Origin of the sequence: Bradyrhizobium sp. 604_D8_N2_3, assembly GCF_051810765.1 — a bacterium.
Taxonomy (GTDB): Bacteria; Pseudomonadota; Alphaproteobacteria; order Rhizobiales; family Xanthobacteraceae; genus Bradyrhizobium; species Bradyrhizobium barranii.
This window is the reverse complement of record NZ_JBPWPM010000001.1, coordinates 6,028,098-6,083,330: the sequence shown is the minus strand read 5'-3', so window position 1 is coordinate 6,083,330 and position 55,233 is coordinate 6,028,098. Positions and strand designations below refer to the sequence as shown.

Genomic DNA, 55,233 nt, shown 5'->3' with positions numbered 1-55,233 from the left:
TTCGCCGCAGCGCTCTCGCTGTCATCGATGCCCGCCCACGCCGTCAAGTGGGACCTCTCGACCATGACCTGCAAGCAGTTCCTCGAGAGCGGCGAAGACAACATCGCGGTCGTGCTGACCTGGATGGACGGCTGGTACAAGGGCGACGAGGACAACGCGATCATCGACACCGAGGTGTTCATCGAGAACGCCAAGAAGTTCGGTGCCTATTGCGGAAAGAATCCGACCGTCAGCGTCGTCACCGCGGCTGACGAAATTCTCGGCAAGTAATTCCTGAAGCTGACTGAAGCGCGGACGCAATCGCGCTTCAGTCCCTCGTTTCGATGCGAAATTGATTGGAGAGCCGCGGAGCGCCTTGCGCGCTCACGCGGCTCTCTTCTTTTTGGATGATGCTCAGCCCGGCAGCATCGCGAACGCGCTCGACACCATCGCCACCTGCTTGTTGTCGGAGGCCGAGAGCAGCGTGACGCGGCCAAAGCTCATGGTGCGTCCGAGCCGCACCACGCGGGCGTCGGCGAGCACATCCGAGGAGGAGACCGCACGCATGAAATGCGTGGTCTGATCGACCGTCGTCATCGGACGATAGCCGCGATTGGCGGCGAGGTTCGCGATCACCATCGCGGTATCGGCAAGCGCCATCAGCGCCTGGCCGCACACCACGCCGCCGTTGCGGCACAGCCGCTCCGAGAATGGCATGCGCAGGAGCGCGCCTGGCTGCCAGTCCGGCTCGTCCAGCGGCGGCAGGTGCTCGAGGCGCTCGACGGCGAGGTTGAGATCCTGGACCCAGGGCGCAAAGACCTCGCCGAGTATGCGTCTGGCCTCAGCGATGCCGAACTCGGCTTCTGGCTGCGATGGCATTGCTGTCGGTCCCCCCTGTGTTGCTGGATGTTTCGGCTATTCTGCGCGCATCGGCGCGGCAAAGTCACCCGGTCTTCGGTCGGCTCTGTCGGCTTGAAAATGCCTGACTTGGGCCGATATGATACTGGGCTTGGGAGCGGGTGGGCGATGTTGCGTCGGTGTGTCCTTGTGTTTGGGTTGATAGCGCTAGGTCTCGCGCTGGACGGGTGCACCAGATGCGGCCCGATTTGGGACGACTGGCTGCAGGCGCCGAAATCGTGCAGATCGGACCGGCTCTAGCGCGCCATTCGGCCCTGGCGGGACGTTGACAAGAACGACAAGGCGCGGTTGACCCGCCCTTCATGGATGATCAAGGAGTCAATGATGAAGCTTTTCCGTATGGCGGCGGTGCTGCTGGCCGTGCTGGCGGGACCGGCCTACGCGCAAATGCCCAATCTCAATTTGCTGCAGGAGGGTCCAGGCAAGACCCCCGAGGAAAAGGCCGCGGAAGCCGAGCGTGACAAGGCCTACAAGGAAACGCTGAAGAAGATTCCGGATTCCAAGGCGTCCAACGATCCCTGGGGCGGCATACGTTCCGACCCGCCGAAGCAGGCGGCTGCGCCGAAGGCGTCGGCCGCAACCGGCGCGCCCAAGAAGAAGTCCGGCACGACCGCCAATTGACCTTGTCCCCGATCGGAGGCGGCTGATGCCTCCGGCCGGGACTCCTCTTCGGCCGGCCTGCTTCCTACATCTCCGAGAGCGTATTGCGTTGAGGAGGAACGGCATGGCCGATCGTCCGCGGGATCTCGCCGAGCGGATGGCGCGCCGGCGCAAGATGGGCGGCAAGCCAGGCGAGCGCGGCGGCGACGGCTTCTTGCGTGAGACTTTCACTCTGCCGCGCCCGGCGGCGCGGGCGAGGGCGGAGGCTTTCTTCGCCCGCTACCCCAAGGCCGGCTACATGAGCGCGGTCGAGACCTGGCGCGAACTGCCGGGCGGCGACATCGAATTCACCATGCGGCGGCTGCCCAGCGCCGACTAGACGTCAAGTCTCCTCGAAGGATTCGGCGATGATGCGGATCCGGAACACGGGCTCCTTGGCCTCGTCCAGCAGCTCCATGTGCCATTCGGAGTTTTCGTTGAGCTTGCGCGCGAGGCCGGCGGCCATGTCGGCGCAGATGCTGGTCATCATCTTCCAGGCCGCATCGCGATCGGCAAATTCCGTCGCCTGGTCCGCGCAGCCGGAATAGCGGCCGTTCCGAATTCGAAAGAAGTAGAGCGGCATGGCTGGCACCGGTCACATGATGGTCCCGCCTCCCGGGCCATGGGCGCGCGCAGTGCAGTCCCAAACCAGGGACAGATCAATTCCGGGCCGCTACGGACCACACCTCGCGGGCGCGCGTGGCTCCGGCATCCGGCTCGGGTGGTTTGTTCATGCGGTCTTGCGCCCGATCGCCTTCAGCTCCCGATCGATGCGCAGCTGCACCCGCCGGATCGCCAGCAGATCGATCTTCGTCTCGGTCTTGCCCGTCCTGATCTCGTCACCGATGCGGAACTGCCATTGCCAGACTCCGGGAAGCGCCGTCGTGGCAACTGTGAACTCAACGCCCCTGTGATTCATGGTCATCTCCACGATTCACCCTCCATTCACCGTGAACATGTTGGGCGTCACCCTATTCCTGCGACAAGCGAAATTTGGCGGTAAGCCTTGGATAGTTCACGGTAATCTTTGGAACCGCGCGCGGTCCGAAACAAACGAAATCGAGTTCCGAAATCCGTGCACGGAATCCGGGCAAGGCGTGGCAATTCACACGGCCTTGCCGTGCCACGCCGAGGAACTCTGTTCATGGTCGGAGAACCACGGAACGCGAGATCCGCGCATTTGATGACACATCGCTGCGAAGCGCGGTCCGGATTCCATTCCGCATCTTGTGGAACCCAAAGCGGCGCGCGTTGCTACCGCCGCCATTCAAAGCGAACAGGTGCGGTCGATACTTTTCCACTTTTGCGTGTCATGTATCTATGCTCTGCTTGTGAACGACGGTTCGAACGCGATGTCACGAAGGGGAAGGTGTGAGCTGGCTGAGACATCTTGTGCTGCGCTGGGGTGCACGGAATTTCTCGCTGACCTGTCCCCATTGCCGGCATCCCGCGTCCTCATCGAGCTTCAAGCGCGCGCGTTTCATGCTCGGTGACGAGAAGCTCGTCTGCGAAGAGTGCGGCGAGACCAGCGTCGTCACGTTCTGGCGTTTCGAAGGACTATCGTCGCGGCCCGATTGCACTGAAGCGAGGCGGCGCGCGCCGCTGTCCGATTCGCGGCACTGATCCTGCGCCGGTGGTGCGCGTCGAAGTCCACTCCATGCGTGCTGCGGCATATGCCTTGCTTGGCCTCATGACGGCAAACAACATGGGCGCGTCATGCTCGGCATTCCCCGCCGCTACTCTCATTTCGTCTTCGGTGTCATCCAGTCCGGCCTGACCTCGCTGATCGCGGCGGGCATCGCCAGCTTTCCCGCTTCTGGCGCGACGGTCTTCCTCGCGCACTGGATGGTGTCGTGGCTGATCGCGTGGGCCGCGATGCTGCCGATCGTGCTGCTCGCGGCGCCTGCGATCCGCGCCTTCTCGCTGCGGCTGACGCGAGAGGAGAGGGCTCCGTGAGGCGGCCGGCAAGCATGAAAAAAACCCGCTTGGGGAGAGCCAAGCGGGTGAAAGGTTATTGGAGGCTGAGGTGCTGGGCTGCAACACCGTAGCCCCACGACCCTAGCCGGTTGAGCTTACGACAGCCTGACAGGGCCGGCAGATCGGCTTTCAACCTGCCGCACCTCCGCGCCCGCAAACAGAAAACCCCGCTCGGGGCAGAGCGGGGTCCTCGACTGTGTATGGAGGCCCGGTGTTGGTCCACCGGGCACAGCCAGACTAGGAGACCAGGCTTACGGGTGCCTGACGGCCGGCACCGAAATCTGCGTCGGGAGGCCGCAGACTGGCCCCGCACGCGTCCCAATTTGGCCACCCGATCGCACCACTGGAGCCACACCCCTCGGCGAGATTTCGCATCGTCGGCGACGCCATGGGGGAAACGTGGTGCGCCGGCAGCGGGGTGGCATCATGGATAACGTAGAGCGGTCATTCGCCGCCGCGACGGCGGCTGGCTTCGTCGTGCTGGTGATCGGCCTCGTGCTGCTGGCGCTGCTGTAAGGCGTACCGGCGGACGGCAGCCAAGGCCGGACCGGGCTAAAGCAGGCGCTTCGATCCTGGGTGGGCACCCAGGACGCCGCCGCGCCCTTTCAAAACATGGAAAACAACCCCATGCACAGTAGGGGGTCGGGCGATTTCGTTGTGCGATCAATGGCTTAATTATGGTATTTGGATACCTTAAATGGCGCGCAACGGCTCCGGGGCGCACCCCGAGCGCAATGCCGGATCCTCGACATGAACAGGGGCTGGCTCTGCCGGCCCACGCCTGCGACGCGCATTCCCGACGGCCGGTACGGCGGCTACCCGCCCATCGCGGCGCAGCCTTGGTCAGATCGGAAGCCCGTCGGCGGGCTTAGTGGACCTTGATCTCACCGAGAGGAAGGCGGAGTTCGGCGGCGCGCTCTTCGCGGTCCTTCTTGCGAAACTCGTTTTCCTTCCGCTCGAACTTCACCATTTCCTCGTGCGCCGCCGCCAGGAGGTGATTGCGCCTGACAGCATTGGGGTGCGCGTCTTCCGTCATGTTCCTGGTCCCCGTCGTTGCGATCCGATCTCGAAGAAAGCCGGACATCGCAGAAAGGTTCGATGCCGCAGGATTGCGGAATTATGACGGCGCACGGCGGCTGCGTCTTTGATGCGCGTCATCTTCAGTCGAAGGGTGACGAATGCGGAGGATCGGCAAAAATCAAAAAGGCCGCCAACCGAGGCGGCCTCTCATCATCTTTGAATCACTTGATCTTTGAATCGCTTGCCCGCTAGCGGCAGGGCTTCTAGCGGCAGGGCTTCTAACGACAGGGCTTGCCAATCATCTGGGCATGCCGGCTGTGGCAGCCGTCGTGCAACTGAGACTTCCTCGTCACCTTTGCGCCGACCTTCGGGGCGCCCGATGCCGTCGCGGCATTCGAAATCTGGGCTTGCGCCGGCACCGAACCGGCGAGGACAGACAGCGCCAGAGCGATCTTGAGGATTGCCTTCATCGTGCCTCCCGAGGTTGTTCGAACGGTACGCAAAGTAGCGCTACTGATGTGAGCGTTACATATTGTAGCGCTACATTCAAGTTCGATCAGAGGCATGACGACGAGCCGCCGTCCTTGCGGCGGACCGAGATGGGGCAAAGTGAGGTAGATCGCAGATGAGGCGGGGCGAGCGCTCCGCGGAATGGACCGATCAGGCGGCCTCGGTCCGTCGCGACGTGCACGCCCTTATGGCGAGCCGTGGCGGCCTATTGCTTCGTTGTCGGTGGCTCGAAGATGAGGGCGGCTTGGAACACCCGCCCGGCGTCGGTGCGGACTTCGATCGCAACGTCTGTTCGATCCTCGTGTCCCGCCAGGTCGCGCGCAAGGCCGCTCAATGTCTGCGTCGCCTCGATCTCTGCTTCGCGCTGGGTTCGAAACTCCAGTCCCTCATCGTCGGCATAGAGGCCGGTGTCGTCTCGGATATCGAAAAAGTACCGGACCATGGCGCCGCCTCTCAGAGAGAGTATCGGCGCCAACCCTGCCTTGTGAGGACTGTTCCTATTTAATTTCGGCGGCTGCAATCCGGGTGCTGTCCCAACCCCGCGGCGCGGTTGGCGTCCCGTTGGCCGACGAGAATTCCAAGGCCGCCGCTTGCAGGTTGGGCAATCGCAGACCTGGACGCGGAGCGCTGTTGAACCAGGTCAATCATAGCTGCCTTTACGGACGGTCTCGATCCGCCTTGCATCCTCCTACACCTGTGGCGGCGTCACCCTTCCTTCGTCTCTCGTCAGGGCGGCCAGCCTGTCCAATTGGCTAGCCACGCCAGTGAGGCTCCGGGCGATGTTCTTCAACAGGAAGGCCCTGTCCGCCGAAACCCCGGATGCTTGAGAGAGGACCTTGTAATGATTTGCGAGTTCCTCGCATTTAGCAGCGTCGATCATAATTGAGCCCATCTATGAAACAGGTCAACAGCTCAACCCTAATACGGTTCCCACGCGGGGCGCTGACGACCCTTGGCGTTGCAATGCCTCGCATCCTACCACAGCTATTCGTCGTCAGGTTGTGTTCTGCGCCACAAATCGCGTCACTCCCGAAATCAAAGGCCACTACGCCAGGAAACAGGCTCGTCCCTGAAGACGGCCCCGGCCGGTGGGGCTTGATAGGGGTGAAGGCCGGGGCCGCTTGGGGATGCTTGGCCCTTGGCAAAGACCAAGCGAATCCGAGTTTAGTCGACCCCCACCGCGCCTCTGTTCGTTTCAGCACATAATTGCCAAATTTTCCTGCCCCGCATTCGCATGCGCAAATGCATCTCGAGGACCGGTACGGTTTCTCTGTCGTCTTCGATTGGCAGACCACGGAGACGTGCGTATTGCCTGACCGGCACCCTCGCAGGGCAGATTTTTTCATTCGGATGGGTGGCATCGGTTGGATGATGTCCGACCGAGAGCGCAAGGGCCTGGCGATCATCGAAACAGCTGCGCCCGATGTCTATGCGGGCGCGCGGCAGTCAAGTCCGCCGCATTGCCAAAAATTCCCGCGACCGATGGGCCGCGGCATACTCCCGTCCGGCTTCCTCGGTGCGCTCCGGATCGGGAGACGGGAGCGGCTTTGGGAGGGACTGATTTTCGGTCACCTATCTCAGTGTCTCAAACGCAGCTGTGGCAACTCTGACACCGGGACTGCCGAATGAGCTCACAGGAAATCCGTGCAATGAGCGATCCCCGGTAAGGTTGCAATCGCACCCGGTGCGCGCGCCCAGGCTCGGATCGCCAGGTTGGCCGCCTTCAAAACCGAGGGGCGCAAGATTTGAAGCGCATCGCGGATCGTTGCGCTCAGGGGCTGCCGACGGATCCGTGTGCGCAGCCGGGCAACCCGCAATGCACGCACCATCGTTTCAGGATCGGGAAGTCCGCGCTTATCCTCCAGAAGGCTCCAGGCGAGGTGCTTGAGTTCGATGGTCTCCTGGTCAATCTGAGGGAACGATCCCAATGCCGTGATGCTCGCGTGGTTGGTCGTGTCGTAGAACACAAGACCGTCGTCGATCGCCACCATGTCGCCCTGGCAGGCGAGATCGAGAAAGAACAGTTGGTCCACGCCCCAACTGATCGACTTGTAGTTTCGCATCAGGCAACCGGCCCGGATGACCTTGCCGTTGATCAGCAGGGTCGACGGGACAATCCCAAGCAATCGGGTCTTGCCCGCCAGATAGAGATCCGCCAGGCACTGCTGGCCCGAATACAGATAAACCTGGCGTCCTCGCCGGTACCTTATGCCGCTGTCCTGAACGAGATGAGATGTGGAGGTCATGAACGCAGCGGCGGGGTACCTCCTCGCCAATTCCGCAAAAGTCGCAAGCGATCCTGGCGTGAGCCAGTCGTCGTCGTGCAGCACTTTGATCCAGTCGCCGCGACATGCGAGCATCGCGTTGTTGGTATTCTCAACCTGGCCGCGGCCGCGGTGGTTCTCGATAACGCGAATGCGCGGGTCGCTCCGCGCGTGCTCGGACAGGATGCTCCAGGTCGCGCCTTCCGGACCTTCGTCGTCGCTGATCACCATTTCCCAGTCGGCGTGCTCCTGCTGCAGCACGCTTTGAATCGCACGGCGCACCATCTCCGGTCGGCGGAAGGTGGGTATTGCCACCGAAATGAATGGGCGGTGTTCCGAACTCTGGGAGCTATCGAACCGCTCGGCGTACAATTGATCCATTCATCGTACCTCGTTGATCGAAGCGGTCGTGGCTGGAAGTGGCAGACCCTTCTTCGGTTTGAGCCTGTTCGCAGAGCATCTTGAATCGAACCGAGCGAACGAGGCGCGTGAATGCTAGGGAGACGATCTCGATGCGGTCATCGTCCATTCGCATGAACTTTGTTCCCGCAGGCCGCGACGTTTCGAAGCGGCCGCTTGTCCGCCTTGGTGAAAGAGTGTTCTGCTTCCCCTCGCTTTCTGTCGCCGCAGCAGCCGCGCCAACGCGGTGACGGATCAAGACGGGGGCGGCCAATCGAGCCGGCGTTGGTTCAGTTTCTTGCGGAGCTCTTGGAGGATTTCGCGAAGCTCTGCCGCGTTGCTTCTTTCCGAGAGGGAAGCGAGGCGCGAGCGTGATGGCGTTTTCAATCACCGGTAGATTGCCAAGGGCCGCTCGGTGACAGGTGGAGGGTGACTGCGTCCTGCCGCGACGTGCTGTCTCACCTCGCGACAATTGAACGACTTCAAATCCGGCCACGGCTCGTTTCAAAGGCTCGTTTCAAAATCGGACAGTGAGGTCGGAAACAGACCACGCCCAAACCCGGGTGCTGTCCCAATTGGGACACTCGGAACATCAAGTCAGGACAGGCTGCTTGTTGGGCTTCAGAAGCAAGAACGCCGTCCGCTTAAATGAAGCGCGGACGGCGGCTTTCCAGCCCCGGGAGGGAAATTGTAAAATCCCGATATCGTTTTGTCTGCACGTCCCGTGCCAAGGTTCATCGGGCCAGCCGCAGGAATTGGGAAAACCTTCATCCTCAAGCGTTGATGCCGCCAACGCGAATGACCACGCCGGGACAGAAACCGGATCTGTGCCGGCAACGCGATACCTCAGGCGCGTCTGCTTCTAGGCTGGCTTGGGCGGTTGAAGCCCCGGCGATCTCAGCCACTCGCTCATGTGCGAGCCGGTCTCAGCCTGTCTGGCTTTGCGGAGGAGGTCCTCTCGTTGAGGACCGTGAGGGAGGGCTTTAGCTTGTTCGCGGAGGCGTTTCGCTTCTCCGGCAAGTCGTTCTTCCAGTGACACGGTCTGCGTGAAACGACGGCGCTGCTTCATGACACAACCTCGTCTTTACGGGTCCTAACCGCAGGGTTTGAGTTCCAGCGAACTTAATATGCAGACGGGCCACCTTCAGTTCCAAAGTGAACTTTTCAAATCAAGCCACGGTGAATTTCAAACCAGGCCACCGCGCTCGGAAACAAGCCAGCACCAAATCCGGGTGCTGTCCTAATTAGGACAGCGGGGCTGTCAGATTGCGACATCAATAAAAACGCCGCCCGCTTAAATGTCGCGCGGGCGGCGGCTTTCCAGCCCCGGAGAGGTGGATGCAAAACCCCGGTGATGATGAGTGTGCACAACCTGTGCCAAGGTTTTATGTCACGTTGCGGGACGCCGCAGCGGGGATCGGGCCACCACCTACCGCGAACTTCTGAGAATCAGTATTGTCTCGAAGAAAGAACGTCGTGGGGGCAGTACTTGTTACGGGATTGCCGAAGGACTATTCGCCTGTCTAGCCAGATTACCGGCCTTTGACGCGAGCTTTCGGCTGATTGCGAAGACGACGTCTTCAAGTGAAAGAGGCCGCCACTGAGGCGGCGTTATCATTGCTTGCTGAAAATCCTGGAATTGAAAATGGCCGTGACTTCGAGAACACGGCCAGTTCTGTTACGAACTTCCACCGCGAAATGCTGGCCCGTTGAACCTTCCATGACCGCATCGCGGGCGGCATCGACAAGTGCGCCGAGCGCCATATCGTGTGCCGCCTCGGCGTCCAGCAGTTCGACGCCATCTTTGTCCTGCGAGAAGATGCCATCCGACCTGAGGTCGAAAAAATACTGAGCCATCGATGCTCAGCTTACTTAGGTGCCTGCAAACCCGAGGAATTGACCCACTCTTCGAGGTGACATGCGGTGTCAGCCTGACGGGCTTTCCTCAGCATCTCATCCTTCTGAACGCCGGGCGAAAGCTCTGCCGCCCGGGTGCGGATATCGTCAGCGAAGACCCGCAGCCTGTCCTGAAGAGATACGGATTGTCTGATGCGTTGCCGTCTTTGCAAGGCGCTGCTCCCTGTTCGAGGGGGCGGGAGCGCTGTGATGGAGCGTTCTCGTCACCGATGGTAGCCACGATCCGGGCGGTGATGGTGAAAGTGTGCGCTCGGATCAGGGGATTAGCGAGTCCTCAATTTGTCCCGCCATTCGGAACTTTTACGAATTAGGACACTGCCGAATTCAACTTGGGACACAACGGCTCAAATGCGGACAGCACGCTCCGCCGCAACTTAGCGCCATGTTATTGAGCTGGGCGTGTCGCTAAAGCAGAAAGAACGGGCGCGGCATGGATCCGGCGGCCAGCATCTTCAAGATGATCTATCGGGATCAACCAGTCAGTACGGAGGGGGCTTCCTTGGCGGAAGGAAGACTTCACGAAACGAAAGAGGCCGCCAACCGAGGCGGCCTCACGAGACCCGGCCCATCGCCAACGCGCGCATTGTACGATGGACCGTTCCGGGTGGATGGCGCGAGAGTGTCGCGCCACAGACCGGAATCTCAATCCCGATGTTGGAGAGTCGTTCCCGTCAGGCCGCCCACTGAGGCGGCCTGACTTCATCCGCCTACAAAGCGGGTTTGCGTGACCAGAAATACGAAGCCGATTCCGGTCACGGCGAGGAAGGTGCAAAAATACCGGATGCGATACATGCCGAACCAACCCGGGCGTGCCGCCATGGTTCAGGAGGTCGGCGAGCTCTCCGCCCATCTGGTGGTCTAGGCCGAGGTTGGACGGAGAGCCGCGCGCCGGACCCCCGTCGCATGACAATGCTAGGAACGTGCCATGACAGTCGTGTGAAACTGTCGGCGCCGCTCAGTGGAGATCAGGCCACAAATGAAATGAAAACGCCGCCCGCTTGAAATGAAGCGCAGGCGGCGGCGTTCCAGCCCCGAGAGGGATTAGCAAAATCCCGGATATTGATCAGTCCGAATGGATGACGAGAAGGTTCAACGGCACAACGCGACCAAGCTCAAATGGATGCGTGGCGGCGCTGCGTCGAACTGGGCATTGAAATCCCCCAGCCCAATAGATACGGGCAGGAGACGAGATCGTTTCACACGCGCAGAGGCGGATTAGGGCACTTCTTTTCCGTGGTTCTATGAATGGCGAGCTTGCGCGTTTTTCCCGGAGGGATTGTCGGCTGACAGCGTGGCTGACTTGGAAGGCTACATCGAAATCCTTTTGCGAAAGCTTCGCCGGGAAGCTGGCAAAGAAGCCGCCAACTGAGGCGGCCTTAACCGGTCTTCCGTTCGAGCATCGCCATTTCAACTTGGTCGGCCAGGACTGTGAGATGACTTGCGAGGCGGTCGAATAGTTCGCGCTTAGCGGCGTCGGTCGCGGATGAGAGCGCACTCCGCCGCGTCCTTCCGCAGCTTCTCAAGTTGAACCAGATGATCTTGCATGGCCCGCTGGCCCGCTGTTTCGAGAACCAGCGGAGTCAACGCGACGGGCTTACTTCGGCGGCTGCAAGCCGGATGATTTCAACCATTCCTCAATGCGGGCGGCGACATCGGATTCGTGGGCCTTCTTCAAAAGAGCCTCTTGCTCTGGGGCCGCCTGCAATTGTTCTGCCTTTTCTCGCGCTAGTCTGGCTTCCTTGATGAGCCGCTCTCCAAGCACTCTATCCGGTTTGAATCGGAAGCGCTTCATGACTTCCTCCTGTCACAAAGTTCGCTCTGCTTAAAACTTTCAAGGGGCACAGAAGTTCTACGGAACTCTACACCTCATGTTCGCTTAGCGGAACACATTCGTTTGCGGTCCGTTCTTCAAATCCAAATCGGGCCACCGCGAAAATCAAACTAGGCCACCGCGCTCGGAAACCAGGCCAGCATCCGGGTACTGCCGAAATAGGCCACTCGGGATTGCAAAGTAGGCCACTGGTAGGAACTAAGGGATTGCCCGCCCTGTTGCATGTTGTTCCTCCCTCTAAAGGAACAGCCTTATGGCCGACGACAACAATAAAAATCCAAATGAGAAGCAGCCCGGCGAGAATCCGGACGGCAAGTACCATTTCAATCCTGGGAACATGGCCGGGAAGAAGCCCGGGGATCCGGAGCAGACTGCCGAAAACCGTGGCGAGCAGCCGCACGAGGACAAAGAAAAACCCGCCGGTTAGATGCCGGCCACTCGCAGATGCGAAGTAGGGCCACTATAGGACCGCACCGGACGGCGGCTTTATGGCCGGCCACTCACCGAAGAAAAATGGGAATGGATTGTTTATCCCAGGATCGGGCAAGGAGATCGCTTCGCAGGAATGGCTCCCACTAGAGCGGCCTCAAAGGGAGCGCGGGCCTACATCGATGAGAAGCTGGATGGAAAAGAGGCCGCCAACTGAGGCGGCCTCAAATCATCAGGATCAGCCAGACGATTAGGCCAGCGTTCACGGTGCCTACGGTGACAATACCTGTCTGAATAAGTCGCTCGGTCATGGTGTCACCCCCCGATTGAGAGGGAACCCTGCGCTCAATCGGAACGAGCGTCTATGCAGATTGTGCCAGAACCGGGAAATTTCGGTAATATATGACGGCGTGTTCCGCCCGTGAATACACCTTATGGTTGGCCCAGAACAAAACAGGCCACGTGTCATTTCAAACCAGGCCAATGTCGCCGGAAACAGGCCAGTACCAAAATCCGCGAAAGAACATATTGCGAACTTGGAACAAATAGGGTACATTACTTTTATCGCCGGCCCGCCCCGCCAATCGTTTGTCCCTCTAGCGAATCCTCGCCATAAGGAGCACGACCCAATGTCCAACACTGCCCTGCGTATCGTCGAAGGATCTTCCATGGACAAGAGTAAAGCTCTGGCCGCCGCGCTCTCCCAGATCGAGCGCCAGTTCGGCAAGGGCTCGGTGATGAAGCTCGGCAAGAACGACCGGTCGATGGATGTCGAGGCGGTGTCCTCGGGTTCCCTCGGGCTCGACATTGCGCTCGGGATCGGTGGTCTGCCGAAGGGGCGCGTCGTGGAAATCTACGGGCCGGAATCCTCGGGCAAGACCACGCTGGCGCTGCACACGGTGGCGGAAGCGCAGAAGAAGGGCGGAATCTGCGCCTTCATCGACGCCGAGCACGCGCTCGACCCGGTCTATGCGCGCAAGCTGGGCGTCAACATCGACGAGCTCCTGATTTCGCAGCCGGACACGGGCGAGCAGGCGCTGGAGATCTGCGACACACTGGTGCGCTCGGGTGCGGTGGACGTGCTGGTGGTCGATTCGGTCGCGGCTCTGGTGCCGAAGGCCGAGCTCGAGGGCGAGATGGGCGACGCGCTGCCGGGTCTCCAGGCCCGTCTGATGAGCCAGGCGCTGCGCAAGCTGACGGCCTCCATCAACAAATCCAACACCATGGTGATCTTCATCAACCAGATCCGCATGAAGATCGGTGTGATGTACGGCTCGCCGGAAACCACGACCGGCGGCAACGCGCTGAAATTCTATGCCTCCGTCCGTCTCGACATCCGCCGCATCGGCGCGATCAAGGAGCGCGACGAAGTGGTCGGCAACACCACGCGCGTCAAGGTGGTGAAGAACAAGCTGGCGCCGCCCTTCAAGCAGGTCGAATTCGACATCATGTACGGCGAGGGCGTCTCCAAGATGGGCGAGATCCTCGATCTCGGCGTCAAGGCCGGCATCGTCGAAAAGTCCGGCGCCTGGTTCTCCTACGACAGCCAGCGCCTCGGCCAGGGCCGCGAGAACTCGAAAGCGTTTTTGAAGGCCAACCCTGACATCACCGCCAAGATCGAGACCTCGATTCGCCAGAACTCCGGCCTGATTGCCGAGCAGATTCTTGCCGGCACCCCCGAGCGCGACGCCGACGGCGAGGAGCCGGCGGACGAGTAAGACCTAACGCGAAAAATTATCGCGAGGAGCGGGCGCTGAAGACGTTGAGTTGCCGACGTCGTCAGTGCCCGTTTCGTTTTGGGGGCGTTCGCGATGAAACGCGTGATCCTGACCAGTTCGTCCGGCGTGGGTCTCACCTACGCAAATCGTGCCGACATGGTCGTCCCGTTTATCTTTCGCTTCGTTTCGGGGCCACTGCCTACCTCGCATCACCTCGAGCAATACCTGACGGGAGGCTATGTCAGAGGCGATCCAGAGGTGCGTTGGTCCGATCTTGTTGGCCGGTTGCCTCAGACCGGTCTAGCGCACAAGGAGACAGGCCTGATTTGGTTTTGCGAGACCTATGGCGTCGATCTCATCGAGCTGTGGTTCGACCCTGAGCCCAATAGTCAGTTGCAACTGATCTGGATCCTCGATTATTTGCGGTCCCATCCATCGATCACCGATCGTCTGAGATTGCGACGTGTCAATTTCGATCTGCGCGGAGCGGACGGCACAGAGCTTCGCGATCGTATGGTGCGGGAATTGGAGGTCGCGGACTGCGACTTCGAGATCGCCAACATGGCCTGGGAAGCCTACCGGGCGCCAACGCCGGAGCTCTGTTTCGGATTGCTCGGCAGGGATTTCCCCAGGCTGCCCTTCCTGAAGCCTGCGATGGAACAATTGCTGGCAGAACTGCCATCACCAATCACCGGACTAGGTACGACGGAAGCGCGGCTTCTCGACCTGATTGCGCGGGGGCACAACCGTACCAAGGAGCTGTTTCAACCGGACGGTCCGCTGCAAACGCGCGTGTTCGATCAATGGGAATTGGGCCCGCTGCTCGAAGGGCTTGGGTCCGGCCCAATGCCGGTGATCACGGGTCTCGATCCGAAACTCGCGACGCTGGCCCCGCACGATGCGCGAGGCCGCAACGCCGCCTTTCGCCGAAGCCGGCTATCGCTCACCGAATTTGGGGAAGCGGTCCTTGAAGGCCGGGAGGATTTCCGCCGTCAAAACCCGATTCGACGCTGGTGGGGTGGTACGCTTCTCACCAACGAACGGCTTTGGCGGTGGGACCGAAAGAACTGTTCGCTGGTTGCACCCTAGATACGCGTTCGGGGCCGTAGGGTGGGCAAAGGCGCGTAAGCGCCGTGCCCACCATATTCCAACGCGCACAAAGGTGGTGGGCACGCTTCCGCCTTCGCTCTTCGAGCTACGGCGGACAAGTCGCTTTGCCCACCCTACGAAGCTACGATCCCTTACTCCGCCGCTTCCGCGTAATCGCTGACCGGCGGGCACGAGCACACCAGGTTGCGGTCGCCGTAGACGTTGTCGACGCGGCCGACCGGGCACCAATATTTGTCGGTGCGCGAGGTGCCCACGGGGAAGCAGCCCTCGGCGCGGGTGTAGGCGCGATTCCAAGCATCATCCGCGATGTCGTGCACGGTGTGCGGGGCGTGGCGCAAAGGCGAAGCCTCGATCTTGAAGCGGCCGGCCTCGACCTCGGCAATCTCCTTCCGGATCGCGATCATGGCGTCGCAGAAACGATCCAGCTCCGCCTTCGATTCCGATTCGGTCGGCTCGATCATCAGCGTGCCCGGCACCGGAAAACTCATGGTGGGGGCATGGAAGCCGTAGTCGATCAGGCGTTTTGCGATGTCGTCCACGGTGACGCCCGACGTCGTCTTCAGCGCGCGCGGGTCGACGATGCACTCATGTGCGACGCGGCCCTTCGCGTTCTTGTAGAGCACCGGGAAGTGCGCATCGAGGCGCGCGGCAATGTAGTTGGCGTTGAGGATCGCGATCTCGGTGGCGCGCTTCAGGCCGTCACCGCCCATCATCAGAATGTAGATGTAGGAGATGGTCAGGATCGACGCCGAGCCGAACGGCGCGGCCGAGACCGGGCCGACCGGTGCTTCGGCTTGCGTCGCCGGATGACCGGGCAGGAACGGCGCGAGATGCGCCTTCACGCCGATCGGGCCCATGCCGGGGCCGCCGCCGCCATGCGGGATGCAGAAGGTCTTGTGCAGGTTGAGATGGCTGACGTCGGCGCCGTAATCGCCGGGCCGGGACAGGCCGACCTGCGCGTTGAGGTTGGCGCCGTCCAGATACACCTGGCCGCCATGGTCGTGGACGATGTCGCAGATCTCGCGAATGTGCTCCTCGAACACGCCGTGCGTCGAGGGATAGGTGATCATCACCGCGGCGAGATCTTTCGAGTGCTTCTCGGCCTTGGCGCGGAGATCATTGACGTCGACGTCGCCGTTCTTCTCGCAGGCGACCACCACCACGTCCATGCCGACCATCGCGGCCGAAGCCGGGTTGGTGCCGTGGGCGGAGGAGGGGATCAGGCAGATTTTTCGGTGCGTCTCGCCGCGCGCGGCATGATAGCCGCGGATCGCGAGCAGTCCGGCATATTCGCCCTGCGCGCCGGAATTCGGCTGCAGCGAGATCGCGTCATAGCCGGTGATGTCGCACAGCCACTTTTCCAGCCGCGCGAACAGCGCGTGGTAACCCTTGGCCTGCTCACGCGGCGCGAACGGATGCAAGGACCCGAACTCCGGCCAGGTCAGCGGCATCATCTCGGTGGTCGCGTTCAGCTTCATCGTGCAGGAGCCGAGCGGAATCATCGCGCGGTCGAGCGCGAGATCGCGGTCGCTGAGCTTGCGCATGTAGCGCAGCATCTCGGTCTCCGAGCGATGCGCGTGGAAGACGGGATGGGTGAGGAAGGCGGTAGTGCGCTTCAGCGCCTCCGGCAGCGCCTCGCGCGTGGTGGCGTCGATTTCGGCGTAAACAAGCGTGCCGCCGAACGCGCGCCAGACCGCCTCGACGGTCGCCGGCGTTGTGGTCTCGTCGAGCGCGATGCGGAGCGCGGTTTCGCCAACGCCGAGGTTGATTGTCTCGGCGGTAGCGCGCGCGACGATCTCGGCGCGCCTGGCACCGGCGTCCACGCTGAGCGTGTCGAAGAAGCTATCCGACTGCGGCGCGAAGCCGAGCTTGCGTAGGCCGGCGGCAAGCACGGCGGCGCGGCGATGCACGTTGCGCGCGATCTGCGCAAGCCCCTCGGGGCCGTGATAGACCGCGTACATCGAGGCGATCACGGCGAGCAGCACCTGCGCGGTGCAGATGTTGGAGGTCGCCTTCTCGCGGCGAATGTGCTGCTCGCGGGTCTGCAGCGCGAGGCGATAGGCCGGCATCCCGCGCGAGTCCACGGAGAGGCCGACGATGCGGCCGGGCAGCGAGCGCTTCAGCGCATCGCGCACCGCCATATAGGCCGCGTGCGGCCCGCCATAGCCCATCGGCACGCCAAAACGCTGCGCCGAGCCGATCGCGATGTCCGCGCCGAGCTCGCCGGGCGAGGCGAGCAGCGTCAGGGCCAAGAGATCGGCGGCAACGATCGCGAGTGCGCCCTTGGCCTTCAACGTCGCGATCGCGGGCCTGAGGTCGCGCACGGCGCCCGAGGAGCCCGGATATTGCAGCAGCGCGCCGAGCACGTCGGCCTTGTCGAGATCGGCGAGGGGATCGCCGACGATCAGGGTCCAGCCCAGCGGCTCGGCGCGGGTGCGCATCACCGCCAGCGTCTGCGGATGCACGTCCTTGTCGACGAAGAAGGCTTTTGCTTCGACCCGCGAGTGGCGCTCGGCGAGCGCCATGGCTTCGGCCGCGGCGGTCGCCTCGTCGAGCAGCGAGGCGTTAGCGACGTCGAGCCCGGTGAGGTCGCAGATCATGGTCTGGAAGTTGAGCAGCGCTTCCAGCCGGCCCTGGCTGATCTCGGGCTGGTAAGGCGTGTAAGCCGTGTACCAGGCGGGATTCTCCAGAATGTTGCGCTGGATCACCGCGGGCAAAACCGTGCCGGAATAGCCTTGGCCGATCAGCGAGGTGAAGACCTGGTTCTCTCGCGCGAGCTCGGCCATGTGCGCGATCGCCTCGGTCTCGCTCAAGGGCTTGCCGAGATCGAGCGGGGCGGTCTGCCGGATCGAGGCCGGCAGCGTCTCCGCCATCAGGGCGTCCACGCTCTTGGCGCCGACGGCCTCCAGCATTGCGGTGACGTCGCGCGCCGACGGGCCGATGTGGCGGCGAACGAAGGTGGCGGCGGTGTCGCCATTGGATTTGCGGTGCGCGGTCATCATGGGTCCTCGCTTTAGATTTCGCTGTCGCCGTCATGCCCCGCGAAGGCGGGGCATCCAGTAAACGCAGGCGTCACGGCTTGAGCCGAGAAGCCGCGGCGTACTGGATCACCCGCCCCAGTGCGCAGTGCGCACAAGGCGGGTGATGACACCGAATATGAGGTCAGAGTTCGCTTCATTTCACGCCGTGTGGGCCTTGTAGGCGGCTTCATCCATGAGGCCGCCGAGCTCGCTCTTGTCGGCAATCTTGATCTTGAAGAACCACGCCTTGCCTTGCGCGTCGGAGTTCACCAACGCCGGTTCGGCGGCGAGCGCGTCGTTGGTCTCGAGCACTTCGCCGGTGACAGGCGCGTAGACGTCGGAGGCGGCCTTCACCGATTCCACGACGGCGGCGGCTTCCGCCTTCTTCAGGCTGCGGCCGACCTTCGGCAACTCGACGAATACGACGTCGCCGAGCTGCGACTGCGCGTAGTCGGTGATGCCGACGGTGGCGACGTCGCCGTCGATGGCCAGCCATTCATGGTCGGAGGAGTACAGCGTCGTGGTCATTTTCTCAGTCCTCAGCGTTTGTAGGTGTTTTTTACGAAGGGCATGGCGGCGACCGTGAGCGGCAGCCGCTGGCCGCGCACTTCGGCGAAGAGTTTTGTATCGAGCGCGCTCGATGCCATGGGCACATAGCCCATCGCGACGGGCGCGTTCAGGCTCGGGCCGAAACCGCCCGAGGTGACCTTTCCGATCGGCTCGCCGCCCGCTTCATCCGCAAACAGCGGCGCGCCCTCGCGCACCGGCGCGCGGCCTTCCGTGCGCAGGCCGACCCGGCGGCGGCTCGCGCCGTTGTCGAAATGAGCGAGGATCACATCAGTGCCGGGGAAGCCACCGGCGCGGGCGCCGCCGCTGCGGCGGCTCTTCTGCACCGACCATTCCAGCGCGGCCTCGACCGGCGTGGTGGCGGTGTCGATGTCGTGGCCGTAGAGGCAGAGCCCGGCTTCCAGCCGCAGGCTGTCGCGGGCCCCTAAGCCGATCGGCATCACGTCGGGATTGTCCAGCAGCGTCCTGGCGAGGCGCTCGGCATCGGCCGCGGGGACCGAAATCTCGAACCCGTCCTCGCCGGTGTAGCCGGAGCGCGAGACGAAGCAGTCGAGACCGGCAACCTTGTGCGGGCCGGCGTCCATGAACTTCATGGAGGGCGCCTCTGCACACAATTTCGCCAATGCGGCTTCCGCCTTCGGGCCCTGCAGCGCGATCAGCGCGCGGTCTTGAAGCGAATCGATGATGCAGTCATCCGAGAGATGCGCGCGCAGATGCGCCTCGTCCCCTTCCTTGCAGGCGGCGTTGACGACCAGGAACAGGTGATCGCCGAAATTGGCGACCATCAGATCGTCGAGAATCCCGCCGTCCGGATTGGTGAACTGGGCATAGCGCTGCCGTCCCGGGGCAACCGCCACGATATCCTGCGGCACCAGCCGTTCCAGCGCGCGGGCGGCGTCCTCGACCTTGCCCGACTTCGGCCGAAGCGCGAGCTGGCCCATGTGGGAGACGTCGAACAGGCCGGCGGAGGAACGGGTATGGAGGTGCTCCTTCAGGACGCCCGCGGGGTACTGCACGGGCATGTCATAGCCCGCGAACGGCACCATCTTGCCGCAGAGGGAGACATGAAGCCCGTGAAGGGGCGTACGTTTCAGGGAATCTTGGTCGTCGCGCGCAAGCATCACGGGGCCCTCGGCGGTTCCCCGGGGACGATTCCCCGGTAGCAACCAGTCGAAGCCCCATCTGTCGCTGTGCCTGAGAGTATTATCCCGTCGGCGGACGTCGTCCGGGCTATGCCCGTCGGCGCCTCTTTCCAGATGTCGTCAAAGCCACGCGGTCCTTTTGCCTGAGAGTTTCCGGGGCGGTTGCTCCTTCGGCGCCGGCACCAAAGCCGGTCTCTCCCGACGTGGCCGTACGATACAGATGGGTACAGACCACAGGCCGGCCAAGCCTGTCAACGCGCACCTGGCGGCTTTCAACGGGATTGCAAACGGGGTTGCGCGCCTGCGGCAACTCACTGATCTCCTTGCACAGTTTCTGGACAGCGCAGCTGGCCTTGTCTAAAAGCGCTTTGACGCGCAGATATCAGCCCAAATGCCCGGTTTGGATGGCGTATCGCGGGTCCAAGCACACCCGATTGGATGAACATGAGCGGCGTCAACGAGATCAGGTCGACCTTTCTGAACTTCTTTGCCGAGAACGGCCACGAGATCGTGTCGTCCTCGCCATTGGTGCCGCGCAACGACCCGACGTTGATGTTCACCAATGCCGGCATGGTGCAGTTCAAGAACGTCTTCACCGGCGTCGAGAAGCGGCCCTATCAGCGTGCCACCACCTCGCAGAAATGCGTGCGCGCCGGCGGCAAGCACAACGACCTCGACAATGTCGGCTACACCGCGCGCCATCTCACCTTCTTCGAGATGCTCGGCAATTTCTCGTTCGGCGACTATTTCAAGGAGCGCGCGATCGAGCTGGCCTGGACCCTGATCACGCGGGAGTTCGGGCTCAAGAAAGACAAGCTGCTCGTCACCGTCTACCACACCGACGACGAGGCGGCTGGGCTGTGGAAGAAGATCGCGGGCTTCTCCGACGACCGCATCATCCGCATCCCGACCTCGGACAATTTCTGGGCGATGGGCGACACCGGCCCGTGCGGCCCGTGCTCGGAGATATTCATCGACCGCGGCGATCACATCTGGGGCGGACCTCCGGGCTCGCCGGAAGAGGACGGCGACCGCTTCCTCGAATTCTGGAACCTGGTGTTCATGCAGTACGAGCAGGTGACGAAGGAGGAGCGCGTGGATCTGCCGCGTCCCTCGATCGACACCGGCATGGGCCTCGAGCGCATGGCCAGCATCATGCAGGGCGTCGACAGCGTGTTCGAGACCGATCTGTTCCGCCATCTGATCGATGCGACGTCGTCAGCGCTCGGCGCCGGGCCGAACGAGCAGACCGTGGCCTCGTTCCGCGTCATCGCCGACCATCTGCGTTCCTCCGCCTTCCTGGTCGCAGACGGTGTGCTGCCCTCGAACGAGGGCCGCGGCTATGTGCTGCGCCGGATCATGCGCCGCGCGATGCGCCATGCGCAGCTGCTGGGTGCGAAAGAGCCGCTGATGCATCGCCTGGTCTGGGCGCTGGTGCGTGAGATGGGCCAGGCCTATCCCGATCTGATGCGCGCGGAGAATTTGATCGAAGAGACGCTGCGGCTGGAAGAGACCCGCTTCCGCAAGACGCTGGTGCGCGGCCTTGCCATCCTCGACGAGAAGAGCGCGTCCCTGAAGAAAGGCGACATGTTCGACGGCGACGTCGCCTTCACGCTGTACGACACCTACGGCTTCCCGCTCGACCTGACCCAGGACGCGCTGAAGTCGCGCGGCATCGGCGTGGATCAAGCTTCGTTCACCGACGCGATGGAGCGCCAGAAGGCCAAGGCGCGCGAGTCCTGGAAGGGTTCGGGCGAGGCGGCTTCCGAAGCGATCTGGTTCCCGCTGCGCGAGAAGCTCGGGGCCACCGAATTCCTGGGCTATGAGACCGAGAGCGCCGAAGGCGTGGTCTCCGCGCTGGTGAAGGACGGCCAGGAAACCGCGAGCCTCAAGGCCGGCGAGACCGGCGCGATCGTGCTCAACCAGACGCCGTTCTACGCGGAGTCCGGCGGCCAAGTCGGTGACACCGGCGTGCTCAGCGGCGAAGGCGGCATCAAGTTCCGCGTCACCGACACGCAGAAGAAGCTCGGCGATCTCTTCGTTCACGTCGGCACCGTCGAGAGCGGCGAGCTGAAGCTCGGCACCGCGCTCCAGCTCGAGGTCGATCACGGCAGGCGCTCCTCGATCCGCGCGCATCACTCGGCGACGCATCTCATCCACGAGGCGCTGCGCCAGGTGCTCGGCGATCACATCGCCCAGCGCGGCTCGATGGTCGCGCCCGACCGTCTGCGCTTCGACTTCGTGCATCCGAAGCCGATCACGGCGGAAGAGCTCGCCCGCGTCGAGGACATCGCCAACGACGTGGTGCTGGAGAATGACGAGGTCACCACGCGCGTCATGGGCGTGGACGAAGCGCGCGAGGCCGGCGCGCGCGCCCTGTTCGGCGAGAAATACGGCGACGAGGTTCGCGTCGTCTCGATGGGCCGGACCGCGCGGGAGCGCGGTGCCAACGCGCTCGGCTGGTCGGTCGAGCTCTGCGGCGGCACCCATGTGAAGCGCACCGGCGACATCGGCCTGATCACGCTGACCGGCGAGAGCGCGGTGGCCTCCGGCGTGCGCCGCATCGAGGCGCTGACCGGCAACTATGCGCGCAGGCACGCCAACGAGACCATGGCGCTGGCGAAGACCGCGGCCAACGAGCTGCGCACCTCGATCGACGACGTTCCGGCGCGCATCACAGCCCTGATGGAGGAGCGCAAGAAGCTCGAGCGCGAGCTCTCCGACGCCCGCAAGAAGCTCGCGATGGGCGGCGGTACATCCGTCGGGAACGGCGCAGCCGCAGGCGTGCGCGAGGTCGGCGACGTCAAGCTGATGGCGCGCGCGGTCGAGGGCATCGAGATGAAGGATCTCAAGAGCCTTGCGGACGACGGCAAGAAGCAGATCGGCTCCGGCGTGGTCGCCATCGTCGGCGTCACCGAGGACGGCAAGGCCGGGATCGTGGTCGGCGTCACCGCCGATCTCACCGCGCGCTTCAATGCCGTGAACCTGGTGCGCGTCGCCTCCGAGGCGCTCGGCGGCAAGGGCGGCGGCGGCCGGCCCGACATGGCGCAGGCTGGCGGTCCCGATGGCGCCAAGGCGCCCGAGGCGCTCGCGGCGATCGAAAAAGCGATGGCAGGCGCGTAAACGGCCATGCGCCTCGTTCCGCGAGGACGTGGCTCGGCCGATCCCAACCTAAGGGATCGCCTGTACGAATTGCTGGAGCACGATCCGCTCGCCTACTCGATCGGGTCGCGCTTCATCCAGGTGATCATCAGCGTCATCGTGCTCGACGTGGTCGCGATGATCCTCGCCTCGGTGCCGGAGCTCGACGCGCGGTTCGACACGCTGTTCAGCGCGGTCGCCGTCCTCGCCGTCATCGTGTTCGCGCTCGAATATCTGGCGCGGCTGTGGACCGTGGCGGGGCACACCCAGCGCAACGGCTCCGCGCTGTCCGACCGGCTCTCTTATGCCTTCTCCGCGCTCGGCATCATCGACCTCATGGCGTTCCTGCCGGCCGCGATCGTGCTGGCCACCGGCCGGCACGCGACGCTGGCTGGGCTCGGCGTGCTGCCGTTCTTCAAGCTGATCCGTTATTCGCCGGCGATGCGCTCGCTGCTCGCGGCCATCCATGCCGAGCGGCGTGCGCTGATCGGCTGCATCGTCATCCTGATCGGCGTGGTACTGACCTTCGCCTCGCTGCTCTACGCCATCGAGCGCGACGTGCAGCCCAGCAAGCTCGGCACCATTCCCGACGCGATGTGGTGGGCGATCGTGACGCTCGGCACCGTCGGCTATGGCGACGTCGTGCCGGTGACGCCGCTCGGCAAATTCGTCTCGGTGTTTGCGATCATCTCAGGTTTTGCCATGATCGCGCTGCCGGTCGCGATCATCTCGACCGCCTTTGCCGAGGAGGTGAGGCGGCGCGACTTCGTGGTGACCTGGGGCATGCTGGCGCGGGTGCCGCTGTTCTCGCATCTTTCGGCCGCGGAGATCGCCGACATCATGCGGTTGCTCCGCGCCCGCACCATCGAGCAGGGCGAAATATTGGTGCGCCGTGGCGATGCCGCCTCGTCGATGTATTTCATCACTGCGGGCGAGGTCGAGATCGCGCTGCCGAGCCAGCAGGTGCGGCTTGGCGACGGCACCTTCTTCGGCGAGATCGCGTTGCTGCACAAGACCAAACGCAGCGGCACGGTGACGGCGACGCGCAAGACGCGGCTGCTCGTGCTCGACGCCCAGGATTTTCACGCCCTGATCGAGCGCATGCCGACGCTCGCCGCCCACGTCCACCAGACCGCGAAGGCACGGCTCGAGGAGACCGGCGATCTTGCGGCGGCAGAATTGGCGCAGGCGGAGCGCGACGACACCGACCGCTAGGCGGTCAGCCCTTTTTCAGGAAGACGTACTCGGCCGAGTAGGGCGCGCTTTTGAACTCGCCGGCCTTGTCGCAAGAACCCTCGAGCTTGCCGCCGTGGGTGTTGATGCGCTGGACGGTGGTGACCGGCGTCAGGATGCCGCTGCCGCGGCGGGAGGCGACCTCCAGCTTCAGCCAGGGGATATCGGCGGCGGTTGCGCCCGGCGCGTTGCCGATGGCCTTGCCGGCCACGGCGCTGCCGTCGGCGAGTTCCCAGTTCGGGCCGGCATAGTGGCGGCCGACGGTCTTGCCCTCGGCGAGCAGCGTCGCCACCGGCTCGCGGAAGGCCCAGGCAAGCTTGCCGTCGGCGGCGGCCTTGCAGTCATAGACCTGCGCGCCTTCGGCATGGACGCTGAGCACGACGGTCTCGCCGGGGGCGGCGATGGCGTCGGGGAGCGGCTCCGCGGCGGCGGCCGGCCCGGCCAGGGCGGCCAGCAGCATCAGGCAGGGGACAGCAAGCTTGATCGACATGGTCGCATCTCCGCGCGAGGGGTCTCAAAAAATGGGCCGCGCCTCGGCGCGGCCCATAATGATGTCTAACCCCGATCAGACGAAAATAATGCGCGGGCTTACGCCAACGCTTTCGTGAGATTCTCGGCGACCTTGTCGAGGAAGCCGGTGGTCGAGAGCCAGCGCTGGTCGGCGCCGACCAGGAGCGCGAGGTCCTTGGTCATGTAGCCTTCCTCGACGGTGTCGACGCAGACCTTCTCCAGGGTGCTCGCGAACTTGGCGAGCTCGGCATTGTTGTCGAGCTTGGCGCGATGCGACAGGCCGCGGGTCCAGGCGAAAATCGACGCGATCGAGTTGGTCGAGGTCTCCTTGCCCTTCTGGTGCTCGCGGTAATGGCGGGTCACCGTGCCGTGGGCGGCTTCGGCTTCCACGGTCTTGCCGTCGGGGGTGAGCAGCACCGAGGTCATCAGGCCGAGCGAGCCGTAGCCCTGCGCGACCGTGTCGGACTGCACGTCGCCATCGTAGTTCTTGCACGCCCAGACATAGCCGCCGGACCACTTCAGGGCCGAAGCCACCATGTCGTCGATCAGGCGGTGCTCGTAGGTCAGGCCCTTGGCCTCGAATTCCTTTTTGAACTCGCGGTCGTAGATGTCCTGGAAGATGTCCTTGAAGCGGCCGTCATAGACCTTGAGGATGGTGTTCTTGGTCGAGAGGTAGACCGGGTAGTTGCGCAGCAGGCCGTAGTTCAGCGAGGCGCGGGCGAAGTCGATGATGGAGTCGTCGAGATTGTACATCTCCATGGCGACACCGGCGCCGGGCGCCTTGAACACTTCCTTCTCGATGACGGTGCCGTCCTCGCCGACGAACTTCATCGACAGCGTGCCCTTGCCCGGGAACTTGATGTCGGTGGCGCGGTACTGGTCGCCATAGGCGTGGCGGCCGATGATGATTGGCTTGGTCCAGCCGGGAACCAGGCGCGGCACGTTCTTGCAGATGATCGGCTCGCGGAAGATCACGCCGCCGAGGATGTTGCGGATGGTGCCGTTCGGCGACTTCCACATCTGCTTGAGGTTGAACTCCTTCACCCGGGCCTCGTCCGGGGTGATGGTGGCGCACTTGACGCCGACGCCGACCTTCTTGATGGCTTCGGCGGCGTCGATGGTGACCTGATCGTTGGTCTCGTCGCGGTACTCCATGCCCAGGTCGAAATACAGCAGCTCGACATCAAGGTACGGGTTGATCAGCTTGTCCTTGATGTACTGCCAGATGATCCGGGTCATCTCGTCGCCATCGAGTTCGACGACGGGGTTGGACACCTTGATTTTTGCCATGATCGGGGAAGCCTCTTGGGAACGGCGCTTTGGCGCGCCACGGGAATATCCGCCGCCTCTTAGCACCGGACTGCAGCGGGCGAAAGCCAAGGGATTATGCACTTTTAGCTCATCCAGCTTGCCCAGATGGGGGGCGGGGCGGGCCCTGCCGCGGGGGCGGGCCTCAGGCTTCAGAAGAGATTCAAAAGTCGAATCCAACCCGTTATTTCCCTTGAGAATTTCGTCAGGACAGGCAAACGACAGGCGAACGGGCAGCCGGCCCCAACGGATCGGGGCAGACCGGCTTTGAATCAATTCCTGAAGAGCGCCTTGCCAAGGCCTTGAGAACCAGTGTGAAAGCGAAGCGAGATGTCGGGGACTGACAAGAGCAAGGCGGGCCTTTCCCTCGACGGTCCCATCGTGATCCTGGTCGAGCCGCAGCTTGGCGAAAACATCGGCATGGCCGCGCGCGCCATGGGCAATTTTGCGCTCAGCCGATTGCGCATCGTCAATCCCCGCGACGGCTGGCCCAACATCGCCGCCCAGCGCGCCGCGGCCGGCGCCGACTACATTCTGGAAAAGGTCGAATTGTTCGACACGGTCGGCGAAGCGGTCGCCGATCTCGACCTGCTGTTCGCCACCACCGCGCGTCCCCATGACCAGGCCAAGCCGGTGGTGGGGCCCGAGGCAGCCGCGGCCGAGATCTCGGGTCACGTCGCGACCGGGGGCAAGGCCGGCATCCTGTTCGGCCGCGAGCGCTGGGGGCTGACCAACGAGGAGGTCGGGCTCTCGAATCGCATCATCACCTTCCCGGTCAATCCGGGCTTTGCCTCGCTCAACCTCGCCCAGGCCGTGCTGCTGGTCGGCTATGAATGGTTCAAGCGGGCAACGTCAGGCGAGCTGCCGCACAGCATGCCCGAGCGCTCCGAGCGCGCCTCGCAGCACCAGATGCAGGCCTTCTTCGACAACCTCATCCGCGAGCTCGACCGGGTCGAATTCCTCCGCCCGGCCGAGAAGCGCGACACCATGCTGGTCAACCTGCGCAACATCTTCAGCCGGATGGAGCCGACCAAGCAGGACATGCACACCCTGCACGGGGTGGTGATGGCGATCGCGGAAGGGCGCAAGGGCCCGGCCAAGGGCGGCGTGCTCGACGGCGAGCAGGCCACGCGCCTGCGCGCGCTGCTGGCCGAGCACGGCCAGGGCGGCGGTGTGCCCGACAGCGGCTCGACCGTGCGCGGGCTCGCCCGCCTGCTCCGCCGCAACCCGACCGACGCCGAGCGCCTGCTCTGGCAGGCCCTGACCCGCGACCGCCGCTTCGCAGGAGGGTTCAAGCGCCAGACTCCGGTCGGCCGGCACATTCCTGATTTCGTCTCGTTCCCGCACCGGATCGCGATCGAACTGGTCAACCCGGGCGAGGGCGAGACCATCGCGGCCGATCGTGCGGGCCGGCGGACGTGGCTGGAGGCGCGCGACTATCGCGTGCTGGAGATCCGGGCAGCGGACGTGGAGCGCGATCTCGAGGCGGAGCTGGTGCGGCTGCAGGGGATGATTGAGGGAATGACCTGACCTCGATCTGGCTGGGTTTTTGCAACCAAGAGCTGTGCAAGAGCCCTTCCGATTGCTATGACGAGCTGCTTGATATCATCGGGGGCTCCATGATCGGAAGGGTAGGCCGCGTGCTCTCGAGTACGGTAGCGACGTTGGCAATGATCGCGCTTGTTTCGCCTGCGGCCGCAAACTCTGCTGACGAACAGAAGTGCAGCGCCCAGACCAAAGTCTCGCCCGACGAACGAATTGCGGCCTGTACTTCGCTACTGCGGCTGGACGAGTACGATCGGCAGAACATTGCTCGGATTTATTTCAATCGAGGCAGTGCTAACAACATCAAGGGTGAGTACGAGCTCGCCATTGCAGACTACAGCGCTGCAATCGAAGCCGATCCGACGGCCGAACGCGCTTACTACTGCCGAGCCGTCGCGCATTATCATCTCGGAGATTTTGACCGCGCTCTCGCCGATCTCGACCGCACGATTCAACTGAACTCAAGGAATCGCATTGCCCACTACGCCCGAGGTCTCATCTATTCAAGGAAGGGAGACTATGACAGGGCGATTGGCGACTACACCCGGTCGGTGCAACTCACATCTCAGGATCAGGCGCTTCAAAAGAATCAAAATGAGCCAAATCGCAAGGGCGACGATCTTGCCGCTCCCGTCGGCGGAGACGCCGCCGCGAGCGAGCCGGAAGGAATTGATGGCCGTATATTTCTGGCGCGCGGCGCCACGTATTATGAAAAGGGGGACATCGATCACGCTATTGATGACTACGATCAAGCGCTTCGGATCAACGCGAGAGATAAGGACGCGTTTGATTACCGAGCCAGAGCTTACAACGCAAAGGGCGACTTCGCCCGCGCAATCGTCGACGCCGACCGGGCAATCCAATTGGACCCAGAAGATGCGTTGGCCCATCGGTCACGGGCGCTCGCTTACTTCCAGAGCGGCTCACTGACCAAAGCTCTCGCGGATTTCGATCGAGCAACGTCGCTCGATCCCAGGGATGTCTACGCAGCGTTGTGGCGAGAGATCGTAAGCATGCGCAGCGGAGCGCCGAGCCGGCTTGCGGCCGCGACGATGAAGCTCGATATGACTGCTTGGCCTGCTCCCATTGTCCGACTATTTCTTGGAGAAGTGACGGCAGAGGAGGTGTTGCGAGCAGCCAACGATCCGCTTCCTTCTAAGCGGTCTGGCCAAATATGTGAGGCGAACTTCTACTCCGCCGAGTTCGCCCTGCAACGCGGTGCGAAAGAGCAGGCGCGGCGGCTTTTCGGACTGGCGCTTGCCGATTGCCCGCCGACCTTCGTGGAGGCACAGGCGGTCGCGGCCGAGCTCAAGGCGCTCGGTGCGAGCCCCTAGCGACGTTTGGGCACTGTCCAGTCTAGTTTAGACGACAGCGTAGGGTGGGCAAAACGGAAGCGTGCCCACCATCAATCGACGTGCCGGGACAGCAGTGGTGGGCACGTCGCTACGCGCCTTTGTCCACCCTACGAGATCGCGCTTGTGGGGTGCGTCAGTCGTACTGCGTCAGGCGGCGCTTGCGACCGGGGCTTTCGGGCCGCTCTGCTGGAGGCGACGTAACGCGGCGAGGTTGGTCTCGACCGAGGCCAGGCAGCAACGCGATTTGCCGCCTGACTTCGCCTCGTAAAGTGCTGCATCGGCGACCGCGAGCAATTCCTCGACTTCGGCGCCATGATCCGGCGACATCGCAATGCCGACGCTGGCGCCGACACCGGCGCGCACCTCGCCGCCGAGCTCATAGGAGACGGCAACCTCGCTGATGAGGCGGTATCCCGCCTCCTGGGCCATTTCGGCCGTGACGCCGTCGACGAGCACGACGAACTCGTCGCCGCCCATCCGGGCGACCACCGCGCCGTCCGGCAGCGCCCGGCGCACGCGCCCGGCCACCGCTTTCAGCACCTCGTCGCCCGCCGCATGTCCGAACGTGTCGTTGACCGGTTTGAAGTCGTCGAGATCGAAGAACATCACAGCGAACCGTCGTTCGGCGTGGGCTCCAAGTCTGGCGCTGAGTGCCTCGACGAAGCCCGCGCGATTGAGCAGCCCCGTGAGTGCATCATGATGCGCGCGATGGCTGTTCTCGCGTTCGGCGCGCATGGTGGTGATCAGCATCCGATTGAGGCGGAAGGCGGCGGCCGTCATCGCGGCCAGATACATCGGCACCTGGAGGTAGACGATGTAGAACAGCGGCTCGCCGGCGAACGCAGCGCCGGGGATGATGGGACCGAGGCTCAGCAGGATCATGGTTCCGGCCAGCCGCGGCGCGCCGAAATTGCGGAAGCAGATGCCGCCAACCATCGCCGCCGCCGAGAGCGAGGCCAGCATGGCGACGACCCAGTCCCCGCTGGCCAGGCTGGCAACGACGCCAAATCCAACGCTAGCGCTCCAGGCGACCGCGAGCAGGAGATGAAGATCGGTCGGCGTCGGGCAGTGGGCACGGGCCCTGCGATGCGCGCTGACGAGCACGGCGAGGCGGGCCAGGCAGATCGCGATCTCCATGACCAGCCAGACAATGAATGGTGCAGTCTGCTTGCGGCCAGCGATCACGGCGGCGACGGCAATGGTGTTGACGGCGCCGGCAGCAAAAACCGGCAGCGATCCATAGAGCTGGACAATGAGCGCGGCGCGGATGTCGTCGGGAACACCTAGCCCCGGCTCGGCGAGCCAGCGTGTCAGGCGCCAGCGTGGCGCACTGTAGAGTCCCTCGTCCGATTGCATTGCAGAGCGTCCCCGTATTCCGGGCGCCAACAACGATGACCGCTCCTAACAGCCTTTTAAGACAGCCATCGATTGCCGGGCGTGCTTGACGCAAGGTAAACCGTCGCAAGCGCGGCCGCGGGCGTGCAGGAGAATGCGGATTGGTGCAGGCCGAAGGTGCGGCGACGGATGTGTTGCGTGATTAGAGGTAGGTAGGGCAAAGCGACTTGTCCGCCGTAGCTCGAAGAGCGGAGGCGGAAGCATGCCCACCATGTCGCTCAACGGAGCTGAGACAGAAGTGGTGGGCACGGCGCTGCGCGCCTTTGCCCACCCTACGAAGTACGCCCGAGCTGCACCTCGCGTTCCACCGCAATCCATGTCATACGGGCCACGGCCAGCAACTTCCCGGTTTCATCGTGGAGCGCGGCCTCGGCCGTACGCTTGCGGCCGTCGCGGCCGGTTGGCCAGGCTGTGATGATGCAGTGGTCGCCGGGGCGCGGCCGGGCTTCGATCCGTGCCGACATCCGGCCCAGCAGCAGTGGCGTCTTGTCGAAGGTCGCGCTCTGCTGATCGCAATTGCAGGCAAAGCCGGTGGGACAATCGAGCGCCGACCAGAGAAATTCTGGCGCAACCAGGCCGTCCTCCGCGGCCAGATTCGAGTCCGGCGTCCAACTCGCCGCGAGAACGGCGTTGTGACGTCCGAGCGGGCCGGCGAAGATGCGCAGGCCGTCGCCTTTCGCTCTTGCGGGACCGCAGACGAAACAGTTCGGCAGCGGATGCTCGTGCGGCTTGAACAGCGCCAGCAATTCGGCCGCGCGTGCTTCCTGCAAGCTGGCTGTCTCCACGCGCGCAAGCTCGACGCTCGTCGCGCGCCCGGTCGCGACGACTTTGGCGCCGTCGCGAAGCTCCCATGTGCCGTCGGCGGTCGCTGCCGCATCGAGGGATTTGTCCAGGGGAGGCGGGGCGCGCAGCGTCACCTCGGCGCCGCCGGAAATGTGGCGGGCCAGCCGGCCGCAGACATAGCCGCCATTCCCGGAGTTCGGAGGACCGCAAAAGCGCTTGTCGATGATGATCTCGGTCATCGGTTCTGTCCTCTCTTCCTCGTCGGGCGCAGTCTACCTGATCTTGAGGACAATTCGTCCCAGAACCGCGCGATTGGCGACGGCGCGCATGGCGTCGCCGGCCTCCTCCAAAGGGAGGACGCGATCGATGTGCGGGCGGATTTTTCCGTCGGCCAGCAATTGCATCAGTGTGTCATTCATGCGCGCGGCCTCCGCGGAGAATTTCTCCGCCCAGGCGCCGACAAAGACGCCGATGATGGCGTAATTTTTCAGGAGAGGCAGGTTCATCGGGATCTGTGGAATCTCGCCGCTGGTGAAGCCGATCGGCATCAGCCGTCCGCCCCATTTCATCAGCCGGGCCATCTGTTCGAAGATTGCGCCGCCGACGTTGTCGAGGCCGACATCGATGCCTTCTCCCGATGTGATCGACTTGATCCGGTCGCGCAGATCTTCGCTGCGATAGTTGACGACATCGCTGGCCCCGTAACGCCGCACCAGGGCGGCCTTGTCGTCGGAGCCGACACCGGCGACGACGCGCAGGCCGAGATGACGGCCGAGGTCGACGGCGGCAAGGCCAACCCCGCCGGCTGCGCCGGTGACGAACAGCGTTTCCCCGCGTTGCGCCCGTGCCCGCTCGAACAGCGCATAATAGGCCGTGCCGTAATTGTGCAGCACCGTCGCCCCGGCTTCGAACGCGACGCCATCAGGCAGCCGCACGCTCTTCGATTCCTTCGCAATCATCCGTTCGGCGTAGCCGCCGGTCCAGGCACTGCAGGCCACGCGATCGCCGGGTGCGAACATCGTGACCTTGTCGCCGACCGCGGCGACGACGCCGGAGGCTTCCGTGCCGGGCACGAAGGGCGTCGGCGGCCGCATCTGATAGAGGCCCGAGACCAGCAACTGGTCCATGAAGCTCACGGACGCCGCATGGACGTCGATGAGAATCTCGTCGCCGGCAGGCCGCGGCGTAGCGATCTCACCGAGGCGCAGATCCGCAGGGCCAGTGAACGAATTGCACAGAACCGCTTTCATCGGGGCGCTCCGAAAATGCGCGGCAACAGCATCGGAACGCGCCGGCGATAGTCCTGGTAGGTCGCGCCGAACTCGGCGATCAAATCCCGCTCCTCGAACTGCAGGGCGACCAGGATGTAGGCCGTGTTCGCAATCGCGAACAGCAGATGGCCGGCGGTCATCTCGGGCGTCGCCCAGAACGCGAGCAGAAAGCCGAGCATGAGCGGATGCCGCACGATCTTGTAGAGCAGCGGCGTCCGGAAGGATTGACCTGATATCTCGGCTCCGCGCAACGCGACGAGAGCCTGGCGCAGGCCGAACAGATCGGAATGATCGATCATGTAGGTCGATGCGAACGCGATCAGCCAGCCGAGCCAATGTACGCCGGTCAGGAGCCACGCCGTAATGCCGCTGGCCTGCCAAATCGGCGTCGGGATCGGACGCCACTGCCAGAACAGCAGCAGGAGGATCAGGCTGGAGAGCAGCACATAGGTGCTGCGCTGGCAGGCGATGGGAAGGCTTCCCGCCCACCATCGCTTGAATGCCGGGCGCGCCATGACGCCGTGCTGGATGGCAAACAGGCTCATCAGCAGCAGGTTGACGACGATGGCCTCACCCAAATTCGCAGGCGCGCCGACGTCGATCGACGTGTCGATTGACTTGGGCACGACATAATTGCCGACGAAACCGAGCGCGTAGAGGAATGAAGCCGTGAAGACGGCGTAGCTCACGATGGCGTAGAGCAGGATTGCGAGGCGCGCGAACATGGTTTTTCCTATTGTGCCGATGGCGGCGGTGCCGCATTCAGGAGCCTGAACCGCTCGCTGGCGAGCGGGCTCGATCTGGCTTGACTGCTATCGCTGGACCGTCCCCTGCGCGTCCCCCGGGGGCGCCGACCGGGGAGGGAGGATCTCCATGACGGCCTTTTCGCTTGTCACGTTCGGGTTCCCCGAGGTCCATGCCAACGACCGCCCGGTCAAGCTGGCCTTGCGCAAGGGGCTTGCGCTGCTGGTCTATCTCGCGGAAGCCAAAGGCCCCGTCGCGCGCGACGTCATTGCCACGCTGCTGTGGCCGGAGACTTCCCGCGAGACCGGCCTCGCGCGATTGCGGCGTCTGCTTCACCGCGTCGAGCTCACGCTCGGCCAGGCGGTTTTCGAGACCGACCGCACAAGCTTGCGTTGGTCTCCGGAGGTCGAGCTGAAGATCGACTCGCATCATTTCGAGCGCGCCTGCGATCGCGGCGACTTTGAAAAGGCCTGCCGGATTTATCGCGGCGACTTCCTGGCGGGCTTTTCTCCGGACGACTGTCCTGAGTTCGACGATTGGACGTTCTTTCGCCGCGAGGCGCTGCGGGGGCGGCTCGTGCAGGCGCTCGAGCGTCTGGTGCAGGACAGGAATGCCGCGGGCGATCATCTCGCCGCGACAGTGTATGCGGGCCGTCTGGTCGAGCTCGATCCGCTCAGCGAGGTGTATGGCCGGCATCTGATCCGCAGCCTGCTGCTCGCGGGAGACCGAAGCGCGGCGGAACGGCGTCACGCTGCACTGGCGCAGCGGCTGCGCGACGAGCTTGGCGTCGCGCCGGAAGCCGAGACCGAAGCGCTCATGAGCCGCGCGGCCGCGCCGCTGCGCGATGCTCTTCCAGCGACACGCTATGTGAAGGGCGCCGGCGTGCATCTGGCGTATCAGACCTATGGCAGTGGTCCGCTCGACATCCTGGTCATGCCCGGTTTCGTGTCGCATGTGGAACGCGCCTGGGAGCATCCGGCGAGCCGGACGTTCTTGGCCTCATTGATGAGGCTTGGGCGTCTCATCGTTTTCGATCGCCGCGGCATCGGCCTGTCCGACCGGGTCGGATCGGCCCCCGGCATCGACGTCACGGCGGAAGATATCGGCACCGTGCTGCGGGCGGCGGACTCGCGCCGCGTCGTGCTGTTTGGTGCATCCGAATGCGGGCCGGCCTGCATCAAATTTGCGGTCGAGGAATCCCGCCATGTGGCCGGGCTCATTCTGTTCGGCGCACTGGCCAAGGGCTGCTGGTCGGAGGACTATCCGCACGCGCTGCGCGCCAGCCAGTATGACGCCTGGAGCAAGCACCTGATTGCGCAATGGGGCGGCCCGGTCGGGATCGAAGCCTTCGCGCCGAGCCTTGCCAATGATCCGCAGGCGCGCGCCTGGTGGGCGGGGCTGTTGCGCGCGGCGTCCAGTCCCGGCGGCATCTCCGCCGTGCTCGAGGCCTTTCGCGACGCCGATGTGCGACACCTTCTGGCGCGGATTGCGGTGCCGACGCTGGTGCTGCATCGTCGGGACGACAAGGCCGTGCGGATCGCGGCCGGGCGCGACATCGCGAGCCGGATCACCGGTGCAGAATTCGTCGAGCTCGACGGCAATGATCATTGGTTCTTTGCCGGCGATCAGCAGCCGGTGCTCGAGGCGATCAAGCGGTTCACGGAGGCTTTACCGCGTGAGGGGAGGTCGAGGCGGTGACGTCTCAAGCCTCATTTATTGGCACGTTTCGTGCCTCCCAAAGCGGCACAAACGACGTGACACGATGCCTGGCCAAGGGAGACCCTGACATGAAACGCGAAGACCTCACCGAAAAGCTGCTCGACATCAAGCGCGAGAACGGCTGGAGCTGGAAACACATCTGCGACAAGGTCGGCGGCTATTCCGAGGTGCTGATCGTCGGTGCGATTCTCGGCCAGATGAAGCTGACGAAACCGCAGGCCGCCAATGCCGGCGAGCTGTTCGGCCTGTCGAAGGCCGAGACCGCGATGCTCAACGAGGTGCCGATGCGCGGCACCGGCACGCCGATGCCGCCGACCGATCCCCTGATCTATCGCTTCTACGAGATGGTGATGGTCAACGGTCCGGCGTGGAAGGCGCTGATCGAGGAGGAGTTCGGCGACGGCATCATGTCGGCGATCGACTTCGACATGGCAATGGAGCGCGTTGCCAACCCGAAGGGCGACCGCGTCAAGATCACCATGAGCGGCAAGTTTCTGCCGTACAAATATTACGGCGCCAGCGGCAATGTGCCGGAATACGGCTTCAAGGAGGGGTGAGGGACGCGAATGGCGAATCGCGAGTAGCGAATGGGGTTCATTCGCTACTCGCCGCTCCCTATTCACCTATTTGCCCGCCTTCACCTCGGCCGCGGCCACGGCGATCAATTCGCTCATCTTGGCCCGAATCGCCTGTTCGGTGATGGCGACATTCTTGGCGGCGAAATCGGCCATGACCTTGCGCAGGACGTCGGCATCGCCGGCCTCCTCGAAATCGGCCGCGACCACTTCCTTGGCGTAGGCGGTGGCGGCCTCGCCGGTGATTCCGAGCTTCTCGGCGGCCCAAAGGCCGAGCAGCCGGTTGCGGCGGGCTTCCGCCTTGAATTTCTGCTCCTCGTCGAGGGCGAACTTCTTCTCGAAGCCTTCCTCGCGCTTGTCCAAACTGCTCATGCCTTTTTCCAATTCCCTGCTGACTGGATCCGGTGGCCATCGTTGCGACGGCCCCGGCGCATGCCTAGATAGGGGGCACGAATCGGCAAAACAACGAGCCGTTAAGCCGCAGGCAAGACGGTATAAGTTGATGCCGGGCGGCCGGATCGATTGTGCTGGGACAGCCAATCGGATAGGTTGCCTGAAGGTTTGGTTCCCGTTCTGTTTCCAAGGGGTTATAGACGGGTTCCCAGCCGTTCACGGCAGCTCCGCTGTGGGTCGTAACCTGGTAACCGGAGCACACCAAATACATGGATTTCAACAAAACACGGTACATCCCCATGAGCCGTCGGCGTCGTATTTATGAAGGCAAGGCAAAGGTTCTTTACGAAGGCCCGGAGCCCGGTACCCTGATCCAGCACTTCAAGGATGACGCCACCGCGTTCAATGCGAAAAAGCATCAGGTGATCGAGGGCAAGGGTGTCCTCAACAACCGGATCTCGGAGTACCTGTTTCAGCACCTCAACGACATCGGGGTGCCGACCCATTTCATCCGCCGCCTCAACATGCGCGAGCAGTTGATTCGCGAGGTCGAGATCGTGCCGCTGGAAGTGGTGGTGCGGAACGTTGCCGCCGGCTCGCTGTCGCAGCGCCTCGGCATCGAGGAGGGCACGCAGCTGCCCCGTTCGATCATCGAATTCTACTACAAGAACGACCAGCTCAACGACCCCATGGTGTCGGAAGAGCACATCACCGCGTTCGGCTGGGCCACCCCGCAGGAGATCGACGACATCATGGCGCTCGCCATCCGTGTCAACGACTTCCTCACCGGCCTCTTCCTCGGCATCGGCATCCGCCTCGTCGACTTCAAGATGGAGTGCGGCCGGCTGTTCGAGAACGAGATGATGCGGATCATCGTCGCCGACGAGATCTCGCCGGACAGCTGCCGTCTGTGGGACATCAAGTCGAACGAGAAGCTCGACAAGGATCGCTTCCGCAGGGATCTCGGCGGCCTGCTCGAGGCCTACACCGAAGTCGCAAAACGCCTCGGCATCCTCATGGAGAATGAGCGTCCGCAGGGCACTGGCCCGGTGCTGGTGAAGAGCTAAGAGGGATTTGACGTGAAGGCACGTGTTACCGTTACCCTGAAGACGGGCATCCTCGATCCGCAGGGCAAGGCCATCGAAGGCGCGCTGAAGTCGCTCGGCGTCGACGGCGTCGCCAGCGTCCGCCAGGGCAAGGTGTTCGACATCGAGCTTGCCGGCGCCGACAAGGCCAAGGCCGAAGCGGCGCTGAAGGAGGCGGCCGACAAGCTCTTGGCGAACACCGTGATCGAGAACTATCGCGTCGAGATCGTCTAACCCGCGCGGCGCTTCACAGCCATCCGACGCGGTGGAAGCGCCAGTACAATGCGAGGCAGGCGAGCGCCATCATCCCCATGACGACGAAATAGCTGTACTCCCATTGCAGCTCGGGGATGTACTTGAAGTTCATCCCGTAGATGCCTGCGACTGCGGTGGGCACGGCGAGGATCGCCAGCCACGAGGCGAGCTTCTTGGAGACCGCGGTCTCCTGCGCCTGTCCGACCAGCAGGCTCGCCTCGAAGGCGAAGGCCAGCACCTCGCGCATGGAATCGATGCGCTCCTGGATGTTCCTGACGTGGTCGGTGACGTCGCGGAACAGCGGCTGCATCGTCGCACGCACCATCGCAAGCTCGTCATGCTCGAGGCGGCGGCAGACTTCCACCAACGGGCCGATCGCGGTCCTGAGCCGCAACAGGTCGCGGCGCAGCATGTAGAGCCGCTCGATCTGCGCCTTGCTGATCGGCTTGGAGAGCACGTCGTCCTCGATGCCTTCGACCTCCTCGTGGATGCTCTCCAGCACGGGCGAGTAGTTGTCGACGATGAAATCGAGGATGGCGTAGAGGATGTAGTCCTCGCCGCGCGCAAGGGCCCGCGGGCAGCTTTCGCAGCGTTCGCGCACCGGCGTGTAGGATGTCGAGGCGCCATGGCGCACCGAGACCAGATAGCCTTCGCCGACGAAGATGTGCGTCTCGCCGAAGGCGATCCGGCCCTCGAACAATTGCGCCGTCCGCGCCACGATGAACAGGGCCTCGCCATATTGCTCGATCTTCGGCCGCTGATGGGCGTTGTTGGCGTCCTCGATGGCAAGGTCGTGCAGGTCGAACTGCTTCTGCACGGCGCCGAGCAGCGCCATGTCAGGCTCGTGCAGCCCGATCCACACCACGTGGCCGGGCTTGGCCCGCCAGCTCGAAGCCTCGCTGATGGCGATATTGGCGACACGCCGGCCGTCGACATAGGCGCCGGCTGCGATGACGCCCTGAGTGGACACCGGTTCGGAGAGGGAGGCGGGCAGCGACGGGACGTTCATGGCTTCAATCCCGGGCAAGATCGTCAGGCAAAAGTGCCGTGGCTATGGCCTGTGTACAAGGCCGCCCGGCGAGGCTAGCACTGGTAAAATCCCCGTCAAATGGCTATGTCTCCTGACGAATTGGCCCTTTGGCCAGCCCGATTCCCATCACCGTCGGAACCCGAACCATGAAAGCCGCCATCCTCGTCTTTCCCGGAATCAACCGCGAGCGCGACATGGCGCGCGCATTGAGGCTGATCTCCGGCAGCGAGCCCGCGATGGTCTGGCACGCCGAGACGTCGCTGCCCGCGGGCACCGACCTCGTCGTCGTGCCCGGCGGCTTCTCCTACGGCGACTATCTGCGCTGCGGCGCGATTGCGGCGCGGTCGCCGGTGATGGACGCGGTGCGCGACTATGCGGCCAAGGGCGGTCTCGTGCTCGGCGTCTGCAATGGTTTTCAGATCCTCTGCGAGTCCGGCCTGCTGCCCGGCGTCCTGATGCGCAACGCGCGGCTGAAGTTCATCTGTCACGACGTGCATCTGCGCGTCGAGCGCTCCGACACGCCGTTCACCCGCGGCTACAATGCCGGCCAGGTGATCCGCGTGCCCGTCGCCCATGGTGAGGGCAATTACGAGGCGGATGAAGAGACCATCAAGCGGCTCGAAGGCGAGGGGCGGGTGCTCTATCGCTACTGCTCCGCCGACGGCGTGGTCGACGAGGCCCACAACATCAACGGCGCGGCGGAATCCATCGCCGGAATCGTCAATGACAGGGGCAACGTGCTCGGCATGATGCCGCACCCGGAGAACCACGTCGAAGACATCATGGGCTGCACCGACGGCCGCGGCCTGTTCGCCGGTCTCACTGCCCATCTGGAAAAGGCCGCGTGATCTCGTTTGTGGCGAAGCGGGCTCTCGCCGCGATCGCGGCGCTGTCGCTCGCGACATTTTCACTCGCGACCCTTGCGTTCGCGCAGGATTTCCCCAAGCGCCCGCTCACGATGATCGTGCCGTTCGCGGCTGGCGGCACGTCGGACGTGATCGCGCGCACGGTCGCCGAGCAGATGGGCATCGCGCTCGGCCAGACCATCGTGATCGAGAACGTCGCCGGCGCCGGCGGCTCGACCGCGCTGGCGCGCGCCTCCCGCGCCGAGCCTGACGGCTACACCATCGCGATCGGCAACGCCGGCACCAACGCCGCGACCTACACGATCTATCCAAAACTGCCGTTCACGCCTGAATCCTTCGTGCCGATCGCCATGGTGGCGAAGACGTTCGGCGTCATCGCGCTGCGCAAGGATTTCCCGGCGAAGGACCTGAAAGAGTTCATCGCCTACGCCAAGGCCAACCCGGGCAAGATCAATCTCGGCCACGCCGGTGTCGGCTCGTCGAATTACCTCATTTGCAAGAGCTTTGTGACGGCCGCCGGGGTCGACGCAACACTGGTCGGCTATCGCGGTGCGGCGCCCGCACTCACGGATGCGATCGGCAGCCAGATCGACGGCGTCTGCGACGCCGCGGCCTCCGTCTCGCAGTCGATCGGCGACAAGCTAGTGAGGGGCCTGGTGGTTGGCTCGACCGTGCGGCTGGCCACGCTGCCCGATCTGCCGACGTCTGCCGAGGCAGGCCTGCCGGACTTCGAGGCGCAGGGCTGGAACGGCCTGTTCGCGCCGAAGGGCACGCCGCCGGCCATCATCGCCAAGCTGAACGCGGCTGCGCGCACCGCGGTGGAAACCGACGCGGTGAAGAAGCGTTTTGCGGATTTGTCGACCGTCGCGCCCGATCCCGACGAGCATACGCCCGAGGTGCTCCAGAAGCTCGTGACGCGCGACGTCGAGAAGTACCGGAAGATGCTCGCGGACGACGCCAAGTAGCAGCCGCCCAAATCATAGCAAGTCATAGCGGTTTTGGGCTTGCTGTCTCATGAACCTCAATCGCGTTTGAGACGACTGACTCCTCGTCGCCATCAAGGCGCGCGTGTCCGGGTCGCTGATTTCCGCGCGGGTGAAAGCAACTCAAAGTTGTTTCGCCGCGCGAGTTGCGGTATCAGGAAGCGTGCGCTGTCGTTGTGCTCCCGGATGTCACATGCCCGTCGCTTTGGTCGTTCTGCTGCTCGATATCACACTGATTTATCACGCGTCGCGAACCGGGCGGTTGCAGCCCTGGGCCTTCATCATCCTGATGGTGCCGCTGATCGGCGCGCTCGCCTACATCGCGGTCGAACTCGTCCCTGAATGGTTTTCCAGCCCCGGTGCGCGACAGGCGCGTCAGCGCGTTGCCAATCGGCTCGATCCGGAGAAGCGTTATCGCGAGCTGTGCGACCGGCTGGCGGCCACCGACACCATCGCCAACCGTGCGGCGCTGGCCGAGGAATGCGCAAAGGTCGGCCGCTTCAGCGAGGCCGAGCAGCATTACGGTCACATCCTGAGCTTGCCGATGGGCCACGACCCCCGCTTATGCCTTCGGCAAGGCGCAGGCCGAGTTTTCCGCCAAGCGTCCGGCCGATGCGCTGGCGACGCTGGACGATCTTCAGAAGCAATGGCCGGACTTCGATTCCGCCGACGCGCATCTGCTCTACGCCCGCGCGCTCGCCGAGGTCGGCCGGCTCGACGAGGCGCTGGAGGAATATCACGCCGTCGCCGGCTATTTCCCCGGCGCCGAGGCGCGGGTGCGCTACGGCATGCTGCTCCAGATGGTCGGCCGCAGCGCCGAGGCGCGCGTGGTCTTCAACGAGCTCCTGATCCAGATGCGGCGCGCGCCCAAATATCTGCGCGACGCCCAGGCCGATTGGCTCTCGATCGCCGAGAAGCAGATTTCGACCTGAGCGGTCTTATTGTTTGAGCATGATCTTATCGGAAAACTGCTGCGCACTTTCCGGATCATGCCTTGCGCAGCTTCAGCCGTTCCGCCGGCACCGTCATCGCGGCGACGCCGGCCATGACCAGCAGAAGTCCCAGCGCGAGGTTCGACGGCACGCTCTCGCCGAGCAGCAGCACGGACAATCCGACGCCGATCGGAATGCGCAGATAGCCTTGTGCGTTCGTGGTCAGCGTGCCGAGCCGGCCGAGGCAGACGTAGAACAGCATCAGCCCCAGCGCGCTGGAGACGATGCCCATGACGATGGTGGCGACGATTGCCGTCGGCGTCGGATGCAGCGTCCAGGGCTGGTCGATGATCAGCGCGGGCGGCAGCAGCACGAGGCCACCGAATAGCAGCGAGCCGGTTGCGACCACCATCGGATCGTATTCGGAGAGCCGCAAGCCAAAGATGGTCGCGCAGGCAAAGGAGATGGTGGCGAGCAGGATCGCGATCTCCGCCACGATCTCGCTGCCGAAGCCGCGCAGCGCGTCCAGCCCGACGATGGCGATCGTGCCGGCGAGGCCGAGAATTGCGCCCGCGAGCTTCAGTAGCGTGGCCGGCTCGTGCCGCGTGATCAGCGAGGTGATCAGGAAGGCGAAGATCGGCGTTGTCGAGGCCAGCACCACCGTGTTCGACGCCGGGACATATTGCTGCGACCAGGTGATGACCAGGAACGGAAAGGTCGAGTTGATCAGCTGCTGGACTGCGAACAGCTTCCAGGCCTTCGCATCCGTCGGGAGCTTGAGGCCGCGCATCCACAAGATCGCGAACAGGAAGGCGAACGCGATCAGCGAGCGCGCCGAGATGAAGGTGATGGGCGGGATCGTGGGAAGCGCGAGCTTCGCCAGCGGATAGGTCGAGCTCCAGCAGCAGGCGAGCGCGAACAGCAGCGCATAGTCGCGCCAGTTACGGGCGCCGACGGCGGTCATGGATGGCAATGGCGCTGACGCGGAGGGCGCTGTGTGGCCCGATCCGGATGTGCTCTGCGGCACCTTGTTCTTGCTCCCCCGCGCAAAAGCGCTTTCAGCAAGTCTGGGCGAGGGGGCGCGAAAAGGGAAGGCGTCGAGCTATGCGTTTGGCTGGAGTGCGGGCTTCCGCTTCACCCGCTTGATCGTGCCGGAGAAGGTAAACAGCGGCCGCCCGGCCGAGGTCAGCTTGCCCCGCAGGAAGATCAGCGAGCCGCCGGCGCGGGACACTTCGCCGACGCATTCGACCAGCTCGCCCTCGCGGGCCGCGTCGAGGAAATCACAGGCGAAATTCGTCGTCACGGCCGGGCCATCCAGCTCGTGGGTGGCGATCGCGAACAGGCAATAGTCTGCGAACGCCATGAAGCAGCCGCCATGGACGTTTCCGGAGCCGTTGAGGTGCTTTTTCTCGACCCGGAACGCCGAGCGGACGCTGCCGTCGTCCTCGATTTTGTGCCAGAACGGGCCGATATGGCTCTCAAAACTGTCGCGAATCCAGGTCCGCCAGCCCGTGAACTCGCCATCGGTGGCGACGTGCAGGTCCGGGCGGCGGGTGGAGGGGACTTTGGTCAATTCGTGCAAGGAAATGGGCCTTCAATTACGGGTCTTTAGTCCTTAAATCCGATCCGTCAGCGCCTTGCAATTCCCGTTCCCGCCGACCGCCTGCCCGCAAAACGTGGGACAGCGGGAAAATGCGCCATAAAGGGCTTTTCGTAGGCCCCCGATCTTCCTAAGAACGGCAAAACGCCGCCGAAAGCCCCGAATCCATGAAGAACGAACCCAAGATCACCCCCGAACTGGTTGCCGCCCACGGGCTCAAGCCCGACGAGTACGAGCGCATCCTGAAGCTGATCGGGCGGGAGCCGACCTTCACCGAGCTCGGCATCTTCTCGGCGATGTGGAACGAGCACTGCTCGTACAAATCCTCGCGCATCCATCTGCGCGGCCTGCCGACCAAGGCGCCCTGGGTGATCCAGGGCCCCGGCGAGAATGCTGGCGTGATCGATATCGGCGACGGCCAGGCCGTGGTCTTCAAGATGGAGAGCCACAACCACCCGAGCTACATCGAGCCCTACCAGGGTGCGACCACCGGCGTCGGCGGCATCTTGCGCGATGTCTTCACCATGGGCGCGCGTCCCATCGCCTGCCTCAATGCGCTGAGCTTCGGCGCGCCCGAGCATGCCAGGACGCGGCATCTCGTCTCCGGTGTCGTCGCCGGTGTCGGCGGCTATGGCAATTCCTTCGGCGTGCCGACGGTCGGCGGCCAGGTGCGCTTCCACACCCGCTATGACGGCAACATCCTCGTCAACGCGATGGCCGTGGGCCTCGCCGACGCCGACAAGATCTTCTATGCGGCCGCCTCCGGCGTGAACATGCCGATCGTCTATCTGGGCTCCAAGACGGGCCGCGATGGCATCCACGGTGCCTCGATGGCCTCGGCGGAGTTCGACGACAAGTCCGAGGAGAAGCGCCCGACCGTGCAGGTCGGCGATCCCTTCGCCGAAAAACTGCTGCTCGAGGCCTGCCTCGAGATTATGGAGAAGGGCTGCGTCATCGCGATCCAGGACATGGGCGCGGCCGGCCTGACCTGCTCGGCGGTCGAGATGGGCGCCAAGGGCGACCTCGGCGTCGACCTCGATCTCGACGCGGTGCCGACCCGCGAGACCGGCATGAGCGCCTACGAGATGATGCTCTCGGAAAGCCAGGAGCGCATGCTCATGGTGCTCAAGCCCGAGAAGGAAAAGGAAGCCGAGGCGATCTTCAAGAAGTGGGGCCTCGACTTTGCGGTCGTCGGCTACACCACGCCGAGCAAGCGTTTCGTCGTCAAGCATGGCGGCGACGTCATGGCCGACCTGCCGATCAAGGAGCTCGGTGACGAGGCGCCGCTCTACGACCGCCCGCATAGTCCCTCTGCCGCGCTGCCTGTGGTGCACGCGCGCGAGGTGCCGGCGCCGATGGGCGTCGGTGCCGCGCTGGAGAAGCTGATCGGCACGCCCGACATGTGCAGCAAGCGCTGGGTCTGGGAGCAATACGACCACGTCATCCTCGGCAACACCTTGCAGCGTCCCGGCGGCGACGCCGCCGTCGTGCGCGTGCAGGACGGGCCGAAGGGTCTGGCGCTGACCGTCGACGTCACGCCGCGCTATTGCGAGGCCGATCCGTTCGAGGGCGGCAAGCAGGCGGTGGCGGAAGCCTGGCGCAACATCACCGCGGTCGGCGGCAAGCCGCTCGCGATCACCGACAATCTCAATTTCGGCAACCCTGAACGGCCCGAGATCATGGGCCAGTTCGTCGGCTGCCTGAAGGGCATCTCGGAAGCCTGCCGCACGCTGGACTTCCCGGTCGTGTCCGGCAACGTCTCGCTCTACAACGAGACCAACGGCCGCGCGATCCTGCCGACACCTTCGATCGGCGGCGTCGGCCTGCTCGACGACTTCACCAAGTCCGCGTCGCTCGCCTTCAAGGCCGAGGGCGAGGCGATCCTGCTGGTCGGCGAAACCCACGGCTGGCTCGGCCAGTCGGTCTATCTGCGCGACATCTGCGGTCGCGAGGAGGGCGCGCCGCCGCCGGTCGACCTCGCGGCCGAGAAGCGCAACGGCGACTGCGTGCGCGGCATGATCCATGCGGGCACTGCGACCGCAGTGCACGATCTCTCCGACGGTGGCCTCCTGATCGCGCTCGCCGAGATGGCAATGGCCAGCGGCATCGGCGCAAAACTGCTGGCGGCGCCGGCGGCGCTCGTGCCGCAGGCCTATTGGTTCGGCGAGGACCAGGCGCGCTATCTCGTCACCGTGCCGGAAGCGGACGCCGGCCGCGTGCTGGCCAAGATGCGCGGCTGCGAGGTGCCCTGCGTGCGCATCGGCACCACCGGCGGCGATGCGATCGCGATCGCTGGCGAGGCGCCGGTGTCGATCGATAGCTTGCGGAAATCATTCGAGCGCTGGCTGCCGGAATATATGAGCGGGAAGGCGGCGTAAGGCGCCGCCACACACTCCGTCATTGCGAGGAGCAAAGCGACGAAGCAATCCAGACTGTCTCCGCGGAGAGACTCTGGATTGCTTAGCTACGCTCGCAATGACGGGTGGAGAGACCTCGGCCTCACAAAACGTGTGACGCGCCCGGAATCTTCCGCAACATTGCCGTCAGTCCCCAGCTCAGCATCACCGTGAGCACGAAGCCGATCCCGGCCTTGAAGATCGCAGGCCACGAATAGTCGAACAGCACATACTGGATCCACAGCGCGATCGGGTAGTGCACCAGGAACATGCCGTAGGCGTCCGCCTGCATGCGGTCGAGCAGGTTCGGCCCCGGCGACTTCTGGTGCAGGAAGAAGGCGAGGATCGCGAGCAGGATCGCGGCCGAGAACAGCACGACGAACGTGCCGTAGATCGCCTGATACCAGTCCGGCAGCACGTTGGGATTCCCGAGGATTGCGCGCTTGATGTAGATCATGCACCACATCAGGCAGTAGGGTACCAGCGTGGCGATCACCCACATCCATCGGTTCTTCGGCAACTGGCCCTCGGCGCTGAGGATGCCGCGATCGAAGTTGGCGGCACCGACGCTGACGCCAATGAAGAAATAGGCGAAGTAGAGCAGGACGCGGCTCGCCTGCACCGAAAACGGTCCGAACTCGAACCATTTGTTGGCGCCGAAATGGACCAGCGCGGGCACGTAAACGACGGCGGTGACGACGGCCAGCAGCAGCCAGAACACGGCCGGCTGGTCAAAACCGCGCAGCGAAACGCGGTTGACCGGATCGACCAGGTGGGCTGAGACCCGGTAGAGCAGGCTCGCGGTCAGGTCGAACGCCAGCAGCACCCACACGAACCAGATCGGCCCGCTCGGCCACGGCCCGACGGTGATCGTCTTCCACCAGAACGAAGCGAAGGTCAGCTCGGGATCGTGCCGCAGCGCGATCGCGTAATAGGCGATCGGAATGACCGTGAATGCCGCGATCACGAACGGCAGCCCGAGCCGCAACAGGCGGTCGCGCAGGAAAACCTGTGGCGCCTTGCGCGCGATGCCGGACCACGTGAACAGTCCCGACAGGAAGAAGAACATCGCCATGAAGAAGCTGTCGGTGCAGAGCACGACGACGTCGAAGCCGATCCAGGACGCCGGGTCGGTGTGACCGAAATAGGTGTAGGGAATGACGGCGTGGTGCAGCAGCACCACCAGCGTGAGGAAGGTGCGGGTCCGATCGAGCGACAGATTGCGCGCCTTGGCCTTCGGCGCGGCGTGCGCCTCTGCGCCGATCGTCGCGGAATGTGACATCGTCATCATGGTCGCCCCGATTGCGCTCCTGCCCTCTCGCCGGACTGTGCCGCTGGGAACCGGATTCAGCAAGCGCAGTTTGTGCCGGGCCTTGCCCGCGGAGCGCCCTCAGGAACCAGTTCCGCGCAGCGAAGTTAGCGTTCGCGAATAGGTTGAGGGCCGCAAAACATGCGGCATTTTAGTCGGAGTTGGTTATGACGATCCTGAAATGGGCGCTGATCTTTCTCCTGGTCTCGATCGTGGCCGGCGTGCTCGGCTTCACCGGCCTCTCGGCCGCCTCGGCCGATGTCGCCCGCTTCCTGTTCTATATCTTCGTCGTGATCTTCCTGGTGCTGCTGATACTGGGGCTCACGATCTTCAGGGCATAGCCGGGCTGCCGCTCAAATGGGGGCCGGGGCGCCGGCCCTCAATTGCCGGCGAATGGCATGACGCGGGCCATCAGCTCAGCCAGGAACTCATCAGGACGATGGAACGGAATGAAATGATCGCCGCCGCGAACCCACACAAATTCCTTATGCGGGGCCGTGATCTCCTTGAAATATTGCTCGGCGGGTTCGCCCGGGGTCACGCCGTCCGCGTCGCCCTCAATGAAGAACATGGGGATCGAAGATCTGAATCCCATCGAGGCCATGTCGCTCTGAAACATCGGCCCGTTCCGCCCGGTCAGATATTTGGTCGAGAAGGCGACGCCCTTGCGCCAGTTGTACAAGTCGAGCAGCGAGACATCCGGCATGAAGAGCGGCGGGATGGGACCGGCGAACTGGAAGCCACCGGCGGGCGGCAGACCCAGCGCGTTGCTCCATTTGTCCGCAATCAGGCGATTTTCCGGGGTGAGGGTCGGCTGTGAAGCGATCGGCGCCAATTCCGCCAGGGCTTCACGATTGTTGGCGGATGCCGCAAGCCGTTGCAGGCGCGCGATCGTGAGCTCGAATGCCTTCTCGAAGGTCGTCCTGCCAACCACCTGGCCCGTGCCGACATAGGCCGAGAACAGATCCGGGCGTTGCTTCACCATGTGAATTCCCAGGAACGAGCCCCACGAATGCCCGACCAGGACGATCCTGTCCTTGTGCAGATGCGTGCGCAGATGCTCGGCCAGCTCGACGCCATCCTGCGTCATGCGCTCCAGTGTCATGGTTGGCGCCAGCGTGTCTCCGGTGGCGCCATACGTGCGGCCGGTGCCTCGCTGGTCCCATTGCACGATGGTGAAGTGCTTTTCCCAGGGGCGCCAACCCGACGACATTGGCCAGCTGGACCCTCCGGGCCCGCCGTGGACGAACAGGAGGACCGGGTTATCCCGATCCTCGCCGCGGATTTGAATCCATTGCTTGATTCCGCCGATGTCGACGAACCCTCCCTCCTGCACGCCCTTTGGTGAGCGGATCGCGAGGGTTTCGGCAGCAAGATGCTGGCGATAGGCGCGAAAACCCAGTCCGGCGGCGGCCACCACGATGAGGATGCCGGCCACGCCCAGCAACGAGACCCCAATCAGTCTTGCGGCTTTGCGCGGCATCTTGAGCCTTGTGTCGACTGAGAGGAAGCGACCTGCGATCGCCCCCGGCGCGATGAGCCTACCCCACTTCCTCGATCTTCACCTTGTCCGGATAGAAGGCGAGATGGCCGGAAATCTCCGTCATCGCGGGGAAGGGCGTCTCGTAGGTCCAGATCGCGTTGTCGAGCGTCTTGCCGTCGGCCTTGACGCTGTAATAGCTCGCGTCCCCCTTGTAGGGGCAATGGGTGACGCGGTCGGTGCGCTCCAGCAGCGCCATGTTGGCGTCCTCCCGCGGCACATATTGCACCGCCGGATATTTCGCCTCTTTCAAGATCAGCGCCTTGCTGGTCTCGGCGATCACGATGTCGCCGGCCGTGACGCGGACGCGCCGGGGATTTTGGGTAATGGTGATGGGGTGGTCGGGCCCTGGAAGCTTCATGATTTCACGCCTTTTCGATCAATCTTGCGCGCGCGGCACTTTGTCGTGCCTTTATCCGGATGGGATCAGGAATATAGTGCCGGAATGCGTGACGTAGAAGGCCGTTCACGCTAAGTTTGGCCCTGCCGGTCCGGGGACCCCGGCAAGCGATTCGAAGCCGAGACAGGAGCAAGACCCGAATGCCCATGGACGCCCACGATATCGAGGCGATGATCAAGGCAGCGATCCCCGATGCCGAGGTGACGATCCGTGACCTCGCCGGCGATGGCGACCACTATGCCGCGACCGTGATCTCGGAATCCTTCCGCGGCAAGTCCCGCGTCCAGCAGCACCAGATCGTCTATCAGTCCCTGCAAGGCCAGATGGGCGGCGTGCTGCATGCGCTGGCGCTGCAAACCGGGGTACCGGGGGCCTGATCTGATCGCGTGACGGGGGGATGACGATGGCTGCGGACAATCCTCGCGGCGCGATGTTTCGCGTCATCGCTCCGAACCAGCACAGCCGCGTCACCAATGCCGAGCTGTTCTTCGACCTCGTCTTCGTCTTCGCCGTCACGCAGGTCTCGCATACGCTGCTGCACCATTTCACCCCGCTCGGCGCGGTGCACGTCACGGTGCTGTTCCTCGCGGTGTGGTGGGTGTGGGTCTACACCGCCTGGGTCACCAACTGGCTCAATCCCGAGCTGACCCCGGTCCGCATCCTGATCTTCCTGATGATGCTGGGCGGCCTCGTGCTGTCGACCACGATCCCGACCGCGTTCGAGGGGCGGGGCCTGTGGTTTGCGATCGCCTACGCGACCATGCAGGTCGGACGCACCGCCTTCTGGCTGTTCGCGACCCCGCGCCATCGAACGGCCGTCCGGCACAACGCGATCCGCATTCTGGTCTGGCTCTGTGGCTCCGCGATCTTCTGGATCCTCGGCGGTCTCGCCCATGACGAGGCGCGGCTGTGGTTCTGGATCGCGGCGCTCGCGATCGAATACGTCTCGCCCGCGGTGCGCTTCTGGGTCCCGAAGCTCGGCTTCTCGTCGGTGGAGGCCTGGGCCGTCGAGGGCGGCCACATGGCCGAGCGCTGCGCCGGCTTCATCATCATCGCACTCGGTGAAGCCGTCGTCGTCAACGGTGCCACCTTCGCCGAGCTGGAGTGGACCGCGGATAACATCCTGGCCTTCGTCTCGGCGCTGGCCGGGGCCATCGCGATGTGGTGGGTCTATTTCCACAAGGGCGCGGAGGCTGGCTCCGAGCGGCTCTCGAAATCCACCGAATCCGGCCGGCTGGCACGGATGGCCTATACCTATCTGCACATGCCGATCGTCGCCGGCATCATCCTGACCGCGGTGTCGGACGAGCTGGTGCTGAAGCATCCGACCGGCCATTCCGATATCAGGACCATCGTGAGCACGGTCGGTGGTCCCTTGGTGTTCCTGGTCGGCACCATCCTGTTCAAGCACGCGATCCGCGGCTTCCTCCAGCTCTCCCACGGCATCGGCATCATCCTGCTACTGGTGCTGTGGTGGTTCGCCGCCGATCTCTCGCCACTCTGGCTGTCGGTCGCGTCGACCGTGATCATGATCGTGGTCGCAGTCTGGGAGTCGATGTCGCTGGGGTCGAAGCCGGAGGAGGCAGAGGCGCATTGAGCTCCGGCCGCACGTGTCCTCGTAGAGCTGTCTGAGCGCACGCCTCGTCCTTCGAGACGACCGCTGCGCGGTCTCCTCAGGATGAGGCTAATCGGCATAGGCGCCCGTTGAAACTGTTGCCGCGCGCTCCGTCCTCATCCTGAGGAGCCCGCCGAAGGCGGGCGTCTCGAAGGATGTGCCGCAGGAAACCGCTCTCAGATTCAACGGAGCCTTTACTCCGCCGCCTCCAGCGCGTGCACCGAAAACATCTTCGCCGCGTCCGTCCAGCTTTCGCGCACCTGCCAGCCCGCGCCCTGCGCCAGCGCAGCAAAACGCTCGAGGCTGTATTTGTAGCTGTTCTCGGTGTGGATGCTCTCGCCGGGGCGGAACGAGAAGCTGGTGCCGAGCAGGCGCACGGTCTGGCTCTTCTTGCTGATGAGATGCATCTCGATCCGGTGCCGCTCGCGGTTGTAGATCGCGCGATGGGTGAAGGCGGACAGGTCGAAATTGCCGCCGAGCTCGCGGTTGATGCGCACGAGCACATTGAGATTGAAGCGGGCGGTGACGCCGGCGGCATCGTTGTAGGCGTCATGGAGGACGCGCTCTTCCTTCTCGAGGTCGGCGCCGATGATCATCTGCGCGCCCTTGCCCAGGATCTTGCGGGCGCTCTTCAGGAAGGCCTGCGCCTCATGCGGCTCGAAATTTCCGATGGTCGAGCCGGGGAAGAAGCCGACCTTGGGCATCGACGCGACTGCCTTGGGCAACTCGAATGGCGTGGTGAAGTCGGCCGCCACCGGATAGATGCCGAGCGTCGGGAAGTCCCGCTTCAGGCCGTTGGCCTGCGCCTTCAGGAAGTCACCGGAGATGTCGACGGGCACATAGGCCGCGAACTTGCAGTGATCGAGCAGCAGGCGGACTTTTGTGGTTGCTCCGGCGCCGAACTCGACCAGCGCCGCATGCTGCGGAATGATCTTCGCGATCTCGCTGCCGCGCTCCTTCAGGATCGCAAGCTCGGTGCGCGTCGGGTAATATTCCGGCAGACGCGTGATCGCCTCGAACAGCTCCGATCCCGTGGCGTCGTAGAAATATTTCGGCGACAGCTTTTTCGGCTGCTGCGAGAGGTCCTCGATGGCCTCGCGGGCGAAGGCGGTGGTCTGCTCGTCGGGGAGATGGGCTTCGGCCAAAGCGCTGGCGTGCACATTCATGATACTCTCCTGAACGCGCTGTCCGGCGCGCATTTATCGTCGGATGAAAACTAGACGTAATCGGCGAGCCGCAGTCCGGTGAACTGCCAGCGATGGTGCGGATAGAAGAAATTGCGATAGGTAATACGGCTGTGGCCCTCGGGAGTTGCAAGCGAGGAGCCGCGCAGCACCAGTTGGTTGATCATGAACTTGCCGTTGTACTCCCCGAGCGCGCCTTCGATGGCGCGGTAGCCGGGGTAGGGCGAATATGAAGACCGCGTCCACTGCCAGACAATGCCGAAGGCGTCGTTGAGCTGGCCGGCACGCGCAGCAACCTCCCATTCCATCTCGGTGGGCAGATGCTTTCCGGCCCAGCGCGCAAACGCATCGGCCTCGTAATAGCTGACGTGGCAGACCGGCGCGTCCGGATCGACCGGCTTGAGACCGGCGAGCGTCATCATGTGCCACTGGCCGTCGATCTCGCGCCAATGACCGGGGGCGTCCCAGCCTTCGTTGTTGACGGTGGCAAAGCCGTCCATCAGCCACAGCGTTGCGGTCCGGTAGCCGCCGTCGCGCATGAAGGCGAGCCATTCGCCATTGGTGACGAGATTGCGTGCGACCCTGACCGGACCGACGAGGGCGCGATGCGCCGGCTTCTCGTTGTCGAAATGAAAACTGTCGTCGACATGACCGACCGTGTGGATACCCTCGTTCAGCGTCAGCCAACCCTCATCCGCGCGTGTCGAAGCCGGGAAGCGCCAGTCCGGATCATAGGCCGGCGGGATCGGGTTCTGCGCGAAGGCATGCAGGATGTCGGTGACCATCAATTCCTGATGCTGCTGCTCGTGATTGAGCCCGACCTCGACCAGCGGTGCGATCTCGCGAAGCTTGTCCGCGCCAACCTCGCGAAAGAATTTGACGACGGCCGCATCGACATATGCTCGATAGGCGCCGACCTGATCGGCGCTGGGACGGGTGATGTCGCCGCGGTGATTGCGGGAATGACGCGGGCCGGCGCTGACGTAATAGGAATTGAACAGGAAAGCGAAATCAGGGTGGAAGGGCCGGTAGCCAGGGGCGTGCTCGCCGAGCAGGAATTGCTCCCAGAACCAGGTGGTATGGGCCCGATGCCATTTCGTGGGGCTCGCATCCGGCATGGATTGAATCTGCTGGTCTTCGGGCGACAGCGGCTCGGCCCGGCGCTCGGTCTCGTTGCGGACGGCGAGAAATGCCTCTTCCAGCCCCTGGGCGAGGCCGCGCGGGTCGGCCGACGGTGACGAAAGCGGCGGGGTGGCCGTAGCGGAGGCTGATTTCGTCACGTTTTTCTCCAGACAGGACAAGAGAACGTTGTTGGCGTTGCCCGGTTCCAAAACCTGGGTTCGTCCTAGATAGGGGCTCCGTTACGGTATGAAAGTCCTCCCCGGCGATGATATTCGTGGCATCATGTAATGGGGCCGGCGTGGCCTGGACCGGCCCCAAGGGGCTGTTCGCCGCCATTTTACTTTGGATGCACAACGGTTTGGGCTACATATATAGGCAGGTATCGGGTTAAATCGGCTGAGCCGGCCCGGAGTGATTGTTGAGGGCTCCGCCCCAGAAGGACACGGATATGAGCATCGCGGAATTCATCGCCAACGAAGTCAAGTCGAACGACGTGGTTCTGTTCATGAAGGGAACGCCGCAGTTTCCGCAGTGCGGTTTCTCCGGCCAGGTCGTCCAGATCCTCGACCATATCGGCGTTGGCTATAAGGGCCTCAACGTCCTCGAATCCGCCGAACTGCGCAACGGCATCAAGGACTACTCGAACTGGCCGACCATTCCGCAGCTCTATGTGAAGGGCGAGTTCGTCGGCGGATGCGACATCGTCCGCGAGATGTTCCAGGCCGGCGAACTGCAGCAGCTGCTCTCCGAGAAGGGCGTCGCCGTCGCGGCCTGACACGTGACCCAGCTGACGCGCCGCATCGGCGGCGCCGAGCTTGAGGTTATCGTCGCTGACATCACGACACTCGGCGTTGACGCCATCGTCAACGCCGCAAATTCGTCTCTCCTTGGCGGAGGCGGCGTTGATGGCGCAATCCACGACGCTGCCGGTCCCGAGCTTCTGGCCGAGTGCCGGACGCTCGGGGGATGTCCGACCGGCGATGCCAAGATGACGAAGGGCTACCGTCTGCCCGCGGGACATGTGATCCACGCAGTCGGCCCCGTCTGGCAGGGCGGCAGCCGCGACGAGGCGGATTCGCTGCGTTCCTGTTATCGCCGTGCGCTTGAGCTCTCCCAGGCCAATAGACTGAACTCTCTAGCCTTCTCCGCGATCTCGACCGGGGTATATCGCTTTCCGGCCGACCAGGCCGCGAAGATTGCGGTCCACACGACCATTGAAGCCCTGCCGGCTGCGCCGCTGGTCACCTACGTCATATTCTGTTGTTTCTCGGAGACAAGCGCCGCGCTCCACACGGACGTTCTGGCGCGGTACAGCAGCCCTTGTGCCTGATGACGTGGTCAGTACACTCCGCTCGGCCACCTTCCGGGGAGGGGATATGAATTCACATTTCGGACTGCGTGCGTTGATTTGCGGCGCACTGGTGTCGCTGGGTGCGATGTCGCTCGCGCGCGCCGAAGGCACCTACGAGATTCCGGCCGGCGCGCATTTCAATCAGGACAAGCTCGCCAAGGTCAGCGAGTTCTTCAATAACGAGGTCGCGACCGGCAAGATCGCCGGCGCGACAGTGCTGATCAAGCAGCACGGCAAGCCCGTCTTCCGCGAAGCCTTCGGCGTGCAGGACGTGGTGAGCAAGGCGCCGATCACGGACCAGACCATCTTCCGCCTGTTCTCGATGAGCAAGGCGATCACCTCCGTCGTTGCGGTGCAGTTGATCGAGGACGGCAAGATCAAGCTCGACGATCCCGTCTCGAAATACATTCCGTCCTTCGCCAATGTGAAGGTCGGCGTCGAGAAGAAGGCCGACGACGGCACCAAGTCGCTCGAACTCGTGCCGCTGAGCCGGCCGATGACGGTGAAGGATCTGATGACGCACACGTCTGGCGTCACCTATGGCTTCTACGGCGACAGCCTGGTCCGCAAGGCCTATCGCGACGCCAAGATCTACGACGGCGATTTCGATCTCGCCGAGTTCGCCGAGCGCATCGCAAAATTGCCGCTGCACAACCAGCCGGGTGCGCTGTGGCAATACGGCCACTCCACCGACATTCTGGCGCGAGTCATGGAGGTCGCAACCGGCAAGCCGCTGCTCGAGATCGAGCGGGAGAAGCTGCTCGATCCGCTCGGCATGGTCGACACCGGCTTCTTCGTCACCGCGCCCGAGAAGCAGAAGCTTCTGGCGCAGCCGGTGCCGAATGACGCCGATTTTCGTGTCGGCCGGATCAATGATCCGACGGTTGTCAAAAAGATTCAATTCGCCAGCGGCGGCATGGTTACGACCATGGCGGACTATGAGCGCTTTGCGCAGATGCTGCTCAATGGCGGCAGCCTCGACGGCAAGACCATCCTCAAGCCCGAGACGTTCAAGCTGATGGTGACCGACCAGGTCGGCCCGACCTCGGGGGTCAGTCGCGACTATTTCTATTTCCCCGGCGACGGGTTCGGCTTCGGCCTCGGCCTTGCGGTCCGCACCGATCCCGGCAACGCCAAGCCGCCGCCGCCCGGCGATCTCGGGGAATTGAAGTGGGACGGCGCCTCCGGTTGCTATTTCGTCATCGACCCCAAGCAGGACATGTTCTTCGTGCTGCTGGAGCAGACCCCGACCGAGCGCCAGCGCGTGCAGCGGACATTGAAGCAGTTGGTCTATGAAGCCATGGAGAAGTGACATGTTCGGGCGCCGCGCGCTGATCGCGGCGCTCGTTCTTTTGTTCGGTGCAGGTGGTGCGCAGGCGGGCTCCGAGGGGCGCGCCCACACTTTCTCGCCAGAAGGTCTGGCAAAGGTTTCTGACTACATCAGGAGCGAGGTCGCAGCCGGCACCTTTCCGGGCGCGATCCTGCTGCTCCAGCAGCACGGCAAGCCGGTCTATTACGAGAATTTCGGCGTCCGCGATGTCGCCACCGAGATCTCGATGAGCGCGGACACGATCTTCCGGCTCTATTCGATGTCGAAGCCGGTCACGACAGTCATGGCGATGATGCTGGTCGAGCAGGGCAAGCTCTCGCTCGATGATCCCGTCGCAAAGTACATTCCGGCCTTTGGCGCGATGAAGGTCGGTGTCGAGACGAAGGCCGAGGACGGCAAGGCTGCGCTGGCGCTGGAGCCGCTCAGTCGCCCCGTGACGATCAAGGATTTGATGCGCCACACTGCCGGGCTGCCCTACGGCTATTATGGCGGGGGCTTGGTGAACAAGCTCTATGCCGACGCCGGTCTCTTCGACAACAAAGCTTTGACCAACGCCGAACTCGTCGCGAAGATCACCACGCTTCCGCTCGCCGAACAGCCCGGCACGAACTGGGACTATGGCCACTCCACGGACGTGCTCGGCCGCATCGTCGAGGTCATATCGGGGAAATCGCTGTTCGCGTTCGAGAAGGAGCGGCTGCTCGATCCGCTCGGGATGACGGACACCGCATACTATGTCGCCGATCCTGCCAAGTGGCCGCGCATCGCCGAGCCGATGCCGCAGGATCGCGCGATCAGTCCGATGACGCAGGTCCGCGATCCC

The 55,233-nt window shown here is 63.7% G+C and carries 53 protein-coding genes, 1 pseudogene and 1 riboswitch (2 of these 55 running past the window's edge); of the genes and pseudogenes, 27 read left to right on the top strand and 27 right to left on the bottom strand.

Annotated features, from left to right (window positions below):
- Positions 1–270: the 3' portion of an HdeA family protein gene (locus AB7245_RS29270; RefSeq protein ID WP_014494092.1), read on the top strand. The gene continues 24 nt to the left of window position 1, outside the view; the window shows 270 of its 294 coding nt (coding positions 25–294); its start codon lies beyond the left edge, outside the window; its stop codon occupies positions 268–270.
- Between the two features lie 123 nt (positions 271–393).
- Here the strand turns inward: AB7245_RS29270 and AB7245_RS29265 are convergent, their stop codons facing one another.
- Positions 394–858, bottom strand: coding sequence for a PaaI family thioesterase (locus tag AB7245_RS29265; protein ID WP_354125893.1), 465 nt, complete (start codon positions 856–858; stop codon positions 394–396).
- Positions 859–1,221: 363 nt separating this feature from the next.
- On the opposite strand from AB7245_RS29265, the gene AB7245_RS29260 reads away from it, so the two are divergent.
- On the top strand, positions 1,222–1,518 hold the full coding sequence (locus tag AB7245_RS29260) for a hypothetical protein (protein ID WP_084795357.1): 297 nt from the start codon (positions 1,222–1,224) through the stop codon (positions 1,516–1,518).
- A 103-nt stretch (positions 1,519–1,621) separates the two neighbouring features.
- Complete coding sequence (locus AB7245_RS29255) at positions 1,622–1,876, top strand: hypothetical protein (RefSeq protein ID WP_085404272.1); 255 nt, start codon at positions 1,622–1,624, stop codon at positions 1,874–1,876.
- Positions 1,877–1,879: 3 nt separating this feature from the next.
- Here the strand turns inward: AB7245_RS29255 and AB7245_RS29250 are convergent, their stop codons facing one another.
- Together AB7245_RS29250 and AB7245_RS29245 are read right to left on the bottom strand one after the other, a co-directional pair.
- On the bottom strand, positions 1,880–2,119 hold the full coding sequence (locus AB7245_RS29250) for a DUF6894 family protein (RefSeq protein WP_028152656.1): 240 nt from the start codon (positions 2,117–2,119) through the stop codon (positions 1,880–1,882).
- 147 nt (positions 2,120–2,266) lie between these two features.
- Positions 2,267–2,455 carry a hypothetical protein gene (locus AB7245_RS29245; protein ID WP_071917357.1) on the bottom strand — a complete coding sequence of 63 codons (189 nt, stop codon included), beginning with the start codon at positions 2,453–2,455 and terminating at the stop codon, positions 2,267–2,269.
- 452 nt (positions 2,456–2,907) lie between these two features.
- On the opposite strand from AB7245_RS29245, the gene AB7245_RS29240 reads away from it, so the two are divergent.
- Both AB7245_RS29240 and AB7245_RS29235 read left to right on the top strand, forming a co-directional pair.
- Positions 2,908–3,159 carry a hypothetical protein gene (locus tag AB7245_RS29240; RefSeq protein WP_148312138.1) on the top strand — a complete coding sequence of 84 codons (252 nt, stop codon included), beginning with the start codon at positions 2,908–2,910 and terminating at the stop codon, positions 3,157–3,159.
- A 93-nt stretch (positions 3,160–3,252) separates the two neighbouring features.
- Positions 3,253–3,492 (top strand): DUF2798 domain-containing protein, encoded by a 240-nt coding sequence (locus AB7245_RS29235; protein ID WP_354131430.1) that lies wholly within the window; start codon positions 3,253–3,255, stop codon positions 3,490–3,492.
- Positions 3,493–4,381: 889 nt separating this feature from the next.
- On the opposite strand, the gene AB7245_RS29230 is transcribed toward AB7245_RS29235, so the two are convergent.
- From AB7245_RS29230 to AB7245_RS29205, 6 genes are all read right to left on the bottom strand, one after another.
- Positions 4,382–4,549 carry a hypothetical protein gene (locus tag AB7245_RS29230; RefSeq protein ID WP_094184405.1) on the bottom strand — a complete coding sequence of 56 codons (168 nt, stop codon included), beginning with the start codon at positions 4,547–4,549 and terminating at the stop codon, positions 4,382–4,384.
- Between the two features lie 262 nt (positions 4,550–4,811).
- Complete coding sequence (locus AB7245_RS29225; protein WP_085404274.1) at positions 4,812–5,003, bottom strand: hypothetical protein; 192 nt, start codon at positions 5,001–5,003, stop codon at positions 4,812–4,814.
- A 245-nt stretch (positions 5,004–5,248) separates the two neighbouring features.
- A complete protein-coding gene (locus AB7245_RS29220; protein ID WP_063986255.1) occupies positions 5,249–5,485 on the bottom strand; it encodes a DUF6894 family protein in 237 nt (78 codons plus the stop codon).
- A 1,189-nt stretch (positions 5,486–6,674) separates the two neighbouring features.
- The gene (locus AB7245_RS29215; RefSeq protein ID WP_166342530.1) at positions 6,675–7,688 is read right to left on the bottom strand and encodes a glycosyltransferase family 2 protein; all 1,014 of its coding nucleotides are present in this window, start codon (positions 7,686–7,688) and stop codon (positions 6,675–6,677) included.
- Positions 7,689–9,320: 1,632 nt separating this feature from the next.
- Positions 9,321–9,563, bottom strand: a complete 243-nt coding sequence (locus AB7245_RS29210) for a DUF6894 family protein (RefSeq protein WP_085404277.1) — start codon at positions 9,561–9,563, stop codon at positions 9,321–9,323.
- A 1,654-nt stretch (positions 9,564–11,217) separates the two neighbouring features.
- The gene (locus tag AB7245_RS29205; RefSeq protein ID WP_063982347.1) at positions 11,218–11,415 is read right to left on the bottom strand and encodes a hypothetical protein; all 198 of its coding nucleotides are present in this window, start codon (positions 11,413–11,415) and stop codon (positions 11,218–11,220) included.
- 292 nt (positions 11,416–11,707) lie between these two features.
- On the opposite strand from AB7245_RS29205, the gene AB7245_RS29200 reads away from it, so the two are divergent.
- The 3 genes from AB7245_RS29200 to AB7245_RS29190 all read left to right on the top strand — a co-directional run bounded on the left by AB7245_RS29200 (position 11,708) and on the right by AB7245_RS29190 (position 14,690).
- Complete coding sequence (locus AB7245_RS29200) at positions 11,708–11,881, top strand: hypothetical protein (protein ID WP_166091088.1); 174 nt, start codon at positions 11,708–11,710, stop codon at positions 11,879–11,881.
- 631 nt (positions 11,882–12,512) lie between these two features.
- Entirely contained in the window at positions 12,513–13,601 is a 1,089-nt protein-coding gene (recA, locus tag AB7245_RS29195) for a recombinase RecA (RefSeq protein ID WP_014494106.1), read from the top strand.
- Positions 13,602–13,694: 93 nt separating this feature from the next.
- On the top strand, positions 13,695–14,690 hold the full coding sequence (locus AB7245_RS29190; protein ID WP_166342527.1) for a hypothetical protein: 996 nt from the start codon (positions 13,695–13,697) through the stop codon (positions 14,688–14,690).
- A 152-nt stretch (positions 14,691–14,842) separates the two neighbouring features.
- Here AB7245_RS29190 and gcvP read toward each other — a convergent pair whose 3' ends face one another.
- From gcvP to gcvT, 3 genes are all read right to left on the bottom strand, one after another.
- Entirely contained in the window at positions 14,843–17,710 is a 2,868-nt protein-coding gene (gene gcvP, locus AB7245_RS29185) for an aminomethyl-transferring glycine dehydrogenase (RefSeq protein ID WP_354131477.1), read from the bottom strand.
- 180 nt (positions 17,711–17,890) lie between these two features.
- Complete coding sequence (gene gcvH / locus AB7245_RS29180) at positions 17,891–18,259, bottom strand: glycine cleavage system protein GcvH (RefSeq protein ID WP_354131433.1); 369 nt, start codon at positions 18,257–18,259, stop codon at positions 17,891–17,893.
- Between the two features lie 11 nt (positions 18,260–18,270).
- Positions 18,271–19,419, bottom strand: a complete 1,149-nt coding sequence (gene gcvT, locus AB7245_RS29175) for a glycine cleavage system aminomethyltransferase GcvT (RefSeq protein ID WP_354131478.1) — start codon at positions 19,417–19,419, stop codon at positions 18,271–18,273.
- Between the two features lie 143 nt (positions 19,420–19,562).
- Positions 19,563–19,651: riboswitch (glycine riboswitch) on the bottom strand.
- A gap of 233 nt (positions 19,652–19,884) precedes the next feature.
- Here gcvT and alaS point away from each other — a divergent pair.
- Together alaS and AB7245_RS29165 are read left to right on the top strand one after the other, a co-directional pair.
- The gene (gene alaS / locus AB7245_RS29170) at positions 19,885–22,563 is read left to right on the top strand and encodes an alanine--tRNA ligase (protein WP_354131434.1); all 2,679 of its coding nucleotides are present in this window, start codon (positions 19,885–19,887) and stop codon (positions 22,561–22,563) included.
- A 6-nt stretch (positions 22,564–22,569) separates the two neighbouring features.
- Positions 22,570–23,796 (top strand): cyclic nucleotide-gated ion channel, encoded by a 1,227-nt coding sequence (locus AB7245_RS29165; RefSeq protein ID WP_354131435.1) that lies wholly within the window; start codon positions 22,570–22,572, stop codon positions 23,794–23,796.
- Between the two features lie 4 nt (positions 23,797–23,800).
- On the opposite strand, the gene AB7245_RS29160 is transcribed toward AB7245_RS29165, so the two are convergent.
- Together AB7245_RS29160 and AB7245_RS29155 are read right to left on the bottom strand one after the other, a co-directional pair.
- Positions 23,801–24,304 carry a DUF3455 domain-containing protein gene (locus AB7245_RS29160; RefSeq protein WP_354131436.1) on the bottom strand — a complete coding sequence of 168 codons (504 nt, stop codon included), beginning with the start codon at positions 24,302–24,304 and terminating at the stop codon, positions 23,801–23,803.
- Between the two features lie 98 nt (positions 24,305–24,402).
- Positions 24,403–25,614, bottom strand: coding sequence for an NADP-dependent isocitrate dehydrogenase (locus AB7245_RS29155; RefSeq protein WP_231142293.1), 1,212 nt, complete (start codon positions 25,612–25,614; stop codon positions 24,403–24,405).
- Between the two features lie 348 nt (positions 25,615–25,962).
- Here AB7245_RS29155 and AB7245_RS29150 point away from each other — a divergent pair, with 348 nt between their 5' ends.
- Together AB7245_RS29150 and AB7245_RS29145 are read left to right on the top strand one after the other, a co-directional pair.
- On the top strand, positions 25,963–27,162 hold the full coding sequence (locus AB7245_RS29150; RefSeq protein WP_166342520.1) for a TrmJ/YjtD family RNA methyltransferase: 1,200 nt from the start codon (positions 25,963–25,965) through the stop codon (positions 27,160–27,162).
- A 140-nt stretch (positions 27,163–27,302) separates the two neighbouring features.
- Positions 27,303–28,511 carry a tetratricopeptide repeat protein gene (locus tag AB7245_RS29145; RefSeq protein ID WP_439035191.1) on the top strand — a complete coding sequence of 403 codons (1,209 nt, stop codon included), beginning with the start codon at positions 27,303–27,305 and terminating at the stop codon, positions 28,509–28,511.
- A gap of 168 nt (positions 28,512–28,679) precedes the next feature.
- Here AB7245_RS29145 and AB7245_RS29140 read toward each other — a convergent pair whose 3' ends face one another.
- The 4 genes from AB7245_RS29140 to mddA all read right to left on the bottom strand — a co-directional run bounded on the left by AB7245_RS29140 (position 28,680) and on the right by mddA (position 32,706).
- Positions 28,680–29,888, bottom strand: a complete 1,209-nt coding sequence (locus AB7245_RS29140) for a GGDEF domain-containing protein (RefSeq protein WP_085404286.1) — start codon at positions 29,886–29,888, stop codon at positions 28,680–28,682.
- A 311-nt stretch (positions 29,889–30,199) separates the two neighbouring features.
- On the bottom strand, positions 30,200–30,949 hold the full coding sequence (locus AB7245_RS29135) for a PaaI family thioesterase (protein WP_166342518.1): 750 nt from the start codon (positions 30,947–30,949) through the stop codon (positions 30,200–30,202).
- A gap of 33 nt (positions 30,950–30,982) precedes the next feature.
- Positions 30,983–31,960: an NADPH:quinone oxidoreductase family protein gene (locus AB7245_RS29130; protein ID WP_439035190.1), complete on the bottom strand. Its 978-nt coding sequence runs from the start codon at positions 31,958–31,960 to the stop codon at positions 30,983–30,985.
- Positions 31,957–32,706, bottom strand: a complete 750-nt coding sequence (gene mddA, locus AB7245_RS29125) for a methanethiol S-methyltransferase (RefSeq protein WP_439035189.1) — start codon at positions 32,704–32,706, stop codon at positions 31,957–31,959. The genes AB7245_RS29130 and mddA overlap by 4 nt, the downstream gene beginning before the upstream one ends.
- A 148-nt stretch (positions 32,707–32,854) precedes the next feature.
- Here mddA and AB7245_RS29120 point away from each other — a divergent pair, with 148 nt between their 5' ends.
- Entirely contained in the window at positions 32,855–34,423 is a 1,569-nt protein-coding gene (locus AB7245_RS29120; protein ID WP_166342515.1) for an alpha/beta fold hydrolase, read from the top strand.
- A gap of 89 nt (positions 34,424–34,512) precedes the next feature.
- Positions 34,513–35,001 carry a cyanase gene (gene cynS, locus AB7245_RS29115; protein ID WP_014494123.1) on the top strand — a complete coding sequence of 163 codons (489 nt, stop codon included), beginning with the start codon at positions 34,513–34,515 and terminating at the stop codon, positions 34,999–35,001.
- A gap of 66 nt (positions 35,002–35,067) precedes the next feature.
- Here cynS and AB7245_RS29110 read toward each other — a convergent pair whose 3' ends face one another.
- A complete protein-coding gene (locus tag AB7245_RS29110) occupies positions 35,068–35,391 on the bottom strand; it encodes a DUF1476 domain-containing protein (RefSeq protein ID WP_014494124.1) in 324 nt (107 codons plus the stop codon).
- 320 nt (positions 35,392–35,711) lie between these two features.
- Here AB7245_RS29110 and purC point away from each other — a divergent pair, with 320 nt between their 5' ends.
- Positions 35,712–36,479, top strand: a complete 768-nt coding sequence (purC, locus tag AB7245_RS29105; protein WP_172782948.1) for a phosphoribosylaminoimidazolesuccinocarboxamide synthase — start codon at positions 35,712–35,714, stop codon at positions 36,477–36,479.
- 12 nt (positions 36,480–36,491) lie between these two features.
- Positions 36,492–36,731 (top strand): phosphoribosylformylglycinamidine synthase subunit PurS, encoded by a 240-nt coding sequence (gene purS, locus AB7245_RS29100; RefSeq protein WP_014494125.1) that lies wholly within the window; start codon positions 36,492–36,494, stop codon positions 36,729–36,731.
- A gap of 13 nt (positions 36,732–36,744) precedes the next feature.
- Here the strand turns inward: purS and AB7245_RS29095 are convergent, their stop codons facing one another.
- On the bottom strand, positions 36,745–37,761 hold the full coding sequence (locus AB7245_RS29095) for a magnesium and cobalt transport protein CorA (protein ID WP_071912382.1): 1,017 nt from the start codon (positions 37,759–37,761) through the stop codon (positions 36,745–36,747).
- Positions 37,762–37,928: 167 nt separating this feature from the next.
- Between AB7245_RS29095 and purQ the strand changes: the two genes are divergently transcribed.
- The 3 genes and pseudogenes from purQ (at position 37,929) to AB7245_RS29080 (ending at position 40,563) form a co-directional block, all read left to right on the top strand.
- The gene (gene purQ / locus AB7245_RS29090; RefSeq protein ID WP_166342514.1) at positions 37,929–38,630 is read left to right on the top strand and encodes a phosphoribosylformylglycinamidine synthase subunit PurQ; all 702 of its coding nucleotides are present in this window, start codon (positions 37,929–37,931) and stop codon (positions 38,628–38,630) included.
- A complete protein-coding gene (locus tag AB7245_RS29085) occupies positions 38,627–39,613 on the top strand; it encodes a tripartite tricarboxylate transporter substrate binding protein BugD (protein WP_439035188.1) in 987 nt (328 codons plus the stop codon). The genes purQ and AB7245_RS29085 overlap by 4 nt, the downstream gene beginning before the upstream one ends.
- A gap of 211 nt (positions 39,614–39,824) precedes the next feature.
- Positions 39,825–40,563, top strand: a pseudogene (locus AB7245_RS29080) (tetratricopeptide repeat protein).
- A gap of 55 nt (positions 40,564–40,618) precedes the next feature.
- On the opposite strand, the gene AB7245_RS29075 reads toward AB7245_RS29080, so the two are convergent.
- Together AB7245_RS29075 and AB7245_RS29070 are read right to left on the bottom strand one after the other, a co-directional pair.
- A complete protein-coding gene (locus AB7245_RS29075) occupies positions 40,619–41,590 on the bottom strand; it encodes a DMT family transporter (RefSeq protein WP_166091178.1) in 972 nt (323 codons plus the stop codon).
- A gap of 75 nt (positions 41,591–41,665) precedes the next feature.
- A complete protein-coding gene (locus AB7245_RS29070; protein ID WP_028147494.1) occupies positions 41,666–42,145 on the bottom strand; it encodes a PaaI family thioesterase in 480 nt (159 codons plus the stop codon).
- Positions 42,146–42,330: 185 nt separating this feature from the next.
- Here AB7245_RS29070 and purL point away from each other — a divergent pair, with 185 nt between their 5' ends.
- On the top strand, positions 42,331–44,541 hold the full coding sequence (purL, locus tag AB7245_RS29065) for a phosphoribosylformylglycinamidine synthase subunit PurL (protein ID WP_166342513.1): 2,211 nt from the start codon (positions 42,331–42,333) through the stop codon (positions 44,539–44,541).
- A 121-nt stretch (positions 44,542–44,662) separates the two neighbouring features.
- Here purL and AB7245_RS29060 read toward each other — a convergent pair whose 3' ends face one another.
- Complete coding sequence (locus AB7245_RS29060) at positions 44,663–45,850, bottom strand: acyltransferase family protein (RefSeq protein WP_166342512.1); 1,188 nt, start codon at positions 45,848–45,850, stop codon at positions 44,663–44,665.
- Between the two features lie 185 nt (positions 45,851–46,035).
- On the opposite strand from AB7245_RS29060, the gene AB7245_RS29055 reads away from it, so the two are divergent.
- Complete coding sequence (locus AB7245_RS29055) at positions 46,036–46,209, top strand: DUF1328 domain-containing protein (RefSeq protein ID WP_028158427.1); 174 nt, start codon at positions 46,036–46,038, stop codon at positions 46,207–46,209.
- Positions 46,210–46,247: 38 nt separating this feature from the next.
- Here AB7245_RS29055 and AB7245_RS29050 read toward each other — a convergent pair whose 3' ends face one another.
- Together AB7245_RS29050 and AB7245_RS29045 are read right to left on the bottom strand one after the other, a co-directional pair.
- Positions 46,248–47,351: an alpha/beta fold hydrolase gene (locus tag AB7245_RS29050; RefSeq protein WP_439035187.1), complete on the bottom strand. Its 1,104-nt coding sequence runs from the start codon at positions 47,349–47,351 to the stop codon at positions 46,248–46,250.
- Between the two features lie 58 nt (positions 47,352–47,409).
- Positions 47,410–47,769, bottom strand: coding sequence for a DUF427 domain-containing protein (locus tag AB7245_RS29045; RefSeq protein ID WP_014494138.1), 360 nt, complete (start codon positions 47,767–47,769; stop codon positions 47,410–47,412).
- 179 nt (positions 47,770–47,948) lie between these two features.
- On the opposite strand from AB7245_RS29045, the gene AB7245_RS29040 reads away from it, so the two are divergent.
- Both AB7245_RS29040 and AB7245_RS29035 read left to right on the top strand, forming a co-directional pair.
- On the top strand, positions 47,949–48,185 hold the full coding sequence (locus tag AB7245_RS29040) for a BolA/IbaG family iron-sulfur metabolism protein (protein ID WP_028147489.1): 237 nt from the start codon (positions 47,949–47,951) through the stop codon (positions 48,183–48,185).
- Between the two features lie 26 nt (positions 48,186–48,211).
- Positions 48,212–49,405 carry a low temperature requirement protein A gene (locus AB7245_RS29035; RefSeq protein WP_166342510.1) on the top strand — a complete coding sequence of 398 codons (1,194 nt, stop codon included), beginning with the start codon at positions 48,212–48,214 and terminating at the stop codon, positions 49,403–49,405.
- A gap of 212 nt (positions 49,406–49,617) precedes the next feature.
- On the opposite strand, the gene egtD is transcribed toward AB7245_RS29035, so the two are convergent.
- Together egtD and egtB are read right to left on the bottom strand one after the other, a co-directional pair.
- Positions 49,618–50,589: an L-histidine N(alpha)-methyltransferase gene (gene egtD / locus AB7245_RS29030; protein ID WP_063982369.1), complete on the bottom strand. Its 972-nt coding sequence runs from the start codon at positions 50,587–50,589 to the stop codon at positions 49,618–49,620.
- Positions 50,590–50,639: 50 nt separating this feature from the next.
- A complete protein-coding gene (gene egtB / locus AB7245_RS29025) occupies positions 50,640–51,938 on the bottom strand; it encodes an ergothioneine biosynthesis protein EgtB (RefSeq protein ID WP_166342509.1) in 1,299 nt (432 codons plus the stop codon).
- 239 nt (positions 51,939–52,177) lie between these two features.
- On the opposite strand from egtB, the gene grxD reads away from it, so the two are divergent.
- The 4 genes in view from grxD to AB7245_RS29005 are tightly spaced (at most 46 nt apart) and all read left to right on the top strand, a layout consistent with a single transcriptional unit that may run on beyond the window.
- Positions 52,178–52,504 (top strand): Grx4 family monothiol glutaredoxin, encoded by a 327-nt coding sequence (gene grxD, locus AB7245_RS29020; protein ID WP_085404302.1) that lies wholly within the window; start codon positions 52,178–52,180, stop codon positions 52,502–52,504.
- Positions 52,505–52,507: 3 nt separating this feature from the next.
- Positions 52,508–53,059, top strand: a complete 552-nt coding sequence (locus AB7245_RS29015; protein ID WP_439035186.1) for an O-acetyl-ADP-ribose deacetylase — start codon at positions 52,508–52,510, stop codon at positions 53,057–53,059.
- Between the two features lie 46 nt (positions 53,060–53,105).
- Complete coding sequence (locus AB7245_RS29010; RefSeq protein WP_166342507.1) at positions 53,106–54,392, top strand: serine hydrolase domain-containing protein; 1,287 nt, start codon at positions 53,106–53,108, stop codon at positions 54,390–54,392.
- A 1-nt stretch (position 54,393) separates the two neighbouring features.
- Positions 54,394–55,233 carry the 5' portion of a serine hydrolase domain-containing protein gene (locus tag AB7245_RS29005; protein WP_439035185.1) on the top strand. 423 nt of this gene lie beyond the right edge of the window, so 840 of the gene's 1,263 nt are visible here — the first part of the coding sequence; the start codon lies at positions 54,394–54,396; its stop codon lies off the right edge, out of view.

What these genes read in the sequence shown, in the direction of transcription:
- AB7245_RS29210 (WP_085404277.1), bottom strand. Translation starts at nt 9,563, where the DNA reads ATGGCTCAGTATTTTTTCGACCTCAGGTCGGATGGCATCTTCTCGCAG.
- AB7245_RS29235 (WP_354131430.1), top strand. Translation starts at nt 3,253, where the DNA reads ATGCTCGGCATTCCCCGCCGCTACTCTCATTTCGTCTTCGGTGTCATC.
- AB7245_RS29215 (WP_166342530.1), bottom strand. Translation starts at nt 7,688, where the DNA reads ATGGATCAATTGTACGCCGAGCGGTTCGATAGCTCCCAGAGTTCGGAA.
- AB7245_RS29140 (WP_085404286.1), bottom strand. Translation starts at nt 29,888, where the DNA reads ATGCAATCGGACGAGGGACTCTACAGTGCGCCACGCTGGCGCCTGACA.
- AB7245_RS29130 (WP_439035190.1), bottom strand. Translation starts at nt 31,960, where the DNA reads ATGAAAGCGGTTCTGTGCAATTCGTTCACTGGCCCTGCGGATCTGCGC.
- AB7245_RS29150 (WP_166342520.1), top strand. Translation starts at nt 25,963, where the DNA reads ATGTCGGGGACTGACAAGAGCAAGGCGGGCCTTTCCCTCGACGGTCCC.
- AB7245_RS29220 (WP_063986255.1), bottom strand. Translation starts at nt 5,485, where the DNA reads ATGGTCCGGTACTTTTTCGATATCCGAGACGACACCGGCCTCTATGCC.
- purC (WP_172782948.1), top strand. Translation starts at nt 35,712, where the DNA reads ATGAGCCGTCGGCGTCGTATTTATGAAGGCAAGGCAAAGGTTCTTTAC.
- AB7245_RS29225 (WP_085404274.1), bottom strand. Translation starts at nt 5,003, where the DNA reads ATGAAGGCAATCCTCAAGATCGCTCTGGCGCTGTCTGTCCTCGCCGGT.
- gcvH (WP_354131433.1), bottom strand. Translation starts at nt 18,259, where the DNA reads ATGACCACGACGCTGTACTCCTCCGACCATGAATGGCTGGCCATCGAC.
- egtD (WP_063982369.1), bottom strand. Translation starts at nt 50,589, where the DNA reads ATGAATGTGCACGCCAGCGCTTTGGCCGAAGCCCATCTCCCCGACGAG.
- AB7245_RS29190 (WP_166342527.1), top strand. Translation starts at nt 13,695, where the DNA reads ATGAAACGCGTGATCCTGACCAGTTCGTCCGGCGTGGGTCTCACCTAC.
- AB7245_RS29145 (WP_439035191.1), top strand. Translation starts at nt 27,303, where the DNA reads ATGATCGCGCTTGTTTCGCCTGCGGCCGCAAACTCTGCTGACGAACAG.
- AB7245_RS29260 (WP_084795357.1), top strand. Translation starts at nt 1,222, where the DNA reads ATGAAGCTTTTCCGTATGGCGGCGGTGCTGCTGGCCGTGCTGGCGGGA.
- grxD (WP_085404302.1), top strand. Translation starts at nt 52,178, where the DNA reads ATGAGCATCGCGGAATTCATCGCCAACGAAGTCAAGTCGAACGACGTG.
- cynS (WP_014494123.1), top strand. Translation starts at nt 34,513, where the DNA reads ATGAAACGCGAAGACCTCACCGAAAAGCTGCTCGACATCAAGCGCGAG.
- AB7245_RS29135 (WP_166342518.1), bottom strand. Translation starts at nt 30,949, where the DNA reads ATGACCGAGATCATCATCGACAAGCGCTTTTGCGGTCCTCCGAACTCC.
- mddA (WP_439035189.1), bottom strand. Translation starts at nt 32,706, where the DNA reads ATGTTCGCGCGCCTCGCAATCCTGCTCTACGCCATCGTGAGCTACGCC.
- gcvT (WP_354131478.1), bottom strand. Translation starts at nt 19,419, where the DNA reads ATGCTTGCGCGCGACGACCAAGATTCCCTGAAACGTACGCCCCTTCAC.
- AB7245_RS29055 (WP_028158427.1), top strand. Translation starts at nt 46,036, where the DNA reads ATGACGATCCTGAAATGGGCGCTGATCTTTCTCCTGGTCTCGATCGTG.
- AB7245_RS29010 (WP_166342507.1), top strand. Translation starts at nt 53,106, where the DNA reads ATGAATTCACATTTCGGACTGCGTGCGTTGATTTGCGGCGCACTGGTG.
- gcvP (WP_354131477.1), bottom strand. Translation starts at nt 17,710, where the DNA reads ATGACCGCGCACCGCAAATCCAATGGCGACACCGCCGCCACCTTCGTT.
- AB7245_RS29035 (WP_166342510.1), top strand. Translation starts at nt 48,212, where the DNA reads ATGGCTGCGGACAATCCTCGCGGCGCGATGTTTCGCGTCATCGCTCCG.
- AB7245_RS29155 (WP_231142293.1), bottom strand. Translation starts at nt 25,614, where the DNA reads ATGGCAAAAATCAAGGTGTCCAACCCCGTCGTCGAACTCGATGGCGAC.
- recA (WP_014494106.1), top strand. Translation starts at nt 12,513, where the DNA reads ATGTCCAACACTGCCCTGCGTATCGTCGAAGGATCTTCCATGGACAAG.
- AB7245_RS29205 (WP_063982347.1), bottom strand. Translation starts at nt 11,415, where the DNA reads ATGAAGCGCTTCCGATTCAAACCGGATAGAGTGCTTGGAGAGCGGCTC.
- AB7245_RS29095 (WP_071912382.1), bottom strand. Translation starts at nt 37,761, where the DNA reads ATGAACGTCCCGTCGCTGCCCGCCTCCCTCTCCGAACCGGTGTCCACT.
- AB7245_RS29250 (WP_028152656.1), bottom strand. Translation starts at nt 2,119, where the DNA reads ATGCCGCTCTACTTCTTTCGAATTCGGAACGGCCGCTATTCCGGCTGC.
- AB7245_RS29040 (WP_028147489.1), top strand. Translation starts at nt 47,949, where the DNA reads ATGCCCATGGACGCCCACGATATCGAGGCGATGATCAAGGCAGCGATC.
- AB7245_RS29200 (WP_166091088.1), top strand. Translation starts at nt 11,708, where the DNA reads ATGGCCGACGACAACAATAAAAATCCAAATGAGAAGCAGCCCGGCGAG.
- AB7245_RS29045 (WP_014494138.1), bottom strand. Translation starts at nt 47,769, where the DNA reads ATGAAGCTTCCAGGGCCCGACCACCCCATCACCATTACCCAAAATCCC.
- AB7245_RS29060 (WP_166342512.1), bottom strand. Translation starts at nt 45,850, where the DNA reads ATGATGACGATGTCACATTCCGCGACGATCGGCGCAGAGGCGCACGCC.
- AB7245_RS29245 (WP_071917357.1), bottom strand. Translation starts at nt 2,455, where the DNA reads ATGAATCACAGGGGCGTTGAGTTCACAGTTGCCACGACGGCGCTTCCC.
- AB7245_RS29165 (WP_354131435.1), top strand. Translation starts at nt 22,570, where the DNA reads ATGCGCCTCGTTCCGCGAGGACGTGGCTCGGCCGATCCCAACCTAAGG.
- purL (WP_166342513.1), top strand. Translation starts at nt 42,331, where the DNA reads ATGAAGAACGAACCCAAGATCACCCCCGAACTGGTTGCCGCCCACGGG.
- AB7245_RS29110 (WP_014494124.1), bottom strand. Translation starts at nt 35,391, where the DNA reads ATGAGCAGTTTGGACAAGCGCGAGGAAGGCTTCGAGAAGAAGTTCGCC.
- AB7245_RS29050 (WP_439035187.1), bottom strand. Translation starts at nt 47,351, where the DNA reads ATGCCGCGCAAAGCCGCAAGACTGATTGGGGTCTCGTTGCTGGGCGTG.
- AB7245_RS29265 (WP_354125893.1), bottom strand. Translation starts at nt 858, where the DNA reads ATGCCATCGCAGCCAGAAGCCGAGTTCGGCATCGCTGAGGCCAGACGC.
- AB7245_RS29255 (WP_085404272.1), top strand. Translation starts at nt 1,622, where the DNA reads ATGGCCGATCGTCCGCGGGATCTCGCCGAGCGGATGGCGCGCCGGCGC.
- alaS (WP_354131434.1), top strand. Translation starts at nt 19,885, where the DNA reads ATGAGCGGCGTCAACGAGATCAGGTCGACCTTTCTGAACTTCTTTGCC.
- AB7245_RS29120 (WP_166342515.1), top strand. Translation starts at nt 32,855, where the DNA reads ATGACGGCCTTTTCGCTTGTCACGTTCGGGTTCCCCGAGGTCCATGCC.
- AB7245_RS29160 (WP_354131436.1), bottom strand. Translation starts at nt 24,304, where the DNA reads ATGTCGATCAAGCTTGCTGTCCCCTGCCTGATGCTGCTGGCCGCCCTG.
- AB7245_RS29230 (WP_094184405.1), bottom strand. Translation starts at nt 4,549, where the DNA reads ATGACGGAAGACGCGCACCCCAATGCTGTCAGGCGCAATCACCTCCTG.
- purQ (WP_166342514.1), top strand. Translation starts at nt 37,929, where the DNA reads ATGAAAGCCGCCATCCTCGTCTTTCCCGGAATCAACCGCGAGCGCGAC.